This window comes from Ohtaekwangia sp. (assembly GCF_036786105.1).
Taxonomy (GTDB): Bacteria; Bacteroidota; Bacteroidia; order Cytophagales; family Cyclobacteriaceae; genus Ohtaekwangia.
In genome coordinates, this window is record NZ_DAIQRQ010000009.1 from 12,361 (window position 1) to 70,031 (window position 57,671).

Genomic DNA, 57,671 nt, shown 5'->3' on the forward strand with positions numbered 1-57,671 from the left:
ATCAGCGGCTTGCTTACTGAGTTGAACTGAATTACAAGAATCATAAAGATCAATCCAAGGGCAACAAGACCTGCTACGCCGAGGAATGAAGAAGTCTCTGCCTGATCTTCCTGTGCTCCGGTCATCTTGATCGTTACACCATCGGGAATCGAAAATGACTTCAGCCTGTTTTTGATATCAGCCACTACTTCGTTCTCGTTGTAATCGCTCAATACGTTTGACGACAGTGTGATGACACGTTTCTGATCAATGCGTTTGATACCTGCAAAGCTGTTCGAATATTCGATCGTTGCAAAAGATGACAACGGCACCTGACGTATCGCTCCGGCCATCGCCATATCGCGATAGGTTACCGGCAGGTTCATCAACGTGTTGATGTCGTTTCGCTGATCTTCTTTGATGCGCAGCTCAATCGGGTAATCATCGTTCTCATCGCGGAAGCGAGATACTTCTTCACCATATATAGCCGTGTTCAATGTACTACCGATCGTTCCGGTAGATATACCCTCGCGGTTTGCTTTTTCACGATCGATCTTGATGACGATCTCCGGCTTATCGCTCTGGAAATCGGACTTCAGTTCTTCCACACCAGGAACCTGCAATGAATCGAGGTAGCGTTTGGCGCGATCGGCTGTAGACACCAGCAAATCAAAATTATCGGCAGCAATTTCAATGTTTACCGGTTTACCCGTTGGAGGTCCACCCTGTTCCTGGTCAACTGAAACTTCAGCACCTTTTATACCTTTTACAGCTTCGCGTATTTTGGTCAGGTACTCTTTCGAAGAACGGCCATTGCGTTTGGCAAAGTCTACAAAGGCAACGGTAACTTTTCCAAGATGTGGTTGTACCTGTGCACCTGAGAACTGATCTTCGGCAGCACCTATCGATACGTTCGAGATAATGGATTCTACCATCGATGTATCTTTCCCTATAACCTTGATTACTTTATCCTCCACAATATTGGTAATGGAATCAGTTACACGCTGATCGGTACCGATTGGCATTCGGACATAGGTAAATATAAAGTTCGGATCACCCTGTGGGAAAAACACAACCGGAGGTTTGCGTATACCCGTAAACACAATGGAGAAGATGAACAGCACGATAACGCTAACCACTACACCAATCGGTCTCCATCCTTCCAGGCACCAGGTGATCATCTTTTCATAACCACGCTGTACAGAAGGCCATGCCCTGGTCTGAAACGCAGAGATAACGCGTTCGAGCAGGAAACGATGCAAAGAGTATATACCGAAAATGAATATCGTAAAGTTACCCATACCGAACGAGCCGGTGATGTAGAAGAGTATAGCTATAGCAATGAACACCACGGCCGATATTTTGTACCCTTTGGTAAACTTCGGATTATTTTCATGGTCGTGATCGTGCGGCTTCATGAAGTCGGCAGCAAATACCGGGTTCATGATATAGGCCACCACGAGTGAAGCAAGCAAGGCTACGATCAATGTTACCGGCAGGTAAAACATAAATTTACCGATAACACCTGGCCAGAAAGCCAGCGGCACAAACGGAGCTAATACCACCAGTGTACCTGACAATACCGGCATGAACACTTCACCGGCAGCGATCTTTGCAGCTTTACGGATCGGCACTTTGCCATTATCAAATACACGGTGCGTATTTTCAATCACCACAATCGCATCGTCCACCACAATACCTAACGCGAGCAGGAACGAGAACAGCGTCATCATGTTCAGCGTAAAACCCAGTGTGGGGAATGTAAGGAATGCTATAAAGCTCGACAGTGGCACCGACAGACCTACGAAGATTGCGTTGGTTGCTCCCATGAAGAACATGAGAATGATTGTTACAAGCACAAATCCGATGATAATGGTATTGATCAGATCGTGCAATGTCATGCGCGTGTTATCTGACTGATCGGCTGTGATCGTAATTTTCAGTCCTTTCGGAAGAATAGTGTCTTCGTATTCTTTTACAATCTCGTTGATCTTATCAGAAGCATGGATCAGGTTTTCGCCACCGCGTTTTACAACGTTCAGGGTCACTACGTTCTTCTCGTCCAAACGGGCAAAGCTCTCCTGCTCTTTGTGTGTATCCGAAACTTCGGCTACATCGCGCAGATATACTTTACCGCCTTTGGTACCACCTACTACTATACCGCCCATTTGCTCGGCAGAAATAAATTCACCGTTCACACTCATTGAACGCTTCATACCATCCACTGAAAGCTGACCACCGGCGATGATTACGTTCTCATATTTTATAGCATTGGAGATATCCGTAAGGCTTACACCTGCCAATGCAGATTTATAGAGGTCTACGTTTACCTGTATCTCACGATCCAGGGCACCTACTATATCTACACGGCGTATCTCAGTGAGCGATTCAATGCGGTCTTGCATCTGCTCGGCATACTTCTTCAGTGTTTGAAGATCGTAATCACCCGAGAGGTTGATGTTCATGATTGGTACTTCCGAGATATCGACATCGATCACTTGCGGATCGTCATCAAGATCGGTAGGCAAATCTTTCTTCGCCTTGTCCACCGCTTCCTGCACTTCACGCTTCGCTTCCTTTACTTCCACATCGGTCTGGAACTCGATGATCACGTTGGAGAAGTTCTGCAATGAGTTGCTGGTAATCTTCTTAACACCGGCAATGGATTTCACCTGCTTCTCGATCTGTTTGGAGATCAGGTTCTCGATATCTTCCGGTGCACCCGGATATACAGTGGATACATATATCTGCGGAAACACTACCTCCGGAAAGTTTTCTTTCGGCAGACTGTTATATGTCATAATACCTGCCAGGCAGATGATGATCGTAGCCACATAAATGGCTATCTTGTTATCAATCGACCAACTGGTGGGTTTAAATTCCTTTTCTACATCATGCATAAGATTGAATGTTAGGGGTGTGGAATTCTTTTATACTATATTTTGATGACCTGGCCATCGTTAAGACCCTGGTAACCGAATGTAATTACTTTGTCACCGGTTTCAAGACCTTTTACCTGTGCAAGATTGTCGTATACACCTTCTACCGTAACTACTTTTTTACGGGCAACAGTCTGCTTGCCTTCGGTAACAGCTACGAATACGATCTTCTCTTTGTTAACTTCCTGCACCACGTTTACAGGCACCACCAGTGTAGAAGCTTCAGTATGGAAAATTACTTTCAGAATACCTGTCATGTTCGGACGGAGGTCAGCATTGGAAGGTAATTTTACTTCTACCGGGAATGTGCGTGAAAGCGGATCGATTGTCTTTCCGACAAACGTCACTTTAGCGGTGATGTCTTTCTTCAGCTCCGGTATAGTTACCACAGCCTTGTTACCCGGGTGCACATTGGTTACATAAGCTTCCGAAATGTTGGCAACCAGTTTCAGGTCAGACGTATTTACTACGCGAACGGCAGGCAGACCGGGAGAAATATTCTCTCCAATCTTCACCATAACGTGGTCTACCGTACCTGCAATGGGCGATTTGATGCGGGTCATGTCGTTCTGTTGTTGTAATGACTCCAGTTGTTTCTCCAGACTTTCCTTGTTAGTCTTTGCCTGCAGGTATTGAACTTCTGTACCGATCTTCTGATCCCACAGATTTTTCTGACGCTCGAAAACAGTTTTGGCAAGCTCAAGCTGTGCTTTCTGCGCTTCGATGTTGCGCAGAATAACGGAGTTGTCAATCTGAGCCAACACCTGACCTTTGGATACGTGCTGGCCTTCTTTTACAAATACGGCCGTAACTACGCCCATAGATTTGGCACTTACCATGATATTATCTTCAGCATCTACACTGCCTTGTGTCTGCACATAGTGATCAAATTTGCGAGGCGCGAGTTCAGTGATTGATACTTCTTTTGATTTTACCTTCGTGGCAGCAGAATCCGGATTCGCTTTGGCGATCTCCGCTTCCAGCTGTTGTATCTGTTTGGTGATCTCAACCTGCTGCGTTTTCAGTTTTTCAAGCTGTGCTTTTTTATCATCGGGAGAAGCAGCGCTGCAGGCAGCGAGTACTCCAGCAATGGCGATGACTGATAAGCGGGTATATATCGTTGATTTCATATAGTTGTGTTTTTTCGTTAGGGGTTTTACAGGCATTTATTTTTGAGGTTGTGCTGCAGTATATTTAGCGGGATCGATCCTGGCGTACGCTTTATCGAGATCTACCTTGGCAATGATCGCATCGTACAGTGCATTGTAGTAATTTACCTGCGCCTGTCGTAAGCTGTTCTCTGCATCCGTTACTTCGATGTTCGAGCCAACACCTTGTTCATATTTGATCTTGGTTACGCGCGCTACTTTTTCAGCAAGTCGCATATTCTCTTCCTGCGATTTCAACGTTTCAATAGAGTTCTTATAGGTTGTTGTGTTCTGCTGAATGTTCAGATCTATATTTTGTTTCAATGAGTTGTAATTGTTTTCGATTTTCAGCAAGGCAAGTTTTGATTGCTGTATCTTATAATTGCGTTGCAAACCACTGAACAACGGTATATTCAATGACAACCCATAAGTAGAAAATGAGTACCACTTATCAGGGCCAATCCTGCCATTATCAGTAAGATTTGTATTGGTTTTAAACAGTCCTCCAATATTGGGCGATTGCGTAGAATACCCGAGGTTGGCAAAGGCTGAAAGACTCGGCAGCGAAGCTGAATACTGATTTTTTACATCCAGTTCCTGCAGTTTGCGTTGCGTATCAAGCACTTTAAACTCAATGCGATTTTTATAGTCCCAGTTTTGTTGATATTCATTAAACAGATCTTCATCTACCTGAAGTGTCTTTAATGTACCCTCTACTGCCAATGGCTTATCCATGGGATAATTCATTTGGAACTTTAGAAGACTCAGGCTGAGGTTCTGCATGTTCAGAAACTTCAAACGTTCGGCTTTAAGATTATTCAAGGTTACCTTGGTTCTGTCTACATCAATTTCTTCTGCAAAACCATTCTTGTTCAAAGCAGTTGTGCTGCGCAAGAGTGAGTCGACACGGGCAATATTATTATCGAACAAAATGATACGCTCGTTGTTAATAAGCACGGCATAGTATGCCTTTGTAACAGCTTCAACAACCTGTATCTGGGTTTGCTCTTCTGTTTTATACGAGAGCTCTTTATAGGTACTCGCAGCTTTCAATCCCACCAGGTATGAACTGTTGAACAATAACTGGTTGATGGTTACGCTGGCGTTTCCACTGCTCTTCAGCTGGAAGAAGTTCTGAGATGCAACGATATCAGTAGGCTGAACTCCGGGAACATCCAGGTTCGGGTTTCCATTTTCATCTACACCGGAGAATCCCTGCGCTGTTTGATACGTTGAAAAGAATCGCGGAAGTTTTTGATTGTGCTGTAATGCAACACTTCCACTAATCTGCGGAAGCCCTATACCACGTGTTTCCTTTACTTTTGCCTCGGAAATCTGTGCATCGATACGGGCATTCTTTACATTGACAGTATTTTCTAATGCATACTTGATGCACTGGTCTAATGTAAAAGAAGAAGTCGAATCCACGGACTGGGCATTTACCCACAACGGCACAGCCAGACTAAACAATACAATTTGATAAAAGCGTTTCATACTCAGGGGTTATTATATATTATCGGTTTACTATTTCTGCGGGTTTAAATTCTCTGCATTTTTCGTATAGCTTCTTTCCTTGCTCCGTTACAACGCCATACACAAAATGATCGAATATCTGCATCTGTACTTCCGCGAACTTGAATTTGTCCAGCGGAAACGTTTTGTCATCGAACGTAATCTCCACCAACGCCATCCTCATAATGCTCACAATCTCTGCGTTGACTTCGGGCCGGTAATTTCCTTCAGCAATTCCCTGGTCAACGTTTCGTTTGATGGACTCATACACGCATCGCTGTTTAAAATCCTGCCACACCGCCCACGCCTTGGGATAGTATTTCTGCAGGTCGAAGAGCAGCGAAGTGTTCATTTCCTCCACATTCTTTTTCATGCAGGTAGAAAGCCGCGCCAGCTCGTCAATGGCATTTACAGCCAGTCTGTGAGCTTCTTCCATTTCGCGCTGGTTCTCTTCCAGGAGTTCCCGAAACACCAGCGTTACAATATCTTCCTTATCAGCAAAGTGCTGGTAAAGGGTCTTTTTGGAAACAGACAAGTGACGGGCGATATCGTCCATCGAAATGCTGCGCACACCATACTTCATGAAGAGACCTGCTGCCCCTTTCAATATTTTTTCCCGGGTGTTTGAATCTTCCATAGGGTAGCAAAACTATGGAAACTTTTTTCATATTAAAAGTTTCCAACGTTTCCTTTTACGGCAAAACTTCGTGTAGGTTGAGTTTTTAGCGAATTTTCAGGGTATTTTTTTCGCGAAGCGGCTTATCAATCGTGTGAAGTGTCTGATTTCGCCTCTGAAGTACGTTCTTCAAAGCGACACCATTTTTCCTTCATTCTCCGCTTAAATTCCTCCCGCTGCTCGGCCGGCATGCTGGAAAATTTCTCATAAAAACGTTGCTTCCAATACGGAGCCGGCCCGTGAGCAGGGTAATGATGGCGTTTGCCACCCCATCCCCAAAACAAGATCTTGCTTAAAATTAACAGGCCAAGAGCCTGCCAGTAGGTAATGATTGGTCCGTTAAATAATGTCGGTACAAGCCAGTTCCACAAGACCATGGTTACCAGCCCCAACACCGTTATGGCCAGTATTCCCACCAGTATACATTTCAAAACTTCTTCTTTTCTCATAGCTGTGGCAGCTTAAATATCATTATACAATCGTTGCAATTTTTTTCGGAGCGCTAAAATAGCATATCGTTTCCGCGACAATAAAGTATTGATGGAAACGCCGGTTTCTTCTGCTATATCGCGGAAGCTGCGCTCTTCTATTTCATTTAAAATAAAGATCTCGCGTTGTTCAGATGGAAGTTCATCAAGCGCTTCCATAATAGCTTCCCAAATGGCTTCCCGGAGGTACGAATCTTCGGGCGTGTTGCCCAGGTCGGGCAAAATTTCCTGCAAGGAGATGGGGGCATCTTCTTCCTGCGTAGCCATGCCCGCAAAGTCGGCACGTTGCGGGCGGGCGGCTTCTCTGCGGTAGCGGTCTATAATTTTATTTCGTGCTACTGAAAATAACCATGAAGTAACGCGGTCGATAGACTCGATCGTTTCATAGCCGGCTACGAACTGATAGAACACATCCTGCAGAATGTCTTCGGCCTCTTCCACAGTAGACACACGATTGCGTATGAAGCTCAGCAACCTGTCTTTCTCCTTCAGAAATGTCTGTTCTTTTATTTGCATGGCTAATTCCATCGCCTTACACTGCTTTATTTAGCCTGAAAGACGGTGCTATTTCATGTTTTATTTTAGAAGCCCGAAAAATAGTAGGCGAACAGCCGCTGCCAGTCGGTAAGATATTTTAATTTGTCGGTCTGCATAATCATGACTGTTCAAACATCCAGGCTATTCTATACTCAGGTCGGTAACGGTACTAAAACGCTTCTGCTCTTTCATGGTTTCGGGCAGGATCATCGTGTGTTTACAAGCCTTGCTCACGCACTCTCCGACCGCTACACCTGCTATCTGTTTGATCTATACTATCATGGCCAAAGTATACGGGAAGAAAATGAACACCCGCTTGAAAAAACAGCGTGGAAAAATATAGTGCAGCAATTTCTGACAGAAAATAGTATAGAATCGTTCTCTGTGCTTGGCTATAGCATGGGGAGTAAATTTGCACTCGCTACACTGGAAGCATTTCCCGCTTCCACCAAAGAGTTATTCCTGCTGGCGCCCGATGGCATCAAGGCTTCTTTTTGGTATAATCTTGCAATATCTCCTTTTATATTCCGCAGACTGTTCAAGAGTATGATCGCTCATCACGATCGATTTCTGACGATTGGCCAATGGCTCAGCAAGGCAGGATTAGTTGACAAGCACCTGCTGCGCTTTGTTGAACACCAGATGAATACCACCGAGAAAAGAAAACGGGTATACTATGGATGGGTCGTCTTCCGAAAATTAAAATTCAACATGAAGAAGATCGCAGCACTGATCAATCAACACAACATCTCCACAACTGTTATTGTTGGTGAACATGATCTGGTGATCCGTCCCGAAAGTGTGAAGAAATTACTGAAGCACGTTGCTGCTCATAAACTTCATGTGCTGCCAACCGGCCATAACCTGCTGGCCGACGAAGAGCTCCTGACGTGTTTACGTTGATACGTGTGTGAGTTAATACGTTGAATACAGAACGTACTAACGTGTCAACATAAACACGTACCAACGTAATCACATTTCTATGAATTATTGTATTTTTGCGCACTCAAATCCGAGTATAATCCAATGATCTTATTCTTTCGTTCGAAAGCCAACACCATTTACGCGGTTGGCACGGTACAGCCTTTGCAAAATTCAGATGTTCAGAAACTTACCTGGCTTTTTGGCAACGCTGAACCGCTCGCTGAAAAAACACTTTCCGGATATTTTATCGGCCCGCGCAAAGAAATGATCACTCCGTGGAGTACCAATGCAGTGGAGATTACCCAAACCATGGGCATTGCCGGCATTCAGCGCATCGAAGAATTTTATGCTGTGGAGACGGATGCCGTAAAGCACGACAAGATGCTGCAGGTATTGTACAAGTCGCTGGATCAGGATCTGTTCACGATCCACCACACACCGGAACCTCTGCTTGAGATTGACAACATCGCAGCTTACAACGAGAAAGAAGGGCTCGCCTTGAGCAGTGTAGAGATCGAATACCTGGAAGACGTTAGCAGGCAGTTAGGTCGAAAGCTTACCGATAGCGAAGTGTTCGGCTTCTCGCAGGTAAATTCAGAGCACTGCCGCCATAAGATATTCAACGGCACCTTTATTATTGATGGAAAAGAAAAAGAGTCTACACTCTTTCAACTGATCAAGAAAACTTCGAAGGAAAATCCGAACTACATCGTATCAGCGTATAAAGACAACGTTGCTTTCATAAAAGGTCCCGTTATTGAGCAGTTCGCTCCTGCCCGACAAGATATAGCCGACTTCTTCACTATTCAAGATATACCTTCTGTAATCTCACTGAAGGCGGAGACACACAACTTCCCTACTACAGTTGAGCCTTTCAACGGTGCAGCTACCGGTTCGGGCGGTGAAATTCGTGATCGCCTGGCAGGCGGAAAAGGTGCTTTGCCACTGGCTGGTACTGCGGTATATATCACTTCGTATCCACGCCTTGAAAACGGAAGGCCGTGGGAAAAGAAATTTGAGGCACGCAAGTGGTTGTATCAATCACCGGAAGAAATCCTCATCAAAGCATCCGATGGTGCTTCTGACTTCGGTAACAAATTCGGGCAACCGGTAATTACCGGAAGCGTGCTCACCTTCGAGCACATGGAAGATGGCAAGAAGTACGGCTTCGATAAAGTAATTATGCTGGCCGGTGGTATAGGCTTCGGCAAAGAAAAAGACAGTAAGAAAGAACACCTCGAAGCAGGCGATAAAATTGTATTGCTGGGTGGCGACAACTATCGCATTGGTATGGGTGGAAGTGCTGTATCATCGGTAGCTACCGGTGAATATGGAAATGCCATTGAGCTCAATGCCATTCAACGCTCAAATCCGGAAATGCAGAAGCGTGTGATGAACGCGATCCGCGCCATGGTAGAGGCTGGTGTAAATCCGATTGTATCCATTCACGATCACGGAGCGGGAGGCCACTTCAATTGCCTGTCTGAATTACTGGAAGAAACCGGAGGCACCATCCACATCGATAAACTTCCTGTAGGCGATCCTACCCTTTCTGACAAAGAAATTATCAGCAATGAATCGCAGGAACGCATGGGCCTCGCGATCAAGCAGAAAGATATAGAGTTGCTGAAGAAAGTATCGGAACGTGAACGCGCTCCGATGTACGTTATCGGTGAGGCTACAGGCGATCATCGTTTACATTTTGAAAAGAATGGCCATGCGAAAAAGACGATCGACTTCGAAGTGAAGCATTTGCTTGGGTCATCGCCAAAAACTGTTTTAACCGATCAGACTAAAAACACGTCATACAAACCGCTGCAGTACGACACGGCCAAGGTTCAGGAGTACCTGGAACAAGTACTTCAACTGGAGGCTGTAGCCTGTAAAGATTGGTTGACGAATAAAGTCGATCGCTCCGTTACAGGTAAAGTAGCTACGCAGCAAACCTGCGGCCCGGTTCAATTGCCATTGAACAACGTTGGCGTTATGGCCCTGGATTACAGCAGTCATAAAGGCGTAGCAACTTCGATTGGTCATGCTCCCGGCGCTGCGCTAGTTGATCCGGTGGCCGGTAGTAAACTGGCTATAGCCGAGTCGCTCACCAACATCGTGTGGGCTCCGCTTGCGCATGGTTTAAAAGGTGTATCGCTTAGCGCTAACTGGATGTGGCCAGCCAAGCAGGAAGGCGAAAATGCAAGACTATATAAGGCTGTTGAAGCCGTAAGTGATTTTGCCATCGGTCTGGGGATAAATATACCTACCGGTAAAGATTCACTTTCCATGACGCAGAAGTATCCGAATGGCGAAGTGGTATACTCTCCCGGCACGGTTATCATTTCCGCAGCAGGTGAAGTAAGCGATATCTGCAAGACTATATCTCCCGTATTGGAACCTGAAGAAGGTTCTAAAATTATACTTATCGATTTCTCAGGTGATGACCGCAAGCTCGGAGGCAGCAGCTTTGCCCAGATACTAAATCTGCTGGGCAACGAAGTGCCTACGGTAACGGATGCCGCTGCTTTTGCCAAAGCGTTCGAAAGCATTCAGCAACTGATCCATCAGAATTTGATTCTGGCAGGACATGATATCTCCGAAGGTGGATTGATCACAGCATTGCTCGAAATGTGTTTCGCACAACCCGGTGTAGGGTTAACCCTGAATCTTTCAGCTATAGCGGACGATATTGTGAAAGTACTCTTCGCAGAAAACCCGGGGGTAATTATCCAGGTAAAAGACGATAACCAAGCTATTGCATTACTCGATCAGCAAGGTGTTCGCTATAGTATACTCGGTCATGTAAGCCATGAACGTTACGTTACCATCCGCCATCAGCAGGAGCTGTTGAAATTCAATGTAGATGAACTTCGCGATGTATGGTATAAAACGTCTTACCTGCTCGACAGCAAGCAGCGCGATGCCGCACACGCAGAGCAACGCTATACTCACTACAAACACCAGGTATTGCAATATACTTTCCAGCCAAAGTTTGATGGAACGTTTAAAACGTATGGTATAGATCCTGCCCGCAGAAAGGCTTCCGGATTGAAGGCTGCCATCATGCGCGAAAAGGGTGTGAACGGCGATCGCGAGATGGCATACTCACTCTATTTGGCAGGCTTCGATGTAAAAGATATACACATGACCGACCTTGTATCGGGTCGTGAAGATCTTTCAGATGTTAACCTCATTGTATTTGTAGGAGGCTTCTCCAACTCCGATGTATTAGGTTCAGCAAAAGGATGGGCGGGTGCATTCCTGTATAACCCGAAAGCAAAACAGGCACTGGATAATTTCTATAAGCGCAGCAATACATTAAGCCTGGGCGTTTGCAACGGATGCCAGCTTGTAATGGAATTAGGTTTACTGTATCCGGAGATGGGCAACGAACATCCACGCATGCACCACAATGGTTCCGGTAAATTTGAGTCTACGTTCATTAACGTTACCATACCGCAGAACAACTCGGTTATGCTTAACAGCTTTGCTGGCGCACGCCTGGGTGTATGGGTAGCGCACGGTGAAGGTAAATTCCGTCTGCCTGCAGACAAATCGAAATTCCAGGTGGCAGCCGAGTATTCGTATCCTGAATACCCGGGCAACCCGAACGATTCGGATTATTCTGTAGCAGCACTGTGCTCTAAAGACGGCCGTCATCTCGCGATCATGCCTCACATTGAGCGATCATTGTTCCCCTGGAACTGGGCATACTATCCTTCGGAAAGAAAGAATGACCAGATTTCTCCCTGGATTGAGGCTTTCACGAATGCGCGGGAATGGGTGCTAAAAAATTCCTGATGATTTAACAAAAGGTTCCTGCCGGCTGTTGTTCTGACGAACGAATACCCTTATATTCATCATCAGAATAACATGCCGGCTTATGAAGAAGATTGCAATTCCTCTTGTAGTATTGGCACTGCTTACCTCGTGCCTCGGATATAAAGAGCTCCCGGTCGAATACGACTACAGCTATAAAGGCAATTTCAAAAAGTATCGAACCTTCGATATCATGAAGCCTGCAGGTCCTGCAGACTCTACGATGGTAAATGAAGTTATCGAGAAATCTATTGTAGCACGAATGAAGTTTCTCGGCTATAAACAATCCACTACCAAGCCGCATCTCATCATCGGTTTCAAAATGTTTAATGATAGTCTTCGGTTCAATGGCTACAACCAACCGGCTATTGAAGAATGGGTAAAGACACAAAATGATAACATAGAATACGATGCTCAGAAATTTAATCTGAACACCGGCACACTGCTTATCCAGTTCTATGACAGACGTCAGAACCGCTCCATCTGGCAAGGCTATGCTACAACGATGTATGGATCAATAGATTTCAATAACAGCCGCCATCTTCGTAACGCTGTGATCTCCATTCTCGACAAGTATCGTTTTTGGGCCGAAGGTTTCATTGAGGGCACTACCGTCTCAAGCAAAGAAAATGATCTCTAAATTTTTTCGCTTAGGTTAACATTTGTGAAAAATAATTCTACCTTTGCAATCCCAAATTCATGGGACTGACATCGGATCGCCGATTCAGTTGGTAAATTGTCCGATGGTGTAACTGGCAACACGCCTGATTTTGATTCAGGAAAGTCCAGGTTCGAGCCCTGGTCGGACAACGAATTATTAAGAATCCCGCGAGAGCGGGATTCTTTGTTAAACGTTATCTCTTAATCCGATTGCAAAGATTAGCGATAACTTAACCGAAAGCGGGAACCTAACGGCACGACCATGGCAGTTAAAATTTTTAGCGGAAGAGCTACAACCTACCTGGCTGAAAAAATCGCCAATGCCTATGGCGAACGTCTGGGTGAAGTTAACTATCAACAATTCAGTGACGGAGAAATGTCTCCCTATATCACTGAATCCGTTCGTGGCCATGAAGTATTTCTGATCCAATCTACCTTCCCTCCTTCTGATAATCTCATGGAGCTTTTACTGATGGTAGATGCTGCCAAGCGCGCCAGTGCTTCCAGCGTGAACGTAGTGATTCCGTACTTCGGATACGCCCGTCAGGACAGAAAAGACAAACCGCGCGTTGCTATCGCTGCCAAACTGCATGCGAATCTTATCTCTGCCGCCGGTGCCACCCGCATCATGGCTTGCGATTTACACGCTGATCAGATACAAGGTTTCTTCGATATACCAGTAGATCACCTGGATGGTTCCTATATATTTGTTCCGTACCTGAAATCATTGGGACTTTCTGATATTATGTTTGCATCTCCGGATGTGGGCGGTATCAAACGTGCAAGAGCCTTTGCCAAATTCTTCGATGCTGAACTCGCTGTTTGCGATAAGCATCGTAAAGAAGCCAACAAGGTTGATTCGATGCGACTGATTGGTGAAGTAGATGGTAAAGATGTAATTCTGGTGGACGACCTTGTAGATACCGCCGGTACAATCTGCAAAGCCGCAGCGCTTTTGAAAGAGAAAGGTGCCAAGTCAGTGCGTGCAGTATGTACACATGGTGTGCTATCGGGCAAAGCATATGAAAACATCGACAACTCGTTGTTGGAAGAACTGGTGGTATCAGATACAATTCCGTTGAGAAAAGAGAGCCCGAAAATAAAAGTACTTTCTGTTTCAACGCTGTTCGCCAAAGCGATCCGCAAGATCCACGACAACGAATCGATCAGTTCACTGTTCATCAAACTTTAATTCAGAAACTTTTAATTAAACAATTATATACTATGAAAACTGTTGAGATTATAGGGTATAAAAGAGCAAATCTCGGCAAGGCTGGTTCCCAAAAGTTACGGGATGATGGTCTTGTTCCCTGTGTACTGTACGGAGGAAATGAGCAAGTTCACTTCTGTTCTCCCATGATCCTGTTCCGCGACCTGGTGTATACCAACGAGGCACACTTCGTACACGTGAACATTGAAGGTGAAGAATGTCAGGCTATTCTTCAGGAAGTTCAATTCCACCCGGTAAGTGAAGTAATTCTTCACGCTGACTTCCTTCGCATTTCAGAAGACAGAAAGATCAAGATGAGCATTCCTACCCGTTTGGTGGGCACTGCACCGGGTGTTTCCAAAGGAGGTACACTCGTGCGCAAACGCGCTTCATTGAAAGTGTATGGCTTCCCGAAAGATATGCCTGATCATATCGATGTAAATGTATCAAGCCTCGATTTTCACCACGCTATTAAAGTTGGTGATATGAAGATTGAAGGACTTGAGTTCCTCGATCCGAAGCAAGCTACTATCGCCGCTGTTGAAGTGCCCCGCGCTGCTAAAATGGCTGCTGACGAAGCTGCTGCTGCCGCGGCTGCCCCTGCTGAAGGTGCTGCTCCTGCTGCCGGTGCCAAGAAGGCTGAAGCTCCTAAGAAAGAAGAAGGTAAAAAGTAATTTTACCCCAAGCTATAAGTCAAAATCCTTCCCGGCTTCGGGAAGGATTTTTTGTTTATTATCAATTCAGATAGAATCTTTGGTGGCTTGAAATGCGCTGCCATTTTTTGAAACCACTTTTAAAATATCATCATGAAATATCTGATCGCAGGACTCGGCAATATCGGACCGGAATATGAGCTTACCCGCCACAATATAGGCTTCCTGGTGCTTGACCAACTGGCTGATCAGCATAAGGCTACATTTACAACGGACAGGCTGGCGGAAAAAGCAGACTTTAAGTTCAAGGGCCGCAGTATACATCTGATCAAGCCTACTACCTATATGAACCTGAGCGGTAAAGCTATAGCATATTGGTTGCAGGATTTAAAGATACCGAAAGAAAACCTGCTCGTGATTGTAGATGATCTCGCATTGCCATTTGGAAGTCTGCGTATGCGCACCAGGGGAAGTTCTGCCGGACACAACGGACTCAAGAATATAGAACAGCTTCTCTCTGGTCAGGATTACCCACGCCTTCGGTTTGGTATCGGTAATGATTTTGGAAAAGGTCAGCAGGTAGATTTTGTACTCAGCAATTTCTCGCAGGATGAATTCAAGCAACTTCCGGAGGTTATCAATAAAGCGAATGAGATGGTGCTTTCATTTTGCACGATCGGTGCCGAGCGTACAATGAATCATTTTAACAAGTAAATTATTTCCCACAGAAATCACAGATTGGCACGGAAGAATACACAGAATATATACTTAACTCTTTGTGAAACTTTGAGCTTTCTTCGTGATCCTTTGTGCAATAGGATTTTTACTCACAGCTAGCAACTCACAGCTATCCCCTATCTTCCCCGGTCAATGCCTTTCTCATCCCAGCTAACATTGCCATGCTTGCGGGCGTGTACTTTCAGGGTTACAGCAACTTCATCTGCACCGGCTTCGAGGCACGCTTGCTGCGCTTCTTTTGCTACGCGCATCAGCGTATCGTAGTCGCCTTGCATCACGGTTTCCATAGCGCCTACTTTATACGATACCCCTGAACGATCAATTACTTCTATCGCCTTGTCAATGATCGCATAGTGAGGCTTATCGGTTATCGGAACAATCTGTATAGCAATGTGGACTGTGTGGTTCATGGAATTGTCAGTTAGTGTCGATTTACTTTACGATCGCAGTATCGGTGCAGGGAGCTTCTGGCTGCGAGCTGCCAGACGTGTCCTTAGACGGTTACCGGTTAAGGTTTATCGTTAATATACTCTTCCGGATAACAATTAACCTGTAACGTATAACTGTCTCCATCAGCTTACTGCCGATCCAGGTGCAACTTCATCAATCGGGCGTACGAGTCTCAGCTTGCCGTCTTTATCTTCGGCCATCAGGATCATGCCCTGCGATTCAGTGCCCATCATTTTGCGAGGTGCCAGGTTCGCGATAAAGGTTACTTGTCTGCCGGTTATATCTTCAGGAGTATAGTGTTGCGCTATACCGCTCAATATGGTGCGTGTACCAAAGCCATCGTCTACTTGCAGCCTGAGCAGCTTGTTTGACTTCTCCATTTTTTCGGCAGAGACCACAGTACCTATACGGATGTCAAGCTTTGCGAAATCATCAAACGCAATCTCAGGCTTCAGCGGCTTCACAGAACCTTCTGCAGCCGGTAATGCTGTGGCCTGCGGTTTCTTCAAACGTGTTACTTGTTTTTCGATATCAGCATCCTCAACATTCCGGTATAGCAATTCTGCGTTGCCCAGCTGATGGCCTTGTGATACTACATGCACCAGCTCTTCTTTTTCCCAGAACTTTTTGCGGCTTTGTTCCAGCAGCTCGCTGTTGAGTTGCTTGCGTATGCTGGCAGCACCGTCTGGTAAAAACGGCTCCGCGGCAAGCGCTATATTTCCTACTACTGTTAATGCATAGTTCAGGATGCACCCAACGGCTTCCATGTCTTCTTTGGCAAGCTTCCAGGGTTCTGTATCAGCCAGAAATTTATTACCGATACGCGAGAGGTTCATCATCTGGAATTGTGCTTCACGGAACCGGAAGTTCTTCAGCGAATCAGCCATCTCCTTCACCGATTTATTCAGATCGATGTGTGCCTGATTGTATAGCGCTAAGATTTTTTTTCTGCGATCGTCTGTGGCCGGCAATTCATGCTCTGAAGGAACTTTACCGTCAAAGTATTTCCAGGTGAGCACCATTACACGATTCACAAAATTACCCAGTATCGATACCAGCTCGCTGTTTACTTTCTGCTGGTAATCTTTCCAGGTAAAGTCAGCATCTTTCGTCTCGGGCGATATCGAGGTGAGTACATAACGAAGCTCATCTCTCCTTCCCGGCATATCCTGCAGGTATTCATGAAGCCACACTGCATGATTTCTTGATGTAGAAAGCTTTTCTCCTTCGAGGTTTAAAAACTCGTTGGCAGGCACGTTGTCAGGAAGTATATATTGACCTGTTGCCTTCAGCATAGACGGGAAAATGATACAATGAAAAACAATATTGTCTTTGCCTATAAAATGGATCAGACGTGTTTCCGGATCTTTCCAGTATTTCTGCCAGTCGTTTGGCTTCCATTCTTTGGTGGCTGATATATACCCAATGGGAGCATCGAACCACACGTACAATACTTTTCCTTTAGCATCCGGCAGCGGCACGGGTATACCCCAGTCGAGATCACGCGTGATGGAACGAGGCTGCAATCCCTGGTCAAGCCATGATTTACATTGGCCAAATACATTGGTTTTCCAATCCTTATGTCCTTCAATCAACCACTCTTTCAGCCAGCCCTCAAATTTATCCAGCGGAAAATACCAGTGCTTTGTGGGCTTCAATACAGGCGCTTTACCGGAAACAGTTGAGCGTGGATTGATCAACTGCTTTGGGCTTAAACTCGTACCACATTTTTCACACTGATCACCATACGCATTCGTGTTACCACAATTGGGACATGTACCAATGATATAGCGATCGGCCAGAAAGATTCCTTCCTGCTCATCATAATACTGATCGGAAGTTTCTTCAATGAAAAGGTTCTGGTCGTAAATGATTTTAAAAAATTCCTGTGCGGTTTCATAATGCACAGGATTTGATGTGCGTGAATAGATATCGAAAGCAATTCCAAAATCTTCAAACGCTTTCTTCATCAAATGATGATACTTATCGACAAATTCCCTTGGTGTTACACCTTCTTTGCGCGCACCCAGCGTGATGGCTACGCCATGTTCATCCGATCCGCAGATAAAGGCTACATCTTCTCCTTTCAGGCGAAGGTAACGCACATATGTATCGGCCGGTAAATATGCTCCGGCGATGTGTCCGATGTGAAGAGGGCCGTTCGCATAAGGCAACGCGGCTGTAATAGTATATCGCTTAAATTCAGTCATGATCGTATTCAATAGCTACATGCACGAGCGTGCAAAGATGATAATAGAAAAGGAGGTAAAAAAATTCCGGATCAGATGGCCGGCTTCTCGGAATCCTCGTCTTGTTTGGGAGGTGTTGACGGGAAGACCACGTAGAACTCTGTAAACCCTTCGGGCGTGGTGAGCAGCCCTACGCGACCTCCAAGCTTGGCCGTAGCAGTTTTCACGATGTAGAGGCCTATGCCGCCTGTCTCGGACCGCTCTGATGCCCGGAAGAACATCCTGAAAAGTTTTCCGGGGTTCGCTTCACTGATGCCTATACCGTTGTCGATTACGCGGACTTTTACCTGGCCCTGTTCATTGGAGCTGATGTGAATCTCCACAAACGAATCAACGCGATCTGAGTCATTATAGAACTTGATAGCATTGTCGATCAGATTCTCCAAAACAATCCGGATCAGTTCCTTGTCGGAGAGGATCGTTGTCTGATTGGTAATGTTACGCTGTATCCTGAGTTTCTGTGGCAATCCTTTCTTCTTCTCCAGCAACAACACATCGTTTACAATCGCATCGAAGTCGATACGAGCAACACTCAGCTTCGAGTTATTGATCTGGTTGATAATTAAAAGACGTGTAAGAATTGTATTGAGACGTTCGGCAGTAGTATCGAGCTTGCTGAGGTAATCGAGTGCTACAGGATCTTTTACATCCAGCAGGGCAACGTTGCACATACCTTTCAAGCTTGCGAGTGGCCCGCGTATATCGTGCGAAGTTTTATAGATGAAGTTATCAAGCTCATCATTCACCTGCTTGAGCGATTGGTTGACGCGTTCCAGGTCTTCAGTTTTCGATTCAACTTCCTTATCGAGGTATTTATTTTTACTCTCGAGCAGTTTATTCTGTTCTTCAATTATCTCTTTGGCTTCCGAGAGCTGTGCGTTTACTCGCTTGATTGTACGGTTGCTTCGTTGCAACACCAGTACCAGCAAGCCAGCGAGTATAGCAATAACTGCAACTGCTATATTCAGATCGCGCTGCTGTTTGATCACCTGTTCTTTCGCAGCAATGGTGGCTATATTTTCGCGCTCTGCATATTCTGTTTGTATTCTCGAAAAATTTTTGAGCAATGCCTCGCTATAAATGCTATCCTTCAGGTGTATATACTTTTCCTGGTAGGAAGCCGCCTGGGCGAAGTCTTTTGTTTTATTGAACAGTTCTGAAAATCCTTTATATATCTCGATCAAAAGAAGATTATATTCGGTGGGCTGCGCAATGGCCTCAGCCTCTGTCAGTGCATTCTTTGCATTTTGAACTTCATTCAAGCGTACATATATCTTTGCCAGATAAACAAGGTTCTCGAGCTGCCAGCGCTTGTTGTCTGTTTCCTTTGCTACCTCATACGAGTTATAGAAAAAAGTTTTTGCATTTTCATAGGTTGCGGCATCTTCAGTCATTTTGGCCTCGATAAAGTACGATACACCAAATCCGAATTTACCTTCTATCTGAATGCTCTTGCTACAGGCAGTATCGCATACTTTTAATCCTTCATTTATAAAATCGCGCGCCCGCCTGTAATTGTTCAATTGATTATAACACAATCCCATATTGATGAGCAGGCGATCAAGATCGAACGAGTCATTTACTTCCCGCTTTAATGCGAGTGCTTTTTCATAATAGCTGATCGCTGTTTCATAGTTTTTGAGCTTGAAGTATACCAGGCCTATATTATTAAGCGTAATGCTTATCTCATTCTTCTTTCCCTCACGTTCGCGAATAACAAGTGACTGAAAATGATACTTCAGCGCTTCATCATATTCTGCGCGAAACATGTGCACCACCGCCAGGCCATTCAGAATTTTTTTTTCTTCGTCAAGGTACTTGTTCCGCTTTGCTATCGGTAAAATTCTGATGAGAATATCAATTGCTGTATTCAGATCATCCAACCTTCGCAGTACCTGCGCCTGCAGTCTATAGGATTTTACAATTTTTGCACTATCACCCAGTGTTGTTGCCAGATCACTTGCCTGCGTAGCATAATTCAATGCACTATGATTATCGACATCCACCAGCTCAAGCGTTAACGCACTCAGTACTTCATAGCGCTGAGCGCCGGAAGAATTCTCCAACACTTTTTTCAGTGAATCTACTTTCTGATTATCCAGGCTATATGCAGGATAATATACAGTGACCAACAACAGAAAAAATAAAGTGAGCCTGCTTTGTTTAAAAAGTATTTGGTACACGGGTAATTTTCAAAATTTTATTACGATAAAAAACAATTTCAAACCGATCATCTTTAGGGTACAATTTAAGTAACAAATAAGAATTTAATACCTAAAACTATCACATATGAGAAAAATACTTTACATCATTATGCTGGCTTTTACTGTTGCTAGTGTTACAGTTTCGTGTACCGAAGAAGAAGTAACACCTCAGTCAGATAACGGCGGTGGTGGAGCAAGCGATCCAACAAAATAACTCTCCTTCAACCCACTAAAAATACCACTATGAAAACAAAAACATTCGGACTGATTGCTATAGCAGCAGTCGTAACTTTATCTTTCTCATTTGCCTCTGTAAAGAAACAAGGTGTTCGGAAAAATGCTGAGCAGAAATCAGAAAGAGTAATCATTGACGAACCTGCTGGCGGGTTTGCCATGGAAGACAAGCTCTGATTCTTGTTCCTCCGCAACGTACCCGATATACTATCCTGATAACATTTAAGTATCTATCCTCTGAAGCACATCGTTGCTCCCGGGGATAGATATATTTTCATAAAATGCATACACGTAGCTACTCCTGAACGAGGTAGCTAAAATTGTGGTACGGGATCAGCCCGATTAATCCATGAAAGAGTTGTGAGTTACCAAAGATATTTAACCTTATGTTTATACTTCTTCCCTCTACTTACCCCTTATCCGACTTAATAAGCCCTTTACCGTGAACCTGAATTGGTTTTTTAATCAATTCTCATCCATGATAAGCAAAGCTTTCATAGGTCTGATACGTACCGAGACTAAGACAACATGACTTAAATGTATTGCTCAGGTATGTAATACATATGTGTTAAAGTAATACTTTAAGGATATATTTCTAACTTTTCCGACCAAAAATAACACCCTTAAATCGTAATTATACGATGAATATTCGCTATTTATATGTTGATTCACGGGTTTTTAAGTGGCACTTCAGCATTTGTTTCAAGGTAACCGCTGTATTTTTCGAAAAAACAAACATTGTCGATGTCTGGCTGATTTATAAGCCATTTTAACGGCAGCTTTAATGGCCAGGTTCTCCTCTGTTCGCGACCATTATTGATGGATAGGAATGTTTAGAATTGAGCGCTGAGACAAAGCAAAGTGTAACACGACCACAACTGGTTTGGAGTTTATCTGTTCAAGAATAGTATATAAACTGGCATTGAACGAACACAAAAAAACCTTTTCGAATACTCCGAAAAGGTTTGATATAGCGAGCTATATAGTACTGGATTAAAAAGCTACCTGCTCTTCTTTATAAGACTTACGCGGCTTCAATTGCAATTGCTGAAACATTTCCTGGTCTTTAATAAAGCCCGGGTTCGGCGTAGTTAAAAGCTTATCGCCTGCAAATATACTGTTGGCACCAGCCATAAAACATAGCGCCTGCTCTTCCAGGTTCATACGCACACGACCGGCTGATAACCGTACCATCGCTTTCGGCATAATGATGCGTGCTGTCGCAATCATGCGCACCATCTCCCACACCGATACTTTCTCCTGATCTTCCAAAGGAGTTCCTTCTACAGGCACCAGTGCATTTACAGGCACTGATTCAGGATGCTCTGGCAGTGTTGCCAGCGTCAGCAACATACCTATACGATCATTTTCCTGCTCGCCCATACCGATGATACCACCAGAGCATACCGAAATCTTTGCCTTTCGAACATGTTCCAGTGTATCCAGACGATCCTGGTATGTGCGCGTGGTAATGATGTCATCATAGAAATTTTCGCTGGTATCGAGGTTGTGATTGTAAGCATAGAGGCCTGCATCTTTCAACTTCTGCGCCTGCTCAGGTGTAAGCATGCCCAATGTGCAGCATACTTCCATGCCCATTGCATTTACACCCTTTACCATCTCTATAACTTTATCAAAGTCGCGGTTGTCGCGAACTTCTCTCCATGCGGCGCCCATGCAAAAACGAGTACTTCCGGATTCTTTTGCTTCGAGAGCTTTATCAATCACTTCCTTTACTTCCATCAGCTTCTGCACTTTTACATCGGTATGATAACGTGCGGCCTGAGGGCAATACGCGCAATCTTCGGGACATCCACCGGTCTTGACAGAGAGCAATGTACATACCTGCACTTCCTGCGGATCGTGATATGTTCTATGCACGGTTGCTGCCTGATAAATTAGCTCCAGCACAGGCTGATTATAAATTGCTGCGATCTCTTCGCGTGTCCAGTTATTGCGTATGACTGTCATGTATATACTCGGTTGGTTAATGTTAGTGTAGTTGAATTTCAAAGGGCATGCGTGCCTGTGCTCCCTGATAGGTATTGATCTTTTTCAATTGCTGATACCAGATATAGGACTCACCCAATTCCGACTTTATGGCATCAGTCTTCGCGTTGTCTTCAAGCTGTGTGATCAATTGCTCGAGGAAAGGTTTATGTTTGGGATAAAAACGAATTTTATAGTCGCTGGCAACACCGGCTTTCTCTGCCGCAATCTTTACTGCATCGTCAAAGCCTCCAAGTATATCTACCAGCTTACGCTCTTGTGCCTGCGCACCTGACCAAACTCTGCCGGAAGCGACTTTCTTGATCTCCTCTATGGCTACACCACGACCTTCTGCGGCTTTGCCTGTAAAGGTTTCATAGTGATCATTAAGACTTTTCTGCCAGTAATTCTTCTCTGCCTCTGTCAACGGGCGGGATACTGTAAACATTTCACCAAACTCTCCGGTGCGAACTTCATCGAATGTAATTCCAAGTTTATTGCCGAGGAAGCCGCTCATATCGAACATCATTCCAAATATACCGATAGAGCCCGTTATGGTGTGCGGTTGTGCTACAATGGTATCACAACCCATTGCCAGGTAATATCCACCGGAAGCAGCGTAGTCGCCCATCGATGCAATTACGGATTTTGCTTTTGTAGCGAGTTGAATCTCGCGCCACATCATATCCGATGCTCTGAATTCACCGCCTGGTGAATTAACCCGTAATACAATGGCCTTGATATCATCATCCGTTCTTGCCTTGCGTATCTCTTCTACAAAAGTTTCCGCTCCAATCACTTGTTCTCCATCATTAGCTTTACCAGGCATAATAGTGCCATCGGCTACAATAACGGCTATTTCATTTTTTGAACTCTTATGAGCGGGAACGCTCTTGCGATATTTACCATAGCGAATGAATTCGATGTCATCTTTCTCGCCCAGGCTGAGTCGTCCTTTGAGATTATCAATAAACTGGTCCTGATAATATAGTTCATCTACCAGCCCGTAGCTCTTGGCATCGGCAGCATTTCTGATTAACATTTTATCAGAAATCTCTTTCAGTTTTTCTACCGGTATATTTCGTGCTTCACTGATGCGTTTCAGGGTAAATCCATAAACAGAATTCGCCAGCTCGGTAAGCTGCAGCCTGTTCTCCGGACTCATTTTTTCAAGTATGAAAGGCTCGACTGCACTTTTAAATTCCCCTACACGGAATACTTCCGGTTTAATCTCGAGTTTGTCGAACAAACGCTTGAAGAATGAGATCTCGATGGTGAGTCCATTGAATTCGATCTCACCTTCCGGATTCAAATATATTTTATCGGCAGCCGAAGCAAGGTAATAAGCTCCTTCTGACATCACGGTGCTGTAGGCTACTACCCATTTTCCGCCTTTGCGGAAATCAATCAACGACTGGCGTATTTCTTCAATGGTGGAGAAACCAGCCATCGGGTAGCTTACTTCGAGGTATATACCTTTAATGCTGGAATCTTCCTTGGCATGTTGAATTACTTCCTTCAATTGCAGCAATCCGATCTTCGGTGCTTCACTACCAAACGGCAAACCTGCCAATGGATTTTCAGCCTGTAACTCGGTGATTTGGGCATCCAGTTTTAAATGCAGCACGGAGTTCTCGGCCACGACCACTTCCTCCTCTGCAGTTATTCCACCGATAATTCCAATCAGCAAAATGAAGGATACAATTGTGAAAAGGACCAGTGCCAAAAATGCAGCAAAAAAGCTTTTCCAAAAATTCATAATAATCTGTCTTTAAGGCTCGAAATTAAGCAATACGCATCCGAATAAAAAAGTATGTTTGCAGGGTAGAGAATTTCATGGATAGCAGTATTTTTCTCCTGCTTGGCACCAACCTTGGCGACCGCGAGCAGAATTTGGCAAAAGCGAAAGAATTAATCCTTGCACAGGTGGGCACTATAACCCGGCAATCTTCTACCTACCAGACTGCCGCCTGGGGAAAAACAGATCAGCCTGACTTCTATAATGAAGTAATAGCGATTGATACAGCGCTGGCTCCGGAGGCGCTCCTTCAAGCAACGCTCGGCATTGAAGAACAGATGGGAAGAAGGCGCACAGAAGTATGGGGCACACGTGTAATTGACATCGATATACTTCTCTATCACGATTGTATCGTTGCGACCACTAATCTTACCATACCGCATCCTGCGATGGCTCAACGCCGGTTCACGCTCATTCCACTGGCAGAAATAGCAGCAGACATCGTTCACCCGATATACAAAAAAACAATTCGCGAATTGTTGGAACACTGCGAAGATCAACTACCGGTGATTAAGCGTTAACACGTAGAATACATTGGCACGTGTGTACGTTCATGCGTGTTTACGTAGACACGTATCAACGTACACACGTAAACACACTAAAGGCTTGATACTTCTGCTTCCGGAGCGATTTTCTTCACGAGGCCTTGCAATACTTTTCCCGGGCCGCATTCGATGAATACCTTGCCTCCGTCTTTTACCATAGCCTGTACTGATTGAGTCCAGCGCACGGGCGCGGTTAACTGGGCAATCAAGTTCTTTTTGATCACAGTTATATCTGTGGCGGGCGATGCATTTACATTCTGGTATACGACACATACAGGTTTACCAAATGTAGTCTGCTCGATGGCTGCTGCCAGTTCTTCGCGGGCAGGTTCCATCAAGGGTGAGTGGAACGCTCCGCCTACCTGCAGGGGCAAGGCACGCTTGGCACCTGCTGCTTTCAACTTTTCGCAAGCTATATCTATACCTTTTATCGATCCGGAAATTACCAATTGGCCGGGACAATTATAGTTAGCAGCCACTACCACTTCTTCAATAGAAGCACATACATCCTCCACTACTTTATCATCCAGTCCAAGAATGGCAGCCATGGTTGAGGGATTGACCTCGCATGCATGTTGCATGGCTGCAGCGCGCTTGGCTACAAGACGCAAACCGTCTTCAAATGACAATGTTTTATTGGCCACGAGGGCAGAAAATTCTCCAAGGGAGTGACCGGCAACCATATCCGGAGCGAATGAATCATTCGTTAACGCTACGGCTACTGAATGTAGAAAGATGGCGGGCTGTGTCACTTTAGTCTGCTTCTGCTCTTCGGCTGTTCCTTCAAACATGATCTTCGTGAGCTTGAAGCCCAGAATATCGTCTGCTTTATCAAACAGCTCTTTTGCTTTTGCATTGGACTCGTACAGATCTTTACCCATACCGGTGAACTGTGCACCTTGCCCAGGAAATACGTATGCCTTCATAATTGATTTTTCAATACGGCGTCAAAAATAGTAAAAAGCTGAAAGGTGAAAAGCGTTGGCCTCTAATCGATAAACCGGGCTTTCAGCTCAGGGGTGGGAATCATGCACTCTTCCTTCTTTCCAAAAACCCGGTAGCGGTACCGGGCAACGCCTGTATAAAACGCATCGCGGATAAATTTCGGCACGATGCGGAACACTGCAAACAACGACCACGCCCCGGAAAGATGCCGGACAATTTTTAACACAGCATCACTTTTCTGATATGCAACGCCATTCTCTACTACAATAATACTGTAAAGCTGATTGGATGGAATACCCAGCTGCTTCAGCAATGTTTGGGCATACACTGACTGTAACGAGGCAAATCGAAATATACCCGAGGGATCTCGTCTGATGATAAATTGTACCGTGCTATTGCAGAGGTTGCAGACCCCGTCAAACAAAACAACAATATGATTATTGTCCGCCATCAACCAGGTGTACCCAGCCTTTAAATGTTTTGTTGCTGCTGCCCGGATCCAGTGTAGTAAACGTCACTTCTGCTACGTAATAATATACCGCAGGTGAAAGCTTCACTCCTTTTGAATCTCTTCCATTCCAGTCAATATAGATACTATTCTCGCTACCCGACTCATAGGAATATACTTCCTGCCCCCAGCGGTTGAATACTTTGAACTTCACCTTCTCTACGAAACGCGCACACTTCTCGATCAGGCGCTGTGGCGGATCGCAATTCTCACCACAACCGATCAGGTATTCGCGGATATTGAAAGCACTGAACACATCGTTCTTGCCATCATCATTCGGTGTAAATACGTTAGGCAGTTCGTAGTATGGACAGTTGTCGTTACATACCTGAGTGCTCTTCTTACCTTCATTGCCCGAGCGGTCTACAGCGGAGATGCGATAACATCTGGCAAAAGACGGCAGGTTTCCATCGATATACGATGTAGTTGTTCCATCAACCTCAGCAATGAGAATATCATCTTTTTCATCTCCTCCCATTACAGCAGAGCGGTATATTCTATACTTGCTGATATCTGCCTGGCAAGTGCTAGACGCATCATTCGACCAGGTGAGCGTATTGGTATAGGTACCGCCCTGACATGAGTTCTTGTCCAGTTTGAATTGGTCGCAATCCAAAAGATCAACGGATAATATAGGTGCACACGGAGGAATACTATCGCCCGGCTGCACGCAGATCATCTGCGAAAAATTCAGGAGTGGTTCCGGTATCTTTTTCGGGTTACCATATCCTCCACGCGTCATCACTTTATAGCAGTACGTTTTGCCTTCATCCAGTGGTGTGTTGTTGTACTGACCTTTGTCTACGTATTGTAGTCCGTCTACCAACGCATCTATACTATCGATCAATACCAGATTTTCTTCACCAACACCTTCTTCTCCACGATAGATCAGGTGGCGCGGATATGCCTGTATCTGGTTCGACCACGGTACTACGGCAGTCCAGTTCAATTGAATCTGCCCCACCTGTGATTTCGAATCAAGTCTGACAGCCGATGCTACTTCTGATGCACCTACAAATTTATTAGCCAACGGAGAGTTGGGGGAATATGCTACAACGCTATAATTATATACTGTCTCCTCTGTATTGAGCGATTGATCAATAAACGTTGTATCACCATTCAGTGTCGCTACTAAAGTTGAATCGGTGCTGCGGGTATAGCCGGTAGCACGGTATACTTCATATTTATACGGTGGTGGATATAATGCTTTGTCTGCATCAAACGGTCGTTTCCAACTGACGCGCATCTGTCCATCAGCTGTTCCGGTTTTCACCACGGACACATTCGTAATAATAGGAACATCAGCCGGTATAGGTCCTACGCAGGTATCTTTCGATACATAACTTTCCCCTCCCTCGGGCAATGCAAAAGTGGCTACAATACGATAGCAATACATCGCTCCCGGAGCAAGGCCCTGACCATCGTTGGTATCTATGTATTGTGAAACCTGTGCACCGGTAGCAGTCTTTGCCGCAATGGTGGCAATATTTGTATAGCCTAAACCTGGTGGCATGCCTGTCTCACAGCTATCTGGTCTAAACGATGTGCTATCTACCTTTCTCCATATCTGTATCTTTTCGGCATTGGTACAGTAGTAAGGATCCCATTTTATTGTAGCCGTTCGTTTGCTGACATCGAGCTGCGCATCTTTCCATGTAGGCGCGGGGGCTACAACTTTTATACGCCAGGTTTTATAGGTAACCAGGCTTACACCATTACCGCTATGACTGTCAGATACTTTGAATACGACCTGATACGGTTGCTCACGCACGTGATCGCAGGTTGTATTCCATACGAAATTCAGTTTACCCGGTGTGTTCTGAAACACCGCAGGGTCTGGCGATACCGTAGCGGGCGATTCCGTTGGTATAAATTCGAATATCTGCGAGAACGCTTCAATCTTTACTTTGTCGCCATCCGGATCGGTACCGATAATCGTTTCCTTTAACGTCTTGCCTGCTTCTATACAAATATCTTTGGGCACCTGCAGGTCGGGGCGCTGATTATTGCAATCATCTTCTACAATAATCTGCATATCGCGCCTCACGTAGCCCATGGCAATCCACTTGCCTAGCACCTTGCGCCACTCTTTTACAATGAATGCTATATTATACTCCCCCGCAGCTCCGGGTGCGTTCCACGTTATCGTTCCGTCCAGCGGATTTATACCAAAGGTTGGTGGTCCGTCATCTGTTTCATTGCCGGTAGCATAATCTGTATAGAATTTTTGAGCGTTTGGTGCTACATAGTTCAACACGGTAGCATTACGATCTCTGAACGGAATCACCATTTCGTACGAAAGGCTGTCGTCTCCATCGGGATCGTACGCACCGGGGTTGTGGTAAAAAGCTTTACCGGAACATGCGCGGTCGATGGGAGGAATAAGCAGATCAGGAGGCGTGCTGCAACCCAGGAAAGGATCGATCACGATCTGTGTCTCGATATAGAACGTTGTATTAACAGAGTTATCCATGTTTACCACACCTTCGTTACGGTTAGGCTCAACGTAGCTGATGGTGTAGCGGCCAGGACCTGGATAAGTCCACTCAATGGTATAAAATGCGCGGGCTATACCGCGTTGCGCATCAATTACTGTATAGTTGGGGTGACCTGGACCAATCTCCGGCACCAACACCCGAGGGCTTTTATCACCGAAATCAAGATAATCCTGATCGCCTCCAAAAAGAACATTGGTGTTCAGTGTATTGGTATAGGCTATAACCGTGATACTATATTTCCGGGCGCTGCAATCTCCTACCCGCTTCACTATGATGTTACCGGCACGCAAGTGTGTGGCATGTGCTGCTATCGTGGACAAGATGAAACAACAGACCAGATAAATTCCTCTCAGCATATTTCGGGTTAAACAGGGCGCCTTCATGGATGTAAATGTATTGTCCTACCGATCAACATCAAAAGATTAAGATAAGTTACAATATAAAATGTTACGGGCTATGATAAAAGGTCAACTACTTTAACGGTATGAAATGCAGTTTATTCTTGTTTCTGAGGTTTTTTGTCACCATTCGGGGGAGAGTAAATTCTTTTCTTGATAGCCATTCCAACGTTTAGCGCTGCGGAAGTGTCGTAACCTGTGAGCTACATTCTGGAAAAAGCGCAGGGTATTTTACCAAGCTCTTTGAATTGTTTAATACTGCTTTCGCTTCAATTTCTGGTACAGATTTCTGCCCTGTGAAAGCACCTGGTTGCATACGTCTCTGACTTGCACGTGAGCAGCACATTAAATTACCACGTTATCGTTCTTCTTCGTTATCGGAAACGGAGAGTTTTCGAGGCTATTTTTCTTAATCAAAAGATCGTAAAGTATATCTTTAGCATCGCCGTATTTCATTTGCCAGCTTTACTTTACAGCGATTGGTAAATATGTGTCTCCTAAAAATTTCCAGCTATATCTTTTACTCTTCCGGTTTTATCTGATATCTTCGTTACAATCAAATTAAACCCTATCTAACTTCACCATGAATTCTGATCCGAAAGCTTTGAAGGTTTCCTTGCAAAAACGGGAGCTTGAACTTCAACGCCTCATCCGTCAAATGAAACTTGATCAACTTCACAACAGCTCGGTTTATAAAAATCTGGAACGAGAGCTGACCAGCATTAAGACACAGCGAAGTCTTCAGGAATCCTGAAAATTTTCAAGTCCACCCCTTTCTCATCAAAGCATCGTTTTGTATCATTAACCTTTTGAGCAACTGGTAGCATATCCGTTGTTTTTCAGACTCTGTTTCTTTTTTGGTTTGATCCTTTTCAATCAAAGCGTGAACTTTGCGCTTTTAAACCCCAACAGCTTATGCGTGTAGTAGGAGAAATCCCACATACCGATTGCAAGATCACGCTCTTTGCCTGGAACAGCCGCTACCTGATCAAGTTTGAACGCGGACCACTGGAACAAACTTTTAAGATCAATGAATATGATATTACTGCCGAATCGGAGCTTCGAACGTTGATTGACGAGCAGTTTATCCAGCAGACATTGATCCGGTTTGACGAAATGCAGAACAGCCTGGCAGCAAGGCTGAACAGCCTCGGGTAACCCGAAGATTTATCGGATAGCCGATAACGTTCAACTTTTCACTATTTTGCGTCCCCGAATGGAAGTCGTAGAGAAGAAAAATAAGAATAAGAAGTACAAGCCTATTCTGGAAGGTATACCTGATTGGCCTGTATACCAGCTTAGCAAAAACCGCAAGGAATTTATAGAAGAGGTTGCTCAGACCTCTATTGCCCGTGTTAAGGAATTACGCCCTACCACCAAGCAACTTATTGATGAGCTGCAAACCACGGTTTACCGTGAGCAACAGCGCATGAAGCGCAACCGCTGGCGTGTTGACCCGGTGGATGAACCGCGCTTTTGGGCATCCATAAAAGATGAGCTGGTAGGTCTCGATACCAAACCCACAGAGGAAGCGCAGGTGAAAGCCGAAGAAATTCTGCATCGCATCGTTTCGCGCTACGCCAATGAAATAGCCGGCAACTTCAAGGCAAGCTCTTATAAAGTAACACGCGAGATTGTTAAGTTCTGGTTTTCACGTCTGCTTAATGGCGCGCGTGTAAAGAAATTCGGAGCATTCTTCCGCAACCGCTATACGCTGCGCGATAAGATTCATATTGTAGGAAAGGTAAAACAGCTTCGAAGCCTCGCTACTAAGGGTACGGTTATTATGGTGCCCACGCACTTCAGTAACCTTGATTCGATTCTGATCGGATGGGTGATCCACTCACTGGGTCTGCCTGCCTTTATATATGGGGCCGGATTGAATCTCTTTAACATCAAGATTTTTGCATACTTCATGAATAGTCTTGGCGCCTACAAAGTAGACCGACGCAAGAAGAACCTTCCTTACCTGGAAACGCTCAAGCTATATTCTACGCTGGCGATTCAGAAGGGAGCACACAGTTTGTTCTTTCCGGGAGGCACACGCTCAAGGTCTGGTCTGATTGAAAAGCAATTGAAGCTCGGCTTGCTCAGCTCGGCTGTGGAAGCACAACGCAATCTCTATCTCGATGCTGCTGCCAGCGAACAAGAGGTACGCAAAATTTTTGTAGTGCCCGTAACCCTGAACTATCATTTTGTATTGGAAGCTCCGGACCTGATTGATGATTATTTATCGGTAAAAGGTCAGGATCGCTACCTGCCCGAGCAGGATAAATATGGAAGCTGGCAATTGCTTCAGTTCCTTTTCAAATTCTTTACAAAAGGTTCTAATATTTCCGTATCGATTGGCCGGGGGCTCGATGTAATGGGTAATTATGTGGATGATGATGGTAACAGCCTTGATGCACAGGGCCGGGTTATTGACACACGTGATTACTTCATCAGCAATGAGAAGATCACCATCGACAAGCAGCGTGAAGATGAATATACCCGTATGCTCAGCCAGAAGATTGTCACGGAATATCACCGCATCAATCGCGTATTTGCCAGTCACCTGGTGGCCTTTGTTGCATTCGAGATGTGGCAGAAGAAACATCCCAAGCTCGATCTGTTCGGGCTGCTGCGCCTGCCGGAAGAAGACCAGGTAATTCCATACGAAGAGTTTCGCGAAACCTGCAAGCGCATACGCAAGCATATCTATAAGTTGAAGGAAGAAGGCAAAGTATATCATGCCACGCATCTGAAAGGAAAAATAGACCTGGTAATTCGCCATGGTCTTGACAACGTTGGTATATTCCACCTGAAACGGCCGTTGCTGATGAATCGCGAAGGAAACATCATCACGAAGGACTTCAATACATTATATTACTATCACAACAGGCTGGTTGGCTATGACCTCGAGAAGTTTATCTGACGATAAACCGGTTGGCGTAATCGGAGCAGGGAACTTCGGCAGTGTGGTAGCAAACCTCCTGGCGCAGCGCCGAAAGGTATTGCTATATGCACGCGATGAGCAGGTAATTGAACGCATTCGGCAAACGCGTGAAAACCGCGGCCATGCCATGCACCCGAACATTGAGCCGATCAATGATCTTGCAGCTATTGCGAGTGAGTGTAATGTATTGTTCCCCATTGTTCCGTCCGAGCACTTTCGCTCGATGATGAAACAATTATCGCCTTACCTCCACCCCTATCATATACTCATTCACGGCACGAAGGGATTTGACCTTACACTTACCAATGGTCAAAGTGTGGAGTCTATTACCAAGCTCAACCGGAGCCAGGTGAAAACCATGAGCGAAGTAATCATGGAAGAAAGCGTGGTGGTACGGGTGGGATGTTTGGCAGGCCCCAATCTTTCAAAAGAGCTTGCCGCCAATCAACCAGCCGCCACCGTTATCGCGAGTCATTTCAATGAAGTCATTACGCTTGGTAAACAACTGCTGCGCAGCGATCACTTTCAGGTATATGGCAACAATGATCTGACTGGTGTAGAGCTTGCCGGTGTCCTCAAAAACATCATCGCGATAGCAGCGGGTGCCCTCAGCGGTTTAGGGTATGGCGAAAATGCCAAAGGGCTCCTGATCAGTCGCGGAATGGTGGAGATGATATACCTCGGCCGCGCACTTGGCGGCAACACCAAAGCATTTTTAGGAGTAGCCGGTGTTGGCGATCTGGTTACAACGTGCAACAGCTCATTGAGTCGTAACTTTACCATTGGCCACCGCCTTGCCAAGGGTGAGACGTTGAAAGAAATATTGGCGAGTACCGATGAAGTGGCTGAAGGTATAAATACCGTACGCATTACCAAGAAATGCGCGGACTACTACAAAGTAAAAGCGCCTATCACCAATACACTCTATCAAGTGCTTTTCGAAGACCTCACCATGAAGCAGGCACTGCGTTATTTAATGCGCTATCCGCTGAATGTAGATATTGACTTTCTTTGAACCGTTATCAGTTACACGTTATTCGTTACTAGTTAACAGGCATTCTCTTCGTGTAACTTTGTGTCTTCTTCGTACCCCTTTGTGTTATTGGATTTATTTCTTGACATCACCGGGGATAACTACTCACAAAAAAAGCAGGCTCTTTCAAACCTGCTTCTTCATTATATCCTTGCTAAAATATAGCGAGCGATTACTTCACTACATTAATCTTCAACGTATTGGTGCGTGCCTTTTCCTGGATAGGCATGCTCGCAAGAATGATAAACAAATCGCCTGACTGTACATGCCCTTCCCTCTTAAGGATGGCTTCAACGTCAGCGATCGTTTCATCGGTAGAGTTGGTTTTGTCGTAGTGGTATGCTTGTGTTCCCCATACAAGATTCATCTTGTTGAGAAGTGATTTGTTAGAAGTGAACACGAAGATGTTTGCATTCGGTCGGTAAGCGGATGACTGGAACGCGGTGTAACCGGATTGCGTCATTCCTACAATGGCTTTTGCGCCTACATCTTTTGCCAGCTTACAAGCCGCCAACACAAAATTATCGTGGATATAGGTTGGTGAATTTTTATTCACTTCGCGGAAGCGATAGTATATGTTCGGGCTCTTCTCTACAGAAGCAACCGTACGCACCATGCTTCGAATAACTTCGATCGGATATTTACCGGCAGCCGTTTCAGCAGAAAGCATTACAGCATCAGCACCATCCATTACTGCGTTGGCCACATCGTTAGTCTCTGCGCGTGTAGGGCGAGGGTTCTCGATCATGCTTTCCATCATCTGCGTTGCAACAATAACCGGTTTACCGGCCTTGTTACATTTTTCAACCAACATCTTTTGTACCATGGGTACTTCTTCCAGCCAAATCTCCACACCCAGGTCACCACGCGCCACCATTACTGCATCGGTAGCAGCAATGATATCATCGATGTTACTCAGCGCTTCCGGCTTTTCGATCTTTGCTACAATACGGGCATTTGATTTTTTTGAATCAATGATACCACGCAGTGTTTGAATATCAGATGCCTTGCGTACAAAGGAAAGGGCAATCCAGTCAATATCGTTCTGTAATCCGAATTCAAGATCGGCCAGATCTTTCTCTGTTAATGAAGGAGCCGATACTTTTGAGAATGGCAGGTTAATACCTTTGCGTGATTTTAGTGGTCCACCGTATACAACCTCAGTTACTACATCTGTATCACGTACTTCTTTTACTTTCAGTTCGATCTTACCATCATCCACCAGAATCATATCGCCAACCTTTACATCTTTCGGCAGATTTTTATAAGAAGTGCTGGCAATCTCGCGATTACCCACGAGGTCGTGGATGGTAATGATCAGTTCCTGACCACGTTCGATTACCGTACCCGGTTCCATTTCATCTATGCGAATCTTCGGACCTTGCAAATCCTGCAGCAGCGATACCGTTGTGCCAAGCTCTGCATTCAGTTCACGAACAAAATGAATCACTTTCAAATGATCTTCGTGCTTGCCGTGCGAGAAGTTGAGACGGAATACATCCACTCCTTCTTTAATCAATGCGCGCAGCATGTCTTTTGAATTTGAGGCAGGGCCTACAGTGGCAACAATTTTAGTCTTGTTGTACGATACTTTTTCTAGCATAAAGGTTTAAGATGATAATTCGTGAGGATGGTTAATATGAAGAAGACCAGTGTGCATCGGGGATCAGAAAATAAAGTTTGATTTAGACTTGAGACCCTCCAATGGAATGAAGGTCACAAATTGAACAGAAGATATTGACTTGATCAACTCCAGCAACTGCGGATGGGTGTACTGATCTTTCATAGCCGCCAAAATTATAAAATCGAAGTGAGGAAATTCAGGGATTAAAAAATACTTTCCGGGCTCTCCCTCCGAAGGTTTGTTTTTGAACAGTTTCAAACGATTGATCTGCGTTTCATAAGCATAAAAAGAAAAATATTTTTCTTCATTATTTTTGAAGCCAACCACCAAATCGGGCTGTTTTACAAGCTGAACATGAAGTGCCTGATTGATCTCCCAGGCAAGCTTGTAACCCCGTGCTGTTGAGGTGAGTCCTAACAGTTCAAAGTCGTATTCATAGTCGATAACAAGTTTGCTTTTCTTCATTTTACCGGCAAATTTACTCCTTATTGAGCCCGGGAGCCTATTCAAAAAAGTTTGATAATATTCACGTAAATCTCTTTCTTTGCAACTGATTTTTAAATCATAAACCTTAAAAACATGTCTGAAATTGCACAAAAAGTAAAGCAGATCATCATCGAAAAACTTGGTGTTGAAGAATCTGAAGTTACTCCTGAGGCTAGCTTCACCAACGATCTGGGAGCTGACTCACTTGACACCGTAGAACTTATCATGGAGTTCGAAAAGGAATTCAATATTTCTATTCCTGACGACCAGGCTGAAAATATCTCTACTGTTGGCCAGGCCATTTCTTACTTGGAGCAAAACGTAAAGAAATAATTGACCACTGCCTTCATACAACCACACTTCACAGATCATGACATTAAAGCGAGTAGTCGTTACAGGACTTGGTGCACTCACACCCATCGGCAATACCGTAAAGGAATATTGGGATGGATTACAGAACGGAAAAAGTGGAGCAGCTCCCATAACACGCTTTGATGCCACGCTCTTTAAGACAAAGTTTGCCTGCGAAGTAAAGAACTTCGACATCGGCAACTTTATGGATCGTAAAGAAGCGCGCAAGATGGACCCGTTCACTCAGTATGCGATGGTGGCGGTGGATGAGGCTATAAAAGATGCAAACCTTCCGATAGCTGAGCTTAATCCAAACCGCGTAGGCGTAATTTGGGGTTCAGGTATCGGAGGTTTATTAACTTTCCAGGAAGAAGTAAAGTCGTATGCCAAAGGTGATGGAACTCCCCGTTTCAATCCTTTCTTCATTCCTAAAATGATCCCAGACCTTTCTGCCGGTCACATCTCTATTAAATATGGTTTCCGCGGGCCTAACTATGTAACGGTATCGGCCTGTGCTTCTTCTACCAACGCGCTGTACGATGCATTCACCTACCTGCGGTTAGGCAAGGCAGATATCATTGTATCCGGAGGTTCGGAAGCTGCCGTATGCGAAGCCGGTGTTGGAGGATTCAACTCGCTGAAAGCTCTCTCCGAGCGTAACGATTCTCCGGAAACAGCTTCCCGTCCATACGATAAAGACCGTGATGGTTTTGTATTGGGTGAAGGTGCCGGTGCATTGATACTCGAAGAGTACGAACACGCCAAAAGACGTGGTGCTAAAATTTATGCAGAAGTAATCGGTGGCGGTATGTCATCCGATGCCTATCACATCACAGCTCCCCACCCGGAAGGAGCCGGTATCATTCAGGTAATGTACAATGCCCTGGAAGATGCTGAAATCAAGCCGGAACAAATTGACTATATCAATACACACGGCACTTCTACGCCGCTGGGCGATATAGGTGAGATTCGCGCTATACAAAAAGTATTCGGCGAACATGCCTATAAGATGAACATCAGTTCTACCAAGTCCATGACAGGACACTTGCTGGGAGCCGCTGGTGCCATTGAAAGTATAGCCTGCATCATGGCTATCCATGGATCCGTAGTGCCGCCTACCATCAACCACTTCGAAGACGATCCGGATCTTGATCCCCGACTGAACATGACCTTTAACAAAGCTCAAAAGCGCGAGGTAAATATTGCCCTGAGCAACACGTTTGGTTTTGGTGGTCATAATTTTTCGGTGGTCTTCAAGAAGATCTGATCTTTTCCAGAAACTTTATCACTATACTTGGGAACATAGGCATAAAGCTTATGCTCAAAGGGTTCTTTGTGCCTGTATACCCACAGTGATTACCAGCCGGTAGCAGCAGCGCATGACGTATAACTTTAGATAAATAACGAAACATGTTGTAACGATACTCCTGCACGCATTAATACAAAGAATCTTATTAAATTAGCATCCGACTAAAAATGAATTAACATAGCTTGGTCTGGAAAATCCTTAAACTTCCGAAAGGGAAATCGAAGAACGATGAGAAGTTGATCAGGGCCATAAAGAACATTTCGGGCCTTACTCCTTCTAATCTTGAGCTATATCGCTTGGCAACCGTTCACAGTTCTATTGCCAAGGAAAATGGCCAGGGTTTTAAAGAGTCGAATGAGCGACTGGAGTATCTCGGCGATGCCATTCTCGGAGCTGCTGTAGCAGACTATCTCTTCAAGAAATTCCCGTTTAAATCAGAAGGCTTTCTGACTGAGATTCGTTCGCGGATTGTAAACCGCGAAACACTCAATCTATTGGCCCGCAAGATCGGCATCGGTAATATTGTTCAATACGATCAAAAGAACGCCCACTTGCAGCAAGTTATACTTGGCAACACACTCGAAGCCATTGTAGGCGCCATCTACCTCGACAAAGGATACCTGCGCACCAAGAAGTTTGTGATCGATAAACTCATCAACCCCAACTACGATCTTGACGAACTGGTGAATTCTAACTCCAACTTTAAGAGTAAAATCATTGAGTGGGCACAGCGCGAGGGCAAAGAAGTAAAGTTCGAGATACTCAACGTCAAAAAGGGCAAGAACCACAAAGAGTTTACTGCCCAGGTGCTGGTAGACAATGAAGCCAAAGGCACCGGCTATGGCAACAGCAAGAAAAAAGCCGAGCAAGACGCAGCCTTGAAAACGTGTGAGATGTTGGATCTTTTATCGTAATCAGTTAATAGTTACCCGTTATCTGAGATATTGATCTACTGAAATAATCCTGTTATACGAAGGAACACAAAGAAGACGCAACGTTACACAGAGAAGGTATCTGTGTACGTCTATGGAAAAACATTTCCTGGCGTGACAAATTAATCTTCATATTTGTTATTTATCAAGCGGTCCAATATCGTATTTCGTAACCGTTATCTATACTATTAACGTGTAACGGTTAACCGATAACGCTGAAACTATATGAGCACATTGAAAATAGCCGGAGCAACTGTAAACCAGATTCCTTTTGACTGGAGTAACAATACGGCAAACATTATCAGTGCTATTGCCGCAGCACAGAAGCAGGAAGTAAAGATTTTGTGTTTTCCGGAGTTGTGTGTAACGGGATATGGATGCGAAGATCTGTTTCTGAGTGACTGGCTTGCTGAGCGTGCGTGGCAGGAAGTGCTGAAGATTCGTGGGCATTGTATTAACATCACTATATGTATAGGACTTCCCGTGCGACTCAACGGCATTACCTATAACGGCTCTTGCGTTATCCGTAATCAAAAAATACTCGGCATTACTTTCAAACAAAATCTCGCGCGCGATGGTGTGCATTACGAACCACGGTGGTTCGATCCATGGATACCGAATCGTATTGTTGATATAAATCTTGGTAACGAAACAGTACAGGCAGGTGACCTGATCTACGAAGCCGAAGGCATAACGTTTGGCTTCGAGATATGCGAAGACGGCTGGAGAAGAAGCTATCGCCCGGGCTACCGGTTGAAAGAGCGGGGAGTAGATTTGATTTTTAATCCCAGCGCCAGTCACTTTGCGATGGGCAAGAGTTTGCTGCGCGAGCAGGAAGTGGTGCGCGATGGCTCGGTTACGTTCGATTGTGTATACCTCTTTGCAAACCTCCTCGGCAACGAGGCAGGCCGCATGATATACGATGGCGATATTATTATTGCACACAAAGGAAAAATGCTCGCGGTAAACAAGCGCCTGTCCTTTAAGCGCTTTCAAGTGTTGGCTTGTCAGGTAGATTTTACCGATGTAGCCAACAGCGAAGTAATTCCATCGCTCGATACAAAAGATAAAAACGAAGAACTTACACAAGCTGTAGCACTCGCACTATATGACTATGCGCGCAAGAGCAAAGCAAAAGGTTTTGTATTGTCGCTGAGTGGTGGTGCCGATTCATCTTCATGTGCTGTATTGGTAGCTGAAATGGTGAAGCGCGCCAGTACGGAATTGGGCTGGGATGCTGTTTGCCAGGCGCTGAATATACAAGCCAGTCAATGGCAGGAAGCGGTTGGAAAATTATTGACGTGTGCTTATCAGGGCACCCGTAATTCTTCTACCAATACTTTTCAGGCTGCCAAAGAACTGGCGGATTCTATCGGTGCAGAATTTCATCACTGGACAATCGATGATGAAGTAAATGCCTACTCACATAAAATTGAAACAGCCATCGGGCGCCAGCTTACCTGGGAAGAAGATGACGTAACACTACAAAATATACAGGCACGTTCACGCTCGCCCATCATCTGGATGCTGGCCAATGTAAAGCGTGCTGTGCTGCTCACCACGTCTAACCGCAGTGAAGGCGATGTAGGCTATGCCACGATGGATGGAGATACCAGCGGAAGCCTTGCCCCTATTGCAGGCCTCAGTAAAATATTTATACTCCAATGGCTGCGCTGGGCGGAAAGTAATCTGCATCACGGCGGTCTCCATGCCGTCAATAATTTACAGCCAACAGCCGAGCTGCGTCCGCTGGAGCGCAACCAGACCGATGAAGACGATCTGATGCCATATACTGTACTAGCGGAAATAGAGCGATATGCTATACTGGAAAGGCGATCACCTTTGCAGGTTTATGAGCGCATGAAGTTCCATCATCCGGAAGCCTTGCTCAAGAGCTGGTTGCGAAAGTTCTTCCGCCTCTGGTCGGCCAACCAGTGGAAACGCGAGCGCATCGCTCCTTCCTTCCACCTCGATGACCTGAATGTTGATCCGCGCACCTGGTGCCGTTTCCCGATACTGTCATCGGCGTTTAAGGAGGAGCTGGAAATGCTCGGATAATATTCTCCTAATACATGGCAGTTTTTCGGTAGCCGACAGCAAAGGCAGGCTTGTTGATTTCAGCTTTCTGTTATATTTGCTGCTATGGCTATACTGAGTTACATCATTTGGAACGCAAGTCCCGAGATATTTTCATTCGGTTCGTTTGCTCTTCGCTGGTATGGATTGTTTTTCGCGCTTGGCTTCCTTATAAGCCAGCAGATACTATACTATATGTATCGCAAAGAAGGCAAGCCTGAAAAAGATGTAGATACAATTACGATCTACATGGTGGTAGCCACGATTCTGGGCGCTCGTCTGGGCCACGTATTATTCTATCAGCCTGAAATTATCTGGACGGATCCGCTGGGTATATTTCTGCCGTTTGAGTTTCATCCATTCCGCTTTACTGGTCTTCAAGGGCTTGCCAGCCACGGTGGCGCTATTGGTATTCTGCTGGCCATGTGGTTATATAGCCGTAAAAAGAAACCGGGACAAAGTTATCTGCAGGTACTTGATCGCATTGTTATACTTGTAGCCCTTACCGGTGCATTGATTCGCCTGGGTAATTATTTCAATTCCGAGATCATTGGTAAACCTACCGATAAACCGTGGGGCGTTGTATTTACCGGACGCTTAACCGAAGCGTTGAACGACAAACGCATTGATACAGACGGCATTGTAGACGATGTTGCCTATATAAAAAATGATACGCTTCCAAAAGGCACCAACGGCAGAGTGCCCATGACGATCTATATTTTCTTTAAACCTACTGCCAATGAGTTGCAGATCAATCGCCTGCTCGATGGAGAAGTGCGCACGCTGCTGACAGCTCAACTGGATGAATTTTTCGATCATGAATCTGCTATGCACCTGGATTACCTGATCGCCAAACCCGACAAAGATGGTTTTGTAGCCAAGATCAATACTATGGGTATTGCGCGGCATCCGGCTCAATTATATGAGTCTTTCTCGTGTGTAATACTTTTCCTGGTGCTTCTCATGATCTGGATGAAATACAAAGAGAACCTGGTGCCCGGAAGAATCTTCGGTATATTCCTGATCGTGTTATGGCCGATGCGTTTCCTCTTTGAATTCCTCAAAGAAAATCAGGAATCATTCGAAGATACTTTACCCATGAACATGGGACAGATACTGAGCATCCCGTTGATTCTGGCAGGTATTATTATCCTGATCATGTCGTTCCGAAAAAAGGCATCCTAAAATCCGGATTTTCGGAAAAGTAACGTTAAACTTGTTAGTATAGAGGGAGTCTTAACGTTACAGAATGCTGGCCCTTATCATCAGTTTTATCAGCTTATTTTCGCCGGCAGAGATCATACAGGTTTCTGACGCCGTGCCGCCTGTTGCCGACTCCATAAAGCGGCCACTGCCTATCGCTGTTGACAGTATAGGAAGGTTTGTTCAGATCAATCGCATCTTTATCATTGGCAATCATGTTACGCGTGATCCGATCATCTTGCGCGAGCTTACATTAAAAGCCGGTGACTATGTATATAGCACCGATCTGCCCGGAGTGCTGGAGATCGACAAAAAGAAACTCATCAACACACGGCTCTTCAACACGGTTGAAATAAAAACACTCGAGCTGGAAACCGATCAGATCGATCTGCTCATCGATATCAACGAACGCTGGTATACATTTCCCTCTCCTATCTTTGAATTATCTGACCGAAACTTTAATGAGTGGTGGCAGAACTATAATCACGATCTTAACCGAGTAAACTTCGGCCTGCGTCTTTATCAATTCAACATGCGGGGTCGCAATGAAACGCTTCGCTTCCTCGCACAGTTTGGCTTCTCACGAAGATTCGGCATAACGTACCGTTTCCCCTATATCGACAAAAAGCAAAAGCAGGGCCTTATACTTGATTTTGATTTTATGGAAACGAAAAACCTTGCATTCCGCACAGCCGATCACAAACTGGACTATATCGAAACCCGGAACATCGTTCGTACCAGCAGAAGCGGTGGTATTACCTATACCTATCGGCCTTCCTTCTATCAATCGCACGCAATATCCATCAACTATAAAAGCACAACCGTTGCCGATACCGTAGTGGAGCGTAACCCCAATTACCTGGGCCATGAACGCACCCACCAAAATTATGCTATACTTGCGTATCAATTCAGCGCAGACCATCGCGATTATATTGGGTATCCATTGCGCGGTTATTACCTGCTGGCAAACATTACCAAGAGCGGACTCACTGCCGCTGATGACTTGAACAAACTGGAGATCAGCGCCACGTATGCACGATTCCTCGATCTGAAAAAAGGATTCTTCCTGTCGAATTATACTGTAGGCTATTGGAGTAATCCAACCAATCTTCCGTATTACAATTATGGTGCACTGGGATACCAGAAGCAGATTATTCGAGGATATGAAATATATGTTATTGAAGGCCCCGAGTATGCACTGAACAAAACCACATTCAAAAAGAAAATATTCGGAAAAACCTATCACTGGAAAGCTGTTCCTATTCAGCAGTTCAGGCATATACCGCTGGCAGTATATTTAAAGACCTATGCAGATGTAGGCTATGTAAACAACTATCCGCATTATACTATTAACAGTCGTCTCACCAATAAATTACTCTCTGGTGTTGGTGGTGGTATCGACATTGTAGGTTCGTATGATATGGTATTGCGATTCGAGTATACCTTTAATGCAGAAGGGAAGCACGGTCTCTTCTTCAACTTCAAAAAAGAATTTTAAAGTTTTCTTTTTTGCGTTCATAACACTGCAGGCATCCTTCATTACACAAGAGTCATTACTATCCTTATATTTGTTCGCTATAAAATTGAGCGCTTATGAAGAACATTGCTGTGATTGGTTCCGGTACCATGGGAAATGGCATTGCACATACTTTCGCACAACATGGTTATACAGTAACATTGATCGACATTGCGGAAGATGCTTTGAAAAAAGCAATGAGCACAATCGAAAAAAATCTGGGCCGACAAGTAGAGAAAGGTGTCATTACAGAAGCCGATAAAAAGCAGACACTGCAACGCATCACACCCATCACCGATATTAAATCGGGTGTACAGAATGTTGACCTTGTAGTGGAAGCAGCTACAGAAAATACAGAACTCAAGCTGAAGATATTTCAAGACCTTGATGCGGCAGCAAAATCTGAAACCATTTTAGCAACCAACACATCATCAATCTCCATTACTAAAATTGCATCGGTTACAAAGCGTGCTGATAAAGTGATCGGCATGCACTTTATGAACCCTGTGCCGGTGATGAAGCTGGTAGAGGTTATTCGCGGTTATAATACCAGCGATGAGGTAACGAAGCGCACGATGGAATTATCGCGGAGCCTTGAAAAGATTCCGGTAGAAGTAAATGACTATCCCGGGTTTATTGCCAACCGCATATTGATGCCGATGATCAACGAAGCTATATATTCTTTGTATGAAGGCGTAGCCGGCGTTGAAGAGATAGATGCTGTAATGAAACTCGGCATGGCCCACCCGATGGGGCCCCTGCAACTGGCTGATTTTATCGGACTGGACGTGTGCCTTTCCATTCTGCATGTTTTACACGATGGTTTTGGCAACCCCAAATATGCACCATGCCCTTTGCTGGTGAATATGGTACAGGCTGGCCATAAGGGTGTTAAATCAGGGAACGGATTTTATGCTTATACGCCCGGAAGCAAGGATTTGAAGGTTTCAGCCCGATTTGCCGGGAAACAGGCCTGAAAAAAGTGAAAGGCCAGTTACTCGATTTGAATAGCTGGCCTTTATTACACTTCTCTCCCACTCTTTTGCACCGATGGGAACCATCGGCTCTCCGGAGCAGGACACATGTGAAACGCTATGGCAAAAAGCTGATCACTGTGTGGAGAGGACTTTAAAGTACGGGCATAACCTCGAATTTTCCTAAGGAATTTTTCAAACTTTCAGGAGTTGAAAAACGACCTTTGCTAAACGGCTTTTAAAGGGCTTTTTTGGAAAGCAGATTTTTTAAAATTTCAATTAAGTTACTGATAACCAGATAATTTAACATTATACACAATCGATCCACAATCTATCCACAAAGACATTTTTTACAAGCAGATTCATGATTGAAGACAATTACAGGCAGCGCGGAATGCGTAACAAACTGGTAAAAAAACTGGCCCAGAAAGGCATCAAAAGTGAGGCTGTTCTGGCAGCCATTGGGGCCGTGCCGCGCCATGTTTTTTTTGAAAATGCGTTGCTTGAACACGCCTATGAAGACAAAGCCTTCCCGATCGGAGAAGGGCAAACCATTTCGCAACCTTATACGGTAGCATTTCAAAGCGAAAAACTCGAGATCAAGCCGGGCGATAAAGTGCTGGAGATCGGCACGGGCTCCGGCTACCAGGCATGTGTGCTGCTGGAACTGGGCGCCAAAGTCTATACCATTGAATACAAGCGCAAACTGTATGAGACCGCCAAAGCCTTTCTGCCACAATTAGGATACAAACCTTATTTCTTTTTCGGCGATGGTTCGAAAGGACTTCCTGCAAAAGCTCCGTTCGATAAAATCATTGTAACGGCCGGTGCCCCGGTAGTACCTACAGCACTCACCGATCAATTGAAAGAAGATGGCATCCTGGTAATTCCTGTAGGCGATAAGGAGAAACAGCTTATGCTGCGCATCCGCAAAAAGGGTGGCAAGCTTTTTAAGGAAGAGTTTGATTACTTCGCTTTTGTACCGCTGCTGGGCGAACAAGGGTGGAAAGGATGATGCTATAGGGTGACGTTCAATCGTTTGATAAAATCACGATACCATGACGTACCGCATCTTCCGATAAAAATTCGTTTCTTTGCCCCGCTCTATGAAGAACAGTATCGTTGAAGCCGTACTTAAATTGCTCAAAGCGGAATTTGTAAAATTCGTTGTAGTCGGAGGCATTTCGGCTGTTCTTGAATTTTCATTGCTTATTCTCTTCGTTGAAAAGCTTTCGATGGATTATCTCATCGGCAATGTAATAGCCTTTGCATTAACCAACATTGTTACCTATGTGCTGAGCAAGCGCTATGTGTTCAATGCGGCTACATCGGCTAATAAAGCGCAGGAAGCGGGGCTGTTCTTTTTGTGCCTGCTCGGTGGGCTGCTGGTGAACCAGATCGTGTTGTGGATCTTTGTTGAATTTACATCACTTGATTACCGGATTGCCAAGGTAATCGCCATTGCGATCACCGTCATCTGGAATTTCTTTACACGCAAGCACCTGGTTTTTCGCAACCGCCCGGTAGCCGCACAGCAGGCTACTGCTACAGATTATTCAGAAGAAACGCTTTAAATCCTTCGAAGTCGCTTTTTATTGCCACGGTCTGCTTGGGCTGCTGCATAAACTTTTGCAATGGCTGTGGTATCTCAATCGGTTTGGCGAGCGTCTCCTCCACTACTTCCTTGAACTTGGCCGGATGTGCTGTTTCCAGGAATATACCCGTTACATCTTCACCACTTTCTTCCAGGTATTTAACAAGGCCGAGGTAGCCTACAGCCCCGTGCGGATCGAGTATATAATCATTTGAGGCATATACATGGCGCATGGCCGCGCGCGTATCGTCATCCGAAAAAGCATACCCGCGAATGTCAGTTGATAGTTTAGAGTAGTCCTGACCAAAGAAATCAAGCATACGCACAAAATTACTCGGGTTGCCCACATCCATTGCGTTGCTGATGGTTTGCTTCGAAGGTCTAGGATTGAACACAGTTGTTTTCAGATACTCCGGCACCACATCGTTGGCATTGGTAGTCGCTATAAATTTATGTACCGGCAATCCCATACGTTTTGCCAATAAACCACCGGTGAGGTTGCCAAAGTTTCCACTCGGAATTGAAAACACTACCGGTTTACCTTTTTCTTTCACCTGGGCATAAGCATAAAAGTAATAGAACGACTGAGGTATGAGTCGCGCAATATTGATAGAGTTGGCGGATGTGAGGAAATACTTTGCACGCAGCGTCTCGTCCAGAAATGCCTGCTTCACCAATCGCTGGCAATCATCAAATGTACCGGCCACTTCCAGCGCTGTAACGTTTTGGCCCAGTGTAGTAAATTGCTTCTCCTGTATATCGCTCACCTTTCCGGATGGGTATAGCACCACTACACGCGTTCCTTTCACACCTAAGAAACCATTGGCTACAGCACTCCCCGTATCACCGGATGTTGCCACCAGTATAACAATCTCCTGATTCTGCTGCTTGGCAAAATAGCCCAGCAACTGCGACATAAAGCGTGCACCAAAATCTTTGAATGCCAGCGTAGGACCGTGAAATAACTCCAACGCATACGCATGATCATCTACCTCCACTATCGGAGCTTCAAATTGAATAGTATGATTTACAATACGCTTCAATTCATCCGCCGGTACATCTTTCCCCAGCAATGCATCTGCTACCGTAAAAGCAATCTCCTGAAATGATTGGGTATGGATCGAATCAAAAAATTCCTTTGGCAGCACCGGTATAGTTTCGGGCATATATAAACCATTGTCCGGAGCCAGCCCTTGCGTAACAGCTTCCTTCAGATCAACCTTCGCATTCTTGTTATTCGTACTATAAAACTTCATGTCGTTATATAAAATTTACAGATTATATTTTTCTAACTTTTCCAACCTACACATACCCACGTAAACACGTACTGACATGCTCACGTGCTAACGCAGCACCTTCGCTCCCTCCAGGTTGATCTTCGATACAAACACATCGCTCTTTAACTGCAGTGTATCAAATTGTTTCTGCATGGCCTGGCCTACATGTGCTGCTATATCGCGGGTGGTTGACAGTGCGAAGATGGTGGGTCCTGAGCCGGATATACCGCAGCCCAACGCACCTGCCAGTATCGCTTCATCTTTGATTTTATGGAAACCGGGAATCAACACCGAACGTATTGGCTCCGCCACCACATCGTGCAGGGAACGCTGTATCAAACCATAATCGGGCTTCATTAACCCGACAACCATACCCGCTATATTTCCCCATTGTGTGATAGCATCTTTCATGGGGATGCTGGGCTTCAGCACGCGCCTCGAATCTTCTGTTTTGAGTTCGAGATGCGGGTGCACGAGTGTACAGTAAAGCTCAGCGGGCGTTGGTATATTGGTGACATCCAGCGGAGCATAGCCACGGATCAACACAAATCCTCCCAACAGAGATGGCGCAACGTTATCAGCATGCGCAGAACCACACGCAATGCGTTCCGATTCCATCGCAAAAGGTAAAAGCTGTTCGCGCGTTAGCGGATTACCATGCAGCTCGTTAATGGCCACCAGTGCGGCGGCTGAGCTCGCAGCACTTGAGCCCATACCACTGCCCAATGGAAGATTTTTATACAGTGTAATCTCAGCTCCCCACTGACTATTGATCGCCTTCAGGTATTCGAGCACCGCTACACCCGATGTATTCTTCTCTGCTTCCAGTGGAAGCCTGCCATCGTCTCCTATAATTTTTACAATCTTCACTCCCGGACGATCGGTGAGTGTAACCATTACTTCATCGGCAGGAGCCTCTACGGCAAATCCGAAAATATCAAAGCCACACGATACGTTTGCTACCGTTGCCGGGGCTGATGCTTTTATTGATTTCATGTTGTCGTTATCAGTTAATCATTATTCGCTATACGTTAACCGTTATACGTTATTCGTTTTTTGCTTTTAACGATTAGCGTGTAACAGATAACGGTTAACGTTACTTAGCGTAGTGTCCTATACGGATGATATCAGCAAAGACACCGGCGGCCGTAACCGCGGCTCCCGCTCCCGGGCCACGAATTACCATCGGGCGTTCGTGGTAGCGTTCGGTTGTAAGCAGTATAATGTTATCGCTGCCGGACAGTGAATAAAACGGATGCTGGCTGTTAACCGCACCGAGCTGTACACTCACTTTACCATCGCGCAGCACCGCCATATAGCGTAACTTCTCTCCTTTGGCAGTAGCTTCGTTGCGTAGCTTTTCAAAGGAGACATCGTGCTTCTCCAATGTTTTAAAGAAGTTATCTACATTTCCCTGCTGACAATCGGCAGGCACCAGGTTTTGTACCTGTATATCTTTTAACTCGAATGACAGACCTGACTCGCGCGATAGTATCAATATCTTGCGCGCTACATCCATACCACTCAAATCATCACGGGGATCAGGTTCGGTATAGCCCTTTTCTTTCGCTTCTTTTACTACTTCACTGAATTTCTTCCCTTCGGTATAGGAGCTGAAGATAAAATTCAATGTACCGCTCAATACACCTTCAATGCTGATCACTTTATCACCACTCAGCAACAAATCGTTCATGGTGTTGATCACCGGGAGTCCGGCACCAACATTGGTTTCATACAAGAACTTTACACCGCGGCTAAAGGCTGTTTTCTTCAACAGTGTATATTGTTCCATTGAAGCCGAGTTTGCTTTCTTGTTCGGTGTAACGATGGAGATATTGGCAGCGAGTATATCGCGATAGAAAGCAGTAACATCTTCACTTGAAGTGCAGTCCACAAAAATGCTGTTGGGCAGATTGAGGGTTATCATTTTATCAGCGAATGCTTTCATGTTCATCGCTTCGCCTTCCTGCTTCATCGTATCAATACCCGTAGTCAGTGAAAGACCTTCTTCATGGAAGAGCATCTTTTTACTGTTGGCAACAGCCACTACATTTACTTCCAGTAAATTCTCAGTCGCCAGTTTAGCATATTGCTCCCGGATCATATTCACGAGCGAACTACCGATCAATCCGGTACCCACCAGAAATACATTCAATACTTTTCTGTCTGACAGGAAGAATGCTTCATGCAGTGCGTTCAGTGCTTTGGCTACATCTACCTGGCGAACCACGGCTGATATATTTCGCTCGGAAGAACCTTGCGCAATGGCCATTACATTAACACCGTTCTTTCCCAGCGAGCTGAACATACGACCACTGGTACCCGGACTATGTTTCATACCATCGCCTACCACTGCCACCACAGACAGATCAGTCTCTACCTGTACTTCATCGATCTCCTCATTTCGTATTTCATATTGAAATTCTTTTTCAATCGAGCTCTTCGCCCGCTTCGCATTTTGATTCTCGATAGCAAGACAGATGGAGTGCTCGGATGATGCCTGACTAATGAGTATAACATTTATCTTTTCGCGCGCCAGTGTGGCAAACAAACGCATCGATGCTCCTACTACGCCCAGCAGCCCGCTTCCCTGTACACTCAACAGACAAATGTTATTCATGGAAGATATACCTTTAATGAGCTTGCCATTTTTAGAGTTGGCATGAATAACCGTTCCTTCAAAAGTCGGGTTAAAGGTGTTCTTGATCCAGATCGGTATGTGATTTACCATGGCCGGTTGCATGGTAGCCGGGAAAATTACTTTCGCTCCGAAGTGCGAGAGTTCCATGGCTTCTTCATAGCTCATTTGCGGAACCGTAAATGCTTTCTTCACCAGGCGTGGATCAGCCGTCATCATGCCATCAACGTCAGTCCATATTTCAAGATCAGAAGCATGCAGCGCACCGGCAAATATAGCGGCCGTATAATCGGAGCCGCTTCTTCCCAAGGTTGTAGTCTCTCCGGTTTCGGATGTACCTATAAATCCTGTGATCACTTGCAGATCAGTATGATTGCGGAAGTAATCAGCGATCAGCTTGTTCGTAGTTTCAAAATCTACTTTTGCATAACCGAAGTGACCATCTGTTCTTACCACCTTGCGTGCATCGAGAAACTCGGCAGCTACTCCGCGATCTTTAAATGCTTCCGCGATAATATAGGCGGAAAGACGTTCACCAAAGCTCATGACATAGTCTAACGTGCGGGGTGTACGCTCTTTTACCAGGAACACACCGTGCAATACATCTTCCAGCTCGTTGATCATAAATTTTACCTGCGCCAGAATACTGCTTTGCTTCTGTACGCCGATCAGCTCACGCACGGCTTCGAGGTGGCGCTTTTCGAGTTCGGCAAGTTTTACCTTGTATTCTAAATTACTTTCCAGCGCGAGTTTGCTGATGCTGATCAACACATCCGTTACTCCGCCAAAGGCAGAGAAGACCACGGCCACATCGCCTTTAAGATAAGGTTTGACTATTTCTACGACCGATTGTATTCGCGCAGGGGTAGCTACCGATGAGCCACCGAACTTTAATATTTTCATGAAATAAATTTTATCAGGTTAGTTGGTGTCTGTTTTACTGCTTGACTATGGTTCCATCTCCTGGAGGCGGACATAATCCTAATGGGCGGGGGTAAAAATTATCACGGGTTTACCCCCGTAATAATGGTGATGGTAATAATAATACCTGTAATAATAGTAATGATAACGGTATTAATAGCAGACACAGCGAAGCAAGCTGTTCTCTGTGATGAGAAGCGTGAAGATGCTATGTTTTGTGTTGCTTGCATAAGGCGCACCGAAATAATGAAATGATATACTTGATTGCAAACTATTTTTTTAGATTTTTGCACGAACTAACGGTTATTAGCGCCTTACAAGTACCAAAGTGTTGAAGTGTTCACGTGTTGATGTAGTAGAAATTTTCATCAACGGTATACTTCAACACTTCAATACATCAACACTTCAACACTCACAGATGCGTAAAAAAAAATTTCCCCGCGAATCGTTCGTCAGTATGACGGAGCTGGTTTTGCCAAATGATACCAATACACTCAACAACTTGATGGGTGGACGACTGATGCACTGGATGGATATTGTTTCGGCTATTGCCGGACAAAAGCATTCCAATAGTATTGTTGTTACTGCTTCCGTTGATAACATATCGTTCAAGCATCCCATCAGGCTGGGTAATGTAGTAACGCTGAAAGCAAAGGTTACCCGTGCGTTCAATTCATCGATGGAGATACGTATTGATGTAGAAGCAGAAGATGTGCCCACCGGTCAAAAGTTTGAAAGCAACGCTGCCTACTTTACATTTGTAGCGCTGGATAAAAATGGTAATCCTACCAGCGTTCCGGAAGTGGAACCGGAAACAGACGAAGAACGCGAGCTTTACAACGGAGCACTGCGCAGAAGACAACTTCGCCTTATCCTTTCCGGAAGAATGAAACCACAGGAAGCCAACGAACTTCGATCTATATTTGATATTAAAGAATCGTGAGTCAATCATCCGCCATCGAAAGCCTGTACCAGGAAGAGCTCTATGCGCTGCCTTCCCGTATGTTAATCATCTTATCGAAACCGTGGGAAGAACATTCGGAGGATGAGCGCACGGTGCTCAGCAAAATGATCACGGCTGTGAGATTGAGCATGGCTTCGGTGCAAATCATCATCCGAAAAGATTTCTCCATAGAGGATCTTGCTCCCTTAGCTCCAGGCAAAGTGCTGGCACTGGGTTCACAATTAAAATCATCGCCCAAAACATACGAGCATATCTCGCTCAACGGCATATCGGTTATTGCTGCAGATGCCATCAGCAACCTGGATGACCTGAAGAAAAAAAATCTCTGGATCGCCCTCAAGCAGATGTTTGGGCTCTGATACAACTTCCTGCTTTTCAAGCCTGTTCATAAAGCGCTAACGTTAGCAATCGTTTGGCAGTTTGCCTTCTATTTCTATCTTTGCCATTCTTGTAAAAAGCCATCCTGCGAAAAGAGGATGGTTTTTATGTGTAAAACCAGATAGATAATTTTTAAACGAATGAACAGTACTTTACTTATCATCCCTGCCCTGGGAGTCATCGGTCTGATCGCGATGGCAATTAAGTCAGCCTGGGTAAACAAGCAGGATGCCGGCGATGCAAAGATGCAGGAGCTGGCAGGCTATATCGCCAATGGCGCTATGGCGTTTCTTAAAGCAGAATGGAGAGTTCTCGCCTATTTTGCTGTAATAGCAGCCATCCTGTTAGGATGGTCAGGCACATTGGTACCAGACTCCCACCCTATTATTGCTGTATCCTTTATCATCGGTGCTGTGCTCTCTGCATTTGCCGGCTATATCGGTATGAAGATCGCCACCAAAGCCAACGTGCGCACTACGCAGGCTGCACGCACAAGCCTGGCGCAGGCTCTTAAAGTATCCTTCACAGGAGGTTCTGTAATGGGTATAGGCGTTGCCGGTCTGGCCGTGCTGGGGCTCGGCAGTTTGTTCATCATATTTTTCAAAATATTTGTTCCGGAAGGCGCTGCCATCACCGGTGTTGAAATGAAGAAGGCGATCGAAGTACTGGCCGGTTTCTCATTGGGTGCAGAATCCATAGCACTCTTTGCGCGCGTGGGCGGAGGTATATATACCAAAGCGGCTGACGTAGGTGCCGACCTGGTAGGTAAAGTAGAAGCCGGTATACCGGAAGACGATGTTCGTAACCCGGCTACCATTGCCGATAACGTAGGCGATAACGTAGGGGATGTAGCGGGTATGGGTGCTGACTTGTTTGGCTCTTATGTAGCTACGATTCTTGCTACGATGGTATTGGGTCAGGAGATTGATGCTTCAGCCGATCAGTTCGGTGGCCTCTCTCCTATTTTGTTGCCCATGCTCATTGCTGGTCTGGGGTTAATCTTCTCCATCATCGGTACCTGGTTTGTGCGCATCTCGAAAGAAACTGACAGTGTACAGAAAGCATTAAACATCGGTAACTGGTCATCCATTATCATGACCGCTATAGCCTCATATTTTGCTGTAAAGCATTTGCTCCCGGAAACACTTGTACACCGCGGTGTGGAATTTACTTCTACCGATGTATTCATTGCCATTATCATCGGTCTGATTGTGGGTACACTCATGAGTCTTATCACTGAATACTATACTGCCATGGGCAAACGTCCGGTATTGTCAATCATCAAGCAATCCGGAACAGGCCACGCAACCAACATCATTGGAGGTTTGTCAGTAGGCATGGAATCTACAGTAGCTCCAATCTTCGTATTGGCCGGTGGTATCATTGCCTCTTACGAATTTGCCGGACTATATGGTGTTTCTATCGCAGCGGCCGGCATGATGGCTACTACCGCGATGCAGCTTGCTATTGATGCATTCGGCCCAATTGCCGACAACGCAGGGGGTATTGCTGAGATGAGTCAGTTGCCGGAAGAAGTACGTCATCGTACCGATAATCTGGATGCCGTAGGTAATACTACCGCGGCAACCGGTAAAGGCTTCGCGATTGCTTCTGCAGCCCTTACATCACTCGCACTGTTCGCAGCCTTTGTAGGTATATCCGGCATTACCGCGATCGATATCTATAAAGCTCCCGTGTTGGCCGGATTATTTGTTGGCGGCATGATTCCGTTCATCTTCTCTTCACTTGCTATAGCTGCCGTAGGCCGTGCAGCAATGGACATGGTGAATGAAGTGCGCAGACAGTTCCGCGAAATACCGGGCATCATGGAGTATAAATCAAAGCCTGAATATGAAAAATGTGTGGCTATCTCTACGCGTGCCTCTATTCGCGAGATGATCGCTCCTGGTGCTATAGCATTGGTATTGCCGATACTCGTTGGCTTTACGTTCGGTCCCGAAGTATTGGGAGGCATGCTCGCCGGTGTTACCGTATCCGGGGTATTGATGGGTATGTTCCAGTCCAATGCCGGTGGTGCGTGGGACAATGCGAAGAAGTCGTTCGAGAAGGGAGTAAATATTAACGGTCAAACCTACTATAAGAAATCGGAGCCACACAAGGCTTCGGTAACAGGCGATACCGTAGGTGATCCGTTCAAAGATACATCCGGTCCTTCCATGAACATTTTGATCAAGCTTACATCGATCGTAGCCCTGATCATTGCTCCACACATCAGCCATAAAGATCACAGTGTTGCAGCAAAGGCAGAGCAGGTAAAAGCGAAAACAGAAGTTATCAGCGAAGCTGTAGCGAAATAAACCACGCTATACAGAATAGCAACCAATCAATTTATAGGAGAGCCTCGGTAATGCCGGGGCTTTTTCTATTTTTGATCACAATTTACTCTTAGCCAGGCATGAAATTACTTACCCTTATCCTGCTGTTGGCCAGCAATTTCTGTCTGGCGCAAAACATTACCGGTAAATGGACTACCATTGACGACTCCTCCGGAGCAGAAAAATCAATCGTTGACATCTTCGAAAGAGACGGGAAGGTTTTTGGAAAAATTATCAGGATATTTCCGGCACCAGGAAAAGACCCCGATCCGGTGTGCAACCAGTGCCCGGAGGAAGATGCCCGGTATAAAAAGAAAATTATCGGTATGGAGATCATCAAAGACATGAAGAAGACCGGCGATGAATACGCGGAAGGCAATATTCTGGACCCCGAAGAAGGCAAGGTATACCGGTGCAAACTGTGGATGGAGGGTGAGGATTTGAAGGTGCGTGGTTACTGGGGGCCTTTCTATCGAACGCAAACGTGGAAGCGGCTACGTTAACCTGATGTAATCGTAATTCACAGAAAAAAACTATAAAAAAGGAACCCCAGCGGTTACAACCTCATTAAAAGATGGTATACAGGTCGAGTTCACACATGGACGAAAAGGAGATCTTCGAGCGCATTTGTAAAGGCGATGAGAAAGCTCTTGAGTTCTTGTATAAGAAATATTACCGGATGATGACCAAGCTTGTCATCACCAACAGTGGAACGGAAGAGGAGGCTCGGGATATCTATCAGGATGCACTAATCGTTTTCTGGCAGAAAGCTACTTCAGGCAACCTGGTAATGACTTCGAAGATCAGTACCTATATCTATAGCATTTGCCAGAACTTATGGCGAAAGGAACTGGATCGAAAAAAACGCCTCTCCAACGAAGAGAAAGACACAGCCATTTCGTTAGATACTGAAACGGCTGAGCGCGACAAAATAATTTTAAAGTGCATCGAGCAGCTCGGGGAAACCTGTAAAAAAGTGTTGATGTACTATTACTTCGAGGAAATGTCAATGCAGGAAATTGCAGACAAACTGGGCTTTGCAAATACTGACACCGCCAAAACCAAGAAGTATAAATGTAAAATGAAATTAGATGAATTAGTGAAAGCTCAGTACTCTGAGCGGGATTTTCTGGACTAGAGTTATGGCATTAGAAAGAGATTTAGAATTACTGGACGATTACATCAGCAACAAGCTTGGTGGCGAAGAGCGGAAGGCATTTGAGCAGAAGCTGCAAAACGACCCGGAGCTGAAGCGCGAATATACCCTTCAACAAAAAGTGGCGGAAGGTATCCGCCAGGCACGCGTACAGGAATTAAAAGGTATGCTAAATAATATACCCGTGCCCCCAACATCTGGCAGCGAAATTTCAGCAGGTGCCAAAGCGCTGATTGGTATAGTAGCCGCGGGTATTGTGGCAACCGGAATATACTTTTATTTCAACGGTAAAGAAGAAACACAAGCCCTGCAGGAGCCTATCTCGTCAACAGAACCGATAGCCCAGCCAGAGCAGATGCCAGATGCAATAAAATCCATCGAGCAGCCGATTGAAACAACCAAGGTGGCAGAAGAATCGCCTGCTACAGTGCAAGCCGGAAAACCAGCGGAGAAAAATCCGGTGGTATCAGGCAAGCCAGCCGAGAAAGAATCAACGCATGTGGCAAATCCGGCGTTAACACAACCTCATCAGAAAGATTCTGTTACCGAGCCAAAGATCAACGTATACGATCCAAGTGAAGAAGCTGATGCGAAAACCGCCAGCGAACCGGCTGCTGCAGAAAGTACTGTCAAGGCTAATAAAACGTCGATGACGGTGAAGACAGACGCCAACAACAAGAAATATAACTTCCACTATCAATTCAAAAATGGAGAGTTATACCTGTACGGTCCGTTCGATAAGAAACTCATTGAGATCATGGAGTTCTTCAGCGACAACAAGCACACCGTATTCCTTTTCCATGAGAACAAGTACTACCTGCTGAATGAAGCTTCCGATAAAGTGAAGCCACTCACCGCCATCACCGATCCGGCTCTGATCAGAAAACTGAAAGAGCATCGCGGAAATTAAGCGATCGCAAAAATCTTCCACGACCCTGCCTCACCGCAGGGTCTTTTGTTTTATGAGATTTTCACTGGCAGAATACCACGCGGCTATTTGGTAATTTCTCCTAACTTTGGCGATTAACATGGAGAAGAGAACCCGCAAAAAGAAGTTAGGAGGCTACCCCGGTATCGGTGTCGTGGTGAGTATAACACTGGCCCTGTTTGTAATCGGGTTGTTTGGCGTACTGATCATTTATTCGCAGGAACTGGAACACCAGGTGCGCCAGAATATCAAAATGCAGGTATACCTGAAGTCAAATCTTACGGAGACACAGCGCCTGCAAATTGAGAATAAACTTCTCTCTATGGACTTTGTGAACCGTGAAGATGGCAAGGGTGTGGCATTCTTTTCCAAAGAAGAAGCCGCCAAAAAATTTATTGCCGAAACAGGCGAAGACTTCACCCAGTTTATAGGCGAAAACCCATTGAAGGATGCATACCTGGTAAACATCGATCCCGGTTTTCATTCGAAAACACAAATGGAAAAGATCAAGGCCGACCTTTCCAAGATGAATGGCGTGTTCCAGGTATACTATGTGGAAGGATTAATTGAATCGGTAAACAGCAATGTTACCAAGATCGGATTTATACTGGCAGGACTCATTATGCTATTGCTCATTACGGTGGTGCTATTAATCAATAACACGCTTCGTTTAGCGTTGTTCTCGCAGCGTTTCCTCATTCGCAGCATGCAACTGGTTGGCGCCAAGCGTTGGTTTATTCAGCGGCCATTCCTGGTACGCGCTGCAACGTATGGCTTACTGGCCGGCCTGCTCACATCGATCTTGCTCTGGCTGCTGTCAGACTATGCACAGCGTAAGATTGAAGACCTCTCGCTCCTGCACAATCAGGAACACTTCATGATGTTGCTCGGTATATTGGTGGTGATTGGTATGGTGGTGGCCGTGCTTGGCACCTTCTTCTCGATCAACCGCTACCTGCGCATGTCATTGGATCAATTGTATTAATTACAGTATAACTATAACTACATGGAAAGCAAACTTCCTTTCGGTAAAAAGAACTATCAGTGGATGATCATTGGCGTTGTTACACTCATCATCGGATTCATCATCATGTCGCTTGACAAAGCGCAACATGGTTTTGGTTTTCTCGGACTAGTGTTGGGGCCAATCGTTGTTGTTGCAGGATTTGTGATGGAGATCGTTGCCATCCTTCACAAACCTACCAAGTAAGAACAGTACATAAACGGAAGAGCTACCGGTAACACATGCACCGTAGCTTCTTTTACGAAATTTGGAACTACGCACATGAGCATTCTTCAAGCTATCATCCTTGCCATTATAGAAGGCATTACCGAATTTTTACCTATATCCTCTACCGGACACATGATTATCGGTTCTTCGCTGATGGGTATCGCCAGCGATCCGTTCACGAAGATGTTTACCGTGGCTATTCAACTGGGCGCAATCTTATCGGTGATCGTATTGTATTGGAAGCGCTTCTTCCAGTCACTGGATTTTTACTTTAAGCTGATTGTAGCATTTATACCGGCTGCTGTTGCCGGTTTGCTATTCAATGATATGATCGATGCCTTGCTCGAACGCGTGGATGTAGTCGGCTATACGTTATTGCTGGGTGGTATATTCTTCCTTTTCGTAGACAAGATATTCCATGCCAGTGAAGCCAGCGAAAAGCAGGTTGATTATCCTACTGCGCTGAAGATCGGAGCCTTCCAGGTGGTTGCCATGATCCCGGGAGTATCTCGTTCTGCAGCAACAATTATTGGTGGACTCACACAAAAATTAAACAAGCGCACGGCAGCAGAATTCTCATTCTTCCTGGCCGTGCCTACCATGTTTGCTGCTACAGCATTGAAGATGTATAAATACTTTCACGATGGTGGTACCTTCGGTTCAAACGAGATTACTTTATTCGCCATCGGTAATATGGCTGCCTTCATAGTTGCC

At 45.2% G+C, this 57,671-nt stretch carries 49 protein-coding genes and 1 tRNA gene (1 of these 50 running past the window's edge); 31 read left to right on the forward strand and 19 right to left on the reverse strand.

What is annotated here, in order from left to right; genetic code table 11:
- The 6 genes from V7Q33_RS06450 to V7Q33_RS06475 form a co-directional block, all read right to left on the reverse strand.
- A partial coding sequence (locus V7Q33_RS06450) for an efflux RND transporter permease subunit (RefSeq protein ID WP_333819306.1) occupies positions 1-2,879 on the reverse strand: 2,879 nt, incomplete at its 3' end.
- Positions 2,880-2,914: 35 nt separating this feature from the next.
- The gene (locus tag V7Q33_RS06455; RefSeq protein ID WP_331982095.1) at positions 2,915-4,048 is read right to left on the reverse strand and encodes an efflux RND transporter periplasmic adaptor subunit; all 1,134 of its coding nucleotides are present in this window, start codon (positions 4,046-4,048) and stop codon (positions 2,915-2,917) included.
- Positions 4,049-4,084: 36 nt separating this feature from the next.
- The gene (locus V7Q33_RS06460; protein ID WP_333819307.1) at positions 4,085-5,560 is read right to left on the reverse strand and encodes a TolC family protein; all 1,476 of its coding nucleotides are present in this window, start codon (positions 5,558-5,560) and stop codon (positions 4,085-4,087) included.
- Between the two features lie 19 nt (positions 5,561-5,579).
- Positions 5,580-6,215: a TetR/AcrR family transcriptional regulator gene (locus tag V7Q33_RS06465; protein ID WP_333819308.1), complete on the reverse strand. Its 636-nt coding sequence runs from the start codon at positions 6,213-6,215 to the stop codon at positions 5,580-5,582.
- A gap of 125 nt (positions 6,216-6,340) precedes the next feature.
- Complete coding sequence (locus tag V7Q33_RS06470) at positions 6,341-6,703, reverse strand: hypothetical protein (protein ID WP_333819309.1); 363 nt, start codon at positions 6,701-6,703, stop codon at positions 6,341-6,343.
- 12 nt (positions 6,704-6,715) lie between these two features.
- Positions 6,716-7,270 (reverse strand): RNA polymerase sigma factor, encoded by a 555-nt coding sequence (locus tag V7Q33_RS06475; RefSeq protein ID WP_331982107.1) that lies wholly within the window; start codon positions 7,268-7,270, stop codon positions 6,716-6,718.
- A 129-nt stretch (positions 7,271-7,399) separates the two neighbouring features.
- On the opposite strand from V7Q33_RS06475, the gene V7Q33_RS06480 reads away from it, so the two are divergent.
- From V7Q33_RS06480 to pth, 7 genes are all read left to right on the forward strand, one after another.
- A complete protein-coding gene (locus tag V7Q33_RS06480) occupies positions 7,400-8,182 on the forward strand; it encodes an alpha/beta fold hydrolase (protein WP_333819310.1) in 783 nt (260 codons plus the stop codon).
- A 123-nt stretch (positions 8,183-8,305) separates the two neighbouring features.
- Positions 8,306-11,998: a phosphoribosylformylglycinamidine synthase gene (purL, locus tag V7Q33_RS06485; RefSeq protein ID WP_333819312.1), complete on the forward strand. Its 3,693-nt coding sequence runs from the start codon at positions 8,306-8,308 to the stop codon at positions 11,996-11,998.
- Between the two features lie 82 nt (positions 11,999-12,080).
- A complete protein-coding gene (locus V7Q33_RS06490) occupies positions 12,081-12,656 on the forward strand; it encodes a DUF4136 domain-containing protein (protein WP_331982116.1) in 576 nt (191 codons plus the stop codon).
- 97 nt (positions 12,657-12,753) lie between these two features.
- Positions 12,754-12,826, forward strand: a tRNA-Gln gene (locus V7Q33_RS06495).
- A 112-nt stretch (positions 12,827-12,938) separates the two neighbouring features.
- Complete coding sequence (locus tag V7Q33_RS06500; RefSeq protein WP_331982119.1) at positions 12,939-13,868, forward strand: ribose-phosphate pyrophosphokinase; 930 nt, start codon at positions 12,939-12,941, stop codon at positions 13,866-13,868.
- Between the two features lie 32 nt (positions 13,869-13,900).
- Complete coding sequence (locus tag V7Q33_RS06505) at positions 13,901-14,560, forward strand: 50S ribosomal protein L25/general stress protein Ctc (RefSeq protein WP_333819313.1); 660 nt, start codon at positions 13,901-13,903, stop codon at positions 14,558-14,560.
- A gap of 132 nt (positions 14,561-14,692) precedes the next feature.
- On the forward strand, positions 14,693-15,253 hold the full coding sequence (gene pth, locus V7Q33_RS06510) for an aminoacyl-tRNA hydrolase (RefSeq protein WP_333819314.1): 561 nt from the start codon (positions 14,693-14,695) through the stop codon (positions 15,251-15,253).
- Between the two features lie 140 nt (positions 15,254-15,393).
- Here pth and V7Q33_RS06515 read toward each other — a convergent pair whose 3' ends face one another.
- From V7Q33_RS06515 to V7Q33_RS06525, 3 genes are all read right to left on the reverse strand, one after another.
- Positions 15,394-15,687: a thiamine-binding protein gene (locus V7Q33_RS06515; RefSeq protein ID WP_333819315.1), complete on the reverse strand. Its 294-nt coding sequence runs from the start codon at positions 15,685-15,687 to the stop codon at positions 15,394-15,396.
- 162 nt (positions 15,688-15,849) lie between these two features.
- Positions 15,850-17,937 carry a methionine--tRNA ligase gene (gene metG, locus V7Q33_RS06520; protein ID WP_331976256.1) on the reverse strand — a complete coding sequence of 696 codons (2,088 nt, stop codon included), beginning with the start codon at positions 17,935-17,937 and terminating at the stop codon, positions 15,850-15,852.
- Positions 17,938-18,008: 71 nt separating this feature from the next.
- A complete protein-coding gene (locus V7Q33_RS06525) occupies positions 18,009-20,159 on the reverse strand; it encodes a tetratricopeptide repeat-containing sensor histidine kinase (RefSeq protein ID WP_331976258.1) in 2,151 nt (716 codons plus the stop codon).
- 106 nt (positions 20,160-20,265) lie between these two features.
- On the opposite strand from V7Q33_RS06525, the gene V7Q33_RS06530 reads away from it, so the two are divergent.
- Positions 20,266-20,394 carry a hypothetical protein gene (locus tag V7Q33_RS06530; RefSeq protein ID WP_331976260.1) on the forward strand — a complete coding sequence of 43 codons (129 nt, stop codon included), beginning with the start codon at positions 20,266-20,268 and terminating at the stop codon, positions 20,392-20,394.
- A 29-nt stretch (positions 20,395-20,423) separates the two neighbouring features.
- Positions 20,424-20,591 (forward strand): hypothetical protein, encoded by a 168-nt coding sequence (locus V7Q33_RS06535; RefSeq protein WP_331976262.1) that lies wholly within the window; start codon positions 20,424-20,426, stop codon positions 20,589-20,591.
- An 816-nt stretch (positions 20,592-21,407) separates the two neighbouring features.
- Here the strand turns inward: V7Q33_RS06535 and bioB are convergent.
- Positions 21,408-22,385 (reverse strand): biotin synthase BioB, encoded by a 978-nt coding sequence (gene bioB, locus V7Q33_RS06540; protein WP_333819317.1) that lies wholly within the window; start codon positions 22,383-22,385, stop codon positions 21,408-21,410.
- Positions 22,386-22,407: 22 nt separating this feature from the next.
- Positions 22,408-24,162 (reverse strand): signal peptide peptidase SppA, encoded by a 1,755-nt coding sequence (sppA, locus tag V7Q33_RS06545; RefSeq protein ID WP_333819319.1) that lies wholly within the window; start codon positions 24,160-24,162, stop codon positions 22,408-22,410.
- Positions 24,163-24,239: 77 nt separating this feature from the next.
- Between sppA and folK the strand changes: the two genes are divergently transcribed.
- Positions 24,240-24,722, forward strand: coding sequence for a 2-amino-4-hydroxy-6-hydroxymethyldihydropteridine diphosphokinase (folK, locus tag V7Q33_RS06550; protein ID WP_331976268.1), 483 nt, complete (start codon positions 24,240-24,242; stop codon positions 24,720-24,722).
- 77 nt (positions 24,723-24,799) lie between these two features.
- Here folK and fabD read toward each other — a convergent pair whose 3' ends face one another.
- The 3 genes from fabD to V7Q33_RS06565 form a co-directional block, all read right to left on the reverse strand.
- Positions 24,800-25,672 carry an ACP S-malonyltransferase gene (gene fabD / locus V7Q33_RS06555; RefSeq protein WP_333819320.1) on the reverse strand — a complete coding sequence of 291 codons (873 nt, stop codon included), beginning with the start codon at positions 25,670-25,672 and terminating at the stop codon, positions 24,800-24,802.
- A gap of 62 nt (positions 25,673-25,734) precedes the next feature.
- The gene (locus V7Q33_RS06560; protein ID WP_331976272.1) at positions 25,735-26,142 is read right to left on the reverse strand and encodes a thiol-disulfide oxidoreductase DCC family protein; all 408 of its coding nucleotides are present in this window, start codon (positions 26,140-26,142) and stop codon (positions 25,735-25,737) included.
- Positions 26,129-29,053, reverse strand: a complete 2,925-nt coding sequence (locus V7Q33_RS06565; protein WP_333819321.1) for a gliding motility-associated C-terminal domain-containing protein — start codon at positions 29,051-29,053, stop codon at positions 26,129-26,131. Before V7Q33_RS06565 ends, V7Q33_RS06560 begins: the two co-directional genes overlap by 14 nt.
- Positions 29,054-30,010: 957 nt before the next feature.
- Between V7Q33_RS06565 and V7Q33_RS06570 the strand changes: the two genes are divergently transcribed.
- Genes V7Q33_RS06570 through V7Q33_RS06580 form a run of 3 tightly spaced genes read left to right on the forward strand, consistent with a single transcriptional unit; the run spans position 30,011 to position 33,045 of the window.
- On the forward strand, positions 30,011-30,253 hold the full coding sequence (locus tag V7Q33_RS06570; protein ID WP_331976276.1) for a hypothetical protein: 243 nt from the start codon (positions 30,011-30,013) through the stop codon (positions 30,251-30,253).
- Between the two features lie 58 nt (positions 30,254-30,311).
- Positions 30,312-32,009, forward strand: coding sequence for a 1-acyl-sn-glycerol-3-phosphate acyltransferase (locus V7Q33_RS06575; protein ID WP_333819356.1), 1,698 nt, complete (start codon positions 30,312-30,314; stop codon positions 32,007-32,009).
- Complete coding sequence (locus V7Q33_RS06580) at positions 31,987-33,045, forward strand: NAD(P)H-dependent glycerol-3-phosphate dehydrogenase (RefSeq protein WP_331976278.1); 1,059 nt, start codon at positions 31,987-31,989, stop codon at positions 33,043-33,045. The genes V7Q33_RS06575 and V7Q33_RS06580 overlap by 23 nt, the downstream gene beginning before the upstream one ends.
- 190 nt (positions 33,046-33,235) lie before the next feature.
- Here the strand turns inward: V7Q33_RS06580 and pyk are convergent, their stop codons facing one another.
- On the reverse strand, positions 33,236-34,666 hold the full coding sequence (pyk, locus tag V7Q33_RS06585; RefSeq protein WP_331976280.1) for a pyruvate kinase: 1,431 nt from the start codon (positions 34,664-34,666) through the stop codon (positions 33,236-33,238).
- 63 nt (positions 34,667-34,729) lie between these two features.
- The gene (locus V7Q33_RS06590; RefSeq protein WP_331976282.1) at positions 34,730-35,152 is read right to left on the reverse strand and encodes an IPExxxVDY family protein; all 423 of its coding nucleotides are present in this window, start codon (positions 35,150-35,152) and stop codon (positions 34,730-34,732) included.
- Between the two features lie 114 nt (positions 35,153-35,266).
- Between V7Q33_RS06590 and V7Q33_RS06595 the strand changes: the two genes are divergently transcribed.
- From V7Q33_RS06595 to V7Q33_RS06635, 9 genes are all read left to right on the forward strand, one after another.
- The gene (locus V7Q33_RS06595; RefSeq protein WP_025537672.1) at positions 35,267-35,506 is read left to right on the forward strand and encodes an acyl carrier protein; all 240 of its coding nucleotides are present in this window, start codon (positions 35,267-35,269) and stop codon (positions 35,504-35,506) included.
- 37 nt (positions 35,507-35,543) lie between these two features.
- A complete protein-coding gene (gene fabF / locus V7Q33_RS06600; protein WP_333819323.1) occupies positions 35,544-36,791 on the forward strand; it encodes a beta-ketoacyl-ACP synthase II in 1,248 nt (415 codons plus the stop codon).
- 224 nt (positions 36,792-37,015) lie between these two features.
- Positions 37,016-37,747 (forward strand): ribonuclease III, encoded by a 732-nt coding sequence (rnc, locus tag V7Q33_RS06605; protein WP_331976291.1) that lies wholly within the window; start codon positions 37,016-37,018, stop codon positions 37,745-37,747.
- A gap of 243 nt (positions 37,748-37,990) precedes the next feature.
- Positions 37,991-39,823: an NAD(+) synthase gene (gene nadE / locus V7Q33_RS06610; RefSeq protein WP_331976293.1), complete on the forward strand. Its 1,833-nt coding sequence runs from the start codon at positions 37,991-37,993 to the stop codon at positions 39,821-39,823.
- Positions 39,824-39,907: 84 nt separating this feature from the next.
- Entirely contained in the window at positions 39,908-41,026 is a 1,119-nt protein-coding gene (locus tag V7Q33_RS06615) for a prolipoprotein diacylglyceryl transferase (protein ID WP_331976295.1), read from the forward strand.
- A gap of 64 nt (positions 41,027-41,090) precedes the next feature.
- Positions 41,091-42,542, forward strand: coding sequence for a BamA/TamA family outer membrane protein (locus tag V7Q33_RS06620; RefSeq protein WP_331976297.1), 1,452 nt, complete (start codon positions 41,091-41,093; stop codon positions 42,540-42,542).
- Between the two features lie 95 nt (positions 42,543-42,637).
- Positions 42,638-43,537 (forward strand): 3-hydroxyacyl-CoA dehydrogenase family protein, encoded by a 900-nt coding sequence (locus V7Q33_RS06625; protein WP_331976299.1) that lies wholly within the window; start codon positions 42,638-42,640, stop codon positions 43,535-43,537.
- 361 nt (positions 43,538-43,898) lie between these two features.
- Positions 43,899-44,549, forward strand: a complete 651-nt coding sequence (locus V7Q33_RS06630; RefSeq protein ID WP_331976301.1) for a protein-L-isoaspartate(D-aspartate) O-methyltransferase — start codon at positions 43,899-43,901, stop codon at positions 44,547-44,549.
- Positions 44,550-44,640: 91 nt separating this feature from the next.
- Positions 44,641-45,108, forward strand: a complete 468-nt coding sequence (locus V7Q33_RS06635; RefSeq protein WP_331976303.1) for a GtrA family protein — start codon at positions 44,641-44,643, stop codon at positions 45,106-45,108.
- On the opposite strand, the gene thrC is transcribed toward V7Q33_RS06635, so the two are convergent.
- The 3 genes from thrC to thrA form a co-directional block, all read right to left on the reverse strand.
- Positions 45,080-46,384: a threonine synthase gene (thrC, locus tag V7Q33_RS06640; RefSeq protein WP_333819324.1), complete on the reverse strand. Its 1,305-nt coding sequence runs from the start codon at positions 46,382-46,384 to the stop codon at positions 45,080-45,082. The genes V7Q33_RS06635 and thrC overlap by 29 nt on opposite strands.
- Before the next feature lie 87 nt (positions 46,385-46,471).
- Positions 46,472-47,401, reverse strand: coding sequence for a homoserine kinase (locus V7Q33_RS06645; RefSeq protein ID WP_331976307.1), 930 nt, complete (start codon positions 47,399-47,401; stop codon positions 46,472-46,474).
- A 100-nt stretch (positions 47,402-47,501) separates the two neighbouring features.
- Positions 47,502-49,946 carry a bifunctional aspartate kinase/homoserine dehydrogenase I gene (gene thrA / locus V7Q33_RS06650; protein ID WP_331976309.1) on the reverse strand — a complete coding sequence of 815 codons (2,445 nt, stop codon included), beginning with the start codon at positions 49,944-49,946 and terminating at the stop codon, positions 47,502-47,504.
- Positions 49,947-50,382: 436 nt separating this feature from the next.
- Between thrA and V7Q33_RS06655 the strand changes: the two genes are divergently transcribed.
- The 9 genes from V7Q33_RS06655 to V7Q33_RS06695 form a co-directional block, all read left to right on the forward strand.
- Positions 50,383-50,907, forward strand: coding sequence for an acyl-CoA thioesterase (locus tag V7Q33_RS06655; protein ID WP_331976347.1), 525 nt, complete (start codon positions 50,383-50,385; stop codon positions 50,905-50,907).
- Positions 50,904-51,287, forward strand: coding sequence for a hypothetical protein (locus V7Q33_RS06660; RefSeq protein WP_333819325.1), 384 nt, complete (start codon positions 50,904-50,906; stop codon positions 51,285-51,287). Before V7Q33_RS06655 ends, V7Q33_RS06660 begins: the two co-directional genes overlap by 4 nt.
- 159 nt (positions 51,288-51,446) lie before the next feature.
- Positions 51,447-53,624, forward strand: a complete 2,178-nt coding sequence (locus V7Q33_RS06665; RefSeq protein WP_331976313.1) for a sodium-translocating pyrophosphatase — start codon at positions 51,447-51,449, stop codon at positions 53,622-53,624.
- A gap of 98 nt (positions 53,625-53,722) precedes the next feature.
- Positions 53,723-54,145, forward strand: coding sequence for a DUF2147 domain-containing protein (locus V7Q33_RS06670; protein ID WP_331976315.1), 423 nt, complete (start codon positions 53,723-53,725; stop codon positions 54,143-54,145).
- A gap of 95 nt (positions 54,146-54,240) precedes the next feature.
- Positions 54,241-54,780 carry an RNA polymerase sigma factor gene (locus tag V7Q33_RS06675; protein WP_331976317.1) on the forward strand — a complete coding sequence of 180 codons (540 nt, stop codon included), beginning with the start codon at positions 54,241-54,243 and terminating at the stop codon, positions 54,778-54,780.
- Between the two features lie 4 nt (positions 54,781-54,784).
- Positions 54,785-55,708: an anti-sigma factor family protein gene (locus V7Q33_RS06680; protein WP_333819328.1), complete on the forward strand. Its 924-nt coding sequence runs from the start codon at positions 54,785-54,787 to the stop codon at positions 55,706-55,708.
- Positions 55,709-55,826: 118 nt separating this feature from the next.
- Positions 55,827-56,711, forward strand: a complete 885-nt coding sequence (locus V7Q33_RS06685; RefSeq protein WP_331976321.1) for a cell division protein FtsX — start codon at positions 55,827-55,829, stop codon at positions 56,709-56,711.
- Between the two features lie 21 nt (positions 56,712-56,732).
- On the forward strand, positions 56,733-56,936 hold the full coding sequence (locus V7Q33_RS06690; protein ID WP_331976323.1) for a DUF3098 domain-containing protein: 204 nt from the start codon (positions 56,733-56,735) through the stop codon (positions 56,934-56,936).
- 75 nt (positions 56,937-57,011) lie between these two features.
- Positions 57,012-57,671 carry the 5' portion of an undecaprenyl-diphosphate phosphatase gene (locus V7Q33_RS06695; RefSeq protein ID WP_331976325.1) on the forward strand. The gene runs 132 nt beyond the window's last position, so only the first 660 of its 792 coding nucleotides appear in the window; its start codon is at positions 57,012-57,014; the stop codon falls past the right edge of the window.

Bases quoted from the DNA above. Each gene is read 5' to 3' on its own strand.
- V7Q33_RS06455 (WP_331982095.1), bottom strand. From the start codon at position 4,048: ATGAAATCAACGATATATACCCGCTTATCAGTCATCGCCATTGCTGGA.
- V7Q33_RS06460 (WP_333819307.1), bottom strand. From the start codon at position 5,560: ATGAAACGCTTTTATCAAATTGTATTGTTTAGTCTGGCTGTGCCGTTG.
- V7Q33_RS06465 (WP_333819308.1), bottom strand. From the start codon at position 6,215: ATGGAAGATTCAAACACCCGGGAAAAAATATTGAAAGGGGCAGCAGGT.
- V7Q33_RS06470 (WP_333819309.1), bottom strand. From the start codon at position 6,703: ATGAGAAAAGAAGAAGTTTTGAAATGTATACTGGTGGGAATACTGGCC.
- V7Q33_RS06475 (WP_331982107.1), bottom strand. From the start codon at position 7,270: ATGGAATTAGCCATGCAAATAAAAGAACAGACATTTCTGAAGGAGAAA.
- V7Q33_RS06480 (WP_333819310.1), top strand. From the start codon at position 7,400: ATGACTGTTCAAACATCCAGGCTATTCTATACTCAGGTCGGTAACGGT.
- purL (WP_333819312.1), top strand. From the start codon at position 8,306: ATGATCTTATTCTTTCGTTCGAAAGCCAACACCATTTACGCGGTTGGC.
- V7Q33_RS06490 (WP_331982116.1), top strand. From the start codon at position 12,081: ATGAAGAAGATTGCAATTCCTCTTGTAGTATTGGCACTGCTTACCTCG.
- V7Q33_RS06500 (WP_331982119.1), top strand. From the start codon at position 12,939: ATGGCAGTTAAAATTTTTAGCGGAAGAGCTACAACCTACCTGGCTGAA.
- V7Q33_RS06505 (WP_333819313.1), top strand. From the start codon at position 13,901: ATGAAAACTGTTGAGATTATAGGGTATAAAAGAGCAAATCTCGGCAAG.
- pth (WP_333819314.1), top strand. From the start codon at position 14,693: ATGAAATATCTGATCGCAGGACTCGGCAATATCGGACCGGAATATGAG.
- V7Q33_RS06515 (WP_333819315.1), bottom strand. From the start codon at position 15,687: ATGAACCACACAGTCCACATTGCTATACAGATTGTTCCGATAACCGAT.
- metG (WP_331976256.1), bottom strand. From the start codon at position 17,937: ATGACTGAATTTAAGCGATATACTATTACAGCCGCGTTGCCTTATGCG.
- V7Q33_RS06530 (WP_331976260.1), top strand. From the start codon at position 20,266: ATGAGAAAAATACTTTACATCATTATGCTGGCTTTTACTGTTGCTAGT.
- V7Q33_RS06535 (WP_331976262.1), top strand. From the start codon at position 20,424: ATGAAAACAAAAACATTCGGACTGATTGCTATAGCAGCAGTCGTAACT.
- bioB (WP_333819317.1), bottom strand. From the start codon at position 22,385: ATGACAGTCATACGCAATAACTGGACACGCGAAGAGATCGCAGCAATT.
- sppA (WP_333819319.1), bottom strand. From the start codon at position 24,162: ATGAATTTTTGGAAAAGCTTTTTTGCTGCATTTTTGGCACTGGTCCTT.
- folK (WP_331976268.1), top strand. From the start codon at position 24,240: ATGGATAGCAGTATTTTTCTCCTGCTTGGCACCAACCTTGGCGACCGC.
- fabD (WP_333819320.1), bottom strand. From the start codon at position 25,672: ATGAAGGCATACGTATTTCCTGGGCAAGGTGCACAGTTCACCGGTATG.
- V7Q33_RS06560 (WP_331976272.1), bottom strand. From the start codon at position 26,142: ATGGCGGACAATAATCATATTGTTGTTTTGTTTGACGGGGTCTGCAAC.
- V7Q33_RS06565 (WP_333819321.1), bottom strand. From the start codon at position 29,053: ATGCTGAGAGGAATTTATCTGGTCTGTTGTTTCATCTTGTCCACGATA.
- V7Q33_RS06570 (WP_331976276.1), top strand. From the start codon at position 30,011: ATGCGTGTAGTAGGAGAAATCCCACATACCGATTGCAAGATCACGCTC.
- V7Q33_RS06575 (WP_333819356.1), top strand. From the start codon at position 30,312: ATGGAAGTCGTAGAGAAGAAAAATAAGAATAAGAAGTACAAGCCTATT.
- V7Q33_RS06580 (WP_331976278.1), top strand. From the start codon at position 31,987: ATGACCTCGAGAAGTTTATCTGACGATAAACCGGTTGGCGTAATCGGA.
- pyk (WP_331976280.1), bottom strand. From the start codon at position 34,666: ATGCTAGAAAAAGTATCGTACAACAAGACTAAAATTGTTGCCACTGTA.
- V7Q33_RS06590 (WP_331976282.1), bottom strand. From the start codon at position 35,152: ATGAAGAAAAGCAAACTTGTTATCGACTATGAATACGACTTTGAACTG.
- V7Q33_RS06595 (WP_025537672.1), top strand. From the start codon at position 35,267: ATGTCTGAAATTGCACAAAAAGTAAAGCAGATCATCATCGAAAAACTT.
- fabF (WP_333819323.1), top strand. From the start codon at position 35,544: ATGACATTAAAGCGAGTAGTCGTTACAGGACTTGGTGCACTCACACCC.
- nadE (WP_331976293.1), top strand. From the start codon at position 37,991: ATGAGCACATTGAAAATAGCCGGAGCAACTGTAAACCAGATTCCTTTT.
- V7Q33_RS06615 (WP_331976295.1), top strand. From the start codon at position 39,908: ATGGCTATACTGAGTTACATCATTTGGAACGCAAGTCCCGAGATATTT.
- V7Q33_RS06620 (WP_331976297.1), top strand. From the start codon at position 41,091: ATGCTGGCCCTTATCATCAGTTTTATCAGCTTATTTTCGCCGGCAGAG.
- V7Q33_RS06625 (WP_331976299.1), top strand. From the start codon at position 42,638: ATGAAGAACATTGCTGTGATTGGTTCCGGTACCATGGGAAATGGCATT.
- V7Q33_RS06630 (WP_331976301.1), top strand. From the start codon at position 43,899: ATGATTGAAGACAATTACAGGCAGCGCGGAATGCGTAACAAACTGGTA.
- V7Q33_RS06635 (WP_331976303.1), top strand. From the start codon at position 44,641: ATGAAGAACAGTATCGTTGAAGCCGTACTTAAATTGCTCAAAGCGGAA.
- thrC (WP_333819324.1), bottom strand. From the start codon at position 46,384: ATGAAGTTTTATAGTACGAATAACAAGAATGCGAAGGTTGATCTGAAG.
- V7Q33_RS06645 (WP_331976307.1), bottom strand. From the start codon at position 47,401: ATGAAATCAATAAAAGCATCAGCCCCGGCAACGGTAGCAAACGTATCG.
- thrA (WP_331976309.1), bottom strand. From the start codon at position 49,946: ATGAAAATATTAAAGTTCGGTGGCTCATCGGTAGCTACCCCTGCGCGA.
- V7Q33_RS06655 (WP_331976347.1), top strand. From the start codon at position 50,383: ATGCGTAAAAAAAAATTTCCCCGCGAATCGTTCGTCAGTATGACGGAG.
- V7Q33_RS06665 (WP_331976313.1), top strand. From the start codon at position 51,447: ATGAACAGTACTTTACTTATCATCCCTGCCCTGGGAGTCATCGGTCTG.
- V7Q33_RS06670 (WP_331976315.1), top strand. From the start codon at position 53,723: ATGAAATTACTTACCCTTATCCTGCTGTTGGCCAGCAATTTCTGTCTG.
- V7Q33_RS06675 (WP_331976317.1), top strand. From the start codon at position 54,241: ATGGACGAAAAGGAGATCTTCGAGCGCATTTGTAAAGGCGATGAGAAA.
- V7Q33_RS06680 (WP_333819328.1), top strand. From the start codon at position 54,785: ATGGCATTAGAAAGAGATTTAGAATTACTGGACGATTACATCAGCAAC.
- V7Q33_RS06685 (WP_331976321.1), top strand. From the start codon at position 55,827: ATGGAGAAGAGAACCCGCAAAAAGAAGTTAGGAGGCTACCCCGGTATC.
- V7Q33_RS06690 (WP_331976323.1), top strand. From the start codon at position 56,733: ATGGAAAGCAAACTTCCTTTCGGTAAAAAGAACTATCAGTGGATGATC.